The following is a 57671-nucleotide window of genomic DNA, read 5'->3' as shown; positions in this document are numbered from 1 at the left end:
TGGTGATGGTGCCCTCCGATGTTTCCAGTTCGGCGATGATGTACTCGATAAAAAGCGATTCCGCACTCATGTTGCTGATAAGGCACAGAGCGTCGATATCCTTGTTTCGACCCCGGTTGATAATCAGGCGCGGACGGCGTTGCCGACGAAATCCCAGATACAGTAATTGGGCGTAAACCAGCCAGATAACCAGCGAACCAAGACTGGCGATTACTGAAAGCACTTCCTTGTTCGCAACTATCCAGTTGTACATAGCGGTGGGAGCCCCCTGCTCCGTTAATTTTATGTGCCGATTAATTGAGACTCTCGAAAAACGCTTGCGGGCCCAACTGATAATTAAAGTCACGCACGCCTCGTGCGGTAAACAGTGGGCCCGGATCTGTAAAAACGGGGCAGGCTTACCCGCCGAAAGGACAGGTCAGGTACCTCTGAATTTCAGAGGTGGGACACCCTGGTTGGCGAGTTCGGGGAAATCATCGTGCATAGACAGCGCATCACAGTTTTTCCTGGCCCCCAGAAATTCCGGCCGTTCGTGTTTTGCGCCGTATGGCTGCCCGAGCTTGTTATCGACGCTGTTGTAGACGAAGAACAGATTTGATCGCGGCCATGGTGACATGTTCTTGTTGGAGGCGTGCAGAGTGTTGCACTCAAACAGCAGAAGCGACCCGGCAGGGCCTTTTGGCGCCTCGATTCCACCCCGATCTGCTAGCCACGCCAGCGCATCCCGATCCGGCGTACCAAGACGCTGGGCTTTAAGTGAATCTTTCCAGTTGAGGTCCGGCGTTTCGCCGACGCAGGGCACGTAATAATGGTGCGATCCGGGGATCAGCATCAGGGGCCCATTGAACTCATTGTTGTCCGTAAGCATCAGCGAAGCACTGACCGCACGCATGCGCGGCATGCCATCCTCGGCGTGCCAGGTCTCGAAATCGGAGTGCCAATCAAACCCACTGCCCTCAAAGCCGAACTTGTCGTTGATACGGGATTGATGGATATAAACCTCGCTACCCAAAAGCTGGCGCACCATACCCAATATGCGGGGATCACGTGTCAACCGGCTAAAGTGGTCCGATATCTCATGCATGGCAAAAACCGATCGTATTTCGCCGGTGTTCGGGTCATTGATAATCTGATCCGATTTATTCAGCTTTTCGTCTTTCGCCATTTCCTTGAGTTCTTCAAAGAACGGCATCATCCGTTCCTGGTTGAAAAAGCCTTCGAACCAGAGAAAACCATCGCGCTCGTAACGGGACAAGGCGACTTCATCGAGAGGCCCTTCCCACCGATGCTGGTTACGTGAATGAACCACCGGATCAGACCGCAGGAACGGATCCATCGGCTTTTTGAGTCGTGAAGGAAAAGGATCATTTTGCTGTGTCATAACCTGCTCCTTAAGTATCAGATTCAAAAATTCGGTTATTGAGATTTAACCTCAAACAACCTCTGTAACTGATTGATATATTATGGAGTATTCATCATCTAAACGTAGCAACAACGTAGCAACTATCTGATTGCCCGTTGTTTTATATAAAAGCGGCAGTTCTAAATACTAGGGATGCATCCGGTGGACTTCAACATCATAGGTTTGGTATTAAGTAAGTTTAACGTAACTTACTTATACGCATATTCAACTACCCTGAAAGGCCCCCTTTTACCGCTAACTACGCGTTTGTAGGTATCTTTTTTCACCCGGATAGCGCCTATCATTTCGCCATCCTTAAAAGGTCATTATTAAACGTTGTTTTATTGGAGAGTTTGGAAGTGAAATCAGTATTGGGTGTTATCGGTAAGTGGAGAAAAAAGAGAGAATTTGCGTATTTGGTTGAACGTATGGATGAGCGATTGTTGCTCGACGTGGGCTATTCCCGCGAGCAGGCGACGCAGCGCCTGAGCACGCCGTTCTGGAAGTTCGACTGATACCAGATTGCCCGTAAGCCGCCGTAGATCTGCTATGGCGGCTCATATTTCTCCGCCTGATCCCTCCTCCGTCTTTGACAAACCGCTAATTACCCACCGATACCACAACGTGTACGATGAAATTGACATCGAGTCTTGCTGACCCGCTTTTGCAGAAGTTCATCCGGGCCAGCGTTCATCAGGGAAACGTTACGCATGATCTACGCACGCATCACCGGTACGGGTTCTTATCTACCCGAGAATGTCGTTACCAATAAAGATCTGGAGCGCACGGTGGATACCACTGACCAGTGGATTCGCGAGCGTACAGGGATCGAACAGCGTCATGTGGCGCTTAAAGATCAAACCACGGTGGATCTTGCAGAAGTCGCCTCCCGGCGAGCAATCGAAGCAGCAGGCCTTTCCCCTGAAGAAATCGATCTGATTGTTTTCGCCACCTCCACGCCAGACAAGATTTTCCCGAGTTCTGCCTGCATTCTTCAGGCACGACTGGGTATTCACGGCTGCCCTGCTTTTGATATTCAGGCGGTGTGCAGCGGGTTCGTCTATGCCCTTGCAACTGCAGACAAATTTGTCAAAACGGGCACCAGTCAAAAGGTGCTGGTTGTGGGCGCCGAAGTTTTCTCGCGCATCGTGAACTGGAAAGATCGCGGTACCTGCGTGCTATTCGGCGATGGCGCAGGCGCAGTCGTTCTCGAGGCCAGTGAAGAAACCGGTATTCTTTCGACCCACCTTCACGCAGACGGTCAGTACGAGGAACTGCTGCATGTGCCCTGCGGCATTTCAAACAACTTTGACCAGGTAATGGCGGGCAATGCCTTCATCGAAATGAAAGGCAACGAAGTGTTCAAGGTAGCCGTCAACACACTCGGTCAGATCGTTGACGAGACCCTGAGCGCCAACCAGATGCAGAAATCCGATATCGACTGGCTGGTGCCTCACCAGGCCAACCTGCGGATTATCAGCGCAACGGCCAAAAAGCTGAACATGTCGATGGATCAGGTGGTGGTGACCGTAAACAAACACGGCAACACCTCCGCCGCCTCTATTCCTTTGGCGCTGGATGTTGCTGTGCGGGATGGCCGTATCAACAGGAATGACGTCATCCTGCTGGAGGCATTTGGTGGCGGGTTTACCTGGGGCGCGGCGCTCGTTCGGTTTTAGCCGCACTGCAATCCCCGTTAAGTGCCAATTAAGATAATCATTTTCCAGTTAATTGTTTTGCCATTTAATGGGTATGTCCGTCCGCGTTGTGGTCTCTTGACTCGTCAGCGCCGGTCTTCGCTGCTTTCTGCCCAGTATGGTGGTCTTCTGCACCCGATGCATCATCCTGATCGTGGTGGCCTGGCTCACCATGCCTCTCGCTGGCGGAACTATGATCTTGGGGAGCTTCATCTTCGTGATGATTTGATGATGTCATCATGGCGCTCATATCGCCGTGCTCGTGGTTGTGCCCATCATCGTGGTTTGAGGCTGATTCGCCGCCAGACTGCTTCGCCATGGCACTATATTCTTGCTCAGACAACTCTGGCAGTTGCTGCAAAAAGGCCGTCAGTTCCCATATTGCCTCTTCGTCGTGAGAGCCGCCCCAGGCCGGCATGCCGGTCATTTTGATGCCATTGCTAATCACCCAGAACTGCTTTTCGGGGGTACTGTGACCGCCTTTTGTTAAGGCCGGTGGCGTGGGGTTAAGGCCATCGCGAATCAGCGATGAGTCCTGGCCCGGTTTGAGGTGACAGGCAGCGCAGAGGGAATCATAGGCGCGGGCTCCCCGTCGTATCATTTCGTCGTTATTAAGATCGGGTGCCTTGATATTCTCGATGCGGGCGCCTACGGAGCTATGCATCGTCTGGTGTAAAGCCCAGGTTTCGATAGACGAGTGCTCATCTCTGGCAGACACATTATAAATTCCGCTGAATATGAAAATCAGGCCGCCTCCCCCCATGACAAGCAGTGTTGCGACTACTCCGTAAAGAAATTGCATAGGCTCTCTCCATTGTTCTCTCGTTATTAAAATTAAACCGCCCAGTTACCAGGGCGGCTTCTCTTTCCGTACAAATCGGCAATCAGAACATCACCTTCGCCCCGATGACGGCGTACCAGTCGTCCGTCGAGTCGCCACTGGCCTTGGCCATATCTTCTGTGTCGCCATATTTCCGCTCGTTGACGATGCCGATGTAGGGCGAAAACGCCCGATCAACAACGTCATAGCTCAATCGCGCACCAAGTTCTGTGCTGGCGAGGCCTCTGCCGATACCAATTTCCTTGTCCTCTGAAAAGGAGATCGTGGTATCAAGCCCCAAGGTCAGAATCAGCCGATTGGTGAACAGCAACTCGTATTCGGCGTCTATCTCTGACGATGTTTTGCCGTCGTCACCAACATACAAACTGGCGTCAATTTCGAACCAGTAAGGTGCAAGGCCAGCCACCCCAAGCACGGCGTAGGTCCTGTCAGGGCCTTCAGGTGTATCAAACCGGACCCCGGCCTTGGCATCAAAAAAGGTCGAAATCGGTGTTTGCAGTACCAGTTGGTTTTCGAGCTGTTCATAGGCTTGTTCATCAATGTCGTATTCGCCTTTTGTCAGCCATCGCACCTTCAATTCATCGGTACCGTAAAACGCATCGCCATCCCAGCTACCGAGGTCTTCGTCATTATCGCTGTAGCGGTATTCGAGCTCCTCAAACTGTACGCCCCAAAACTGCTTTGCGGTCTGAACATCTATATCTTCAGCCAATGCGCTCATAGACATTAGCGCCGCTGTCGCAGTAAGTGCGGTTGCAAATAGTGAACGCAACATCATGCATCACCTCCAGTTGCGGCCTTGCTATTTGCCTCAGTCTGGTCCGGACCGCCTTCGACAATAATTTTTCGGAACATGCCAGTTGCTGCGTGGTAGGACAGGTGACAATGGAAGGCCCACTGACCAGGTGCGTCGACTTCTGTTTCCATATAGACGGTGGTGCCCGGCTGAACACTGATCACGTGCTTGACCGGATTCCATTTTCCAGCGCCAACATCAAGTATTGACCACATGCCGTGCAGGTGCATTGGGTGCGTCATCATCGTCTCGTTGACAAATTTGAAGCGCACACGCTCGCCATATTTCAGCCGAACCGGCTCTGCATCCTCGTATTTGATCCCGTTGATGCTCCAGGCGTAGCGTTCCATATTGCCCGTCAACCGCATTTCGATTTCACGAGTGGGTTCACGATCTTCATAAAGCGGCTTTTGAGCGCGCAAGTCGGCATACGACAGGAACTTGCCGCCGTTTGCAGCGCGGGGCTCAAGACCACTGCCCGGTGCGTAGAATGGATCAGTCGCTGATTCACCGGCTCCCTTCATAGCAGAGTGATCCATCCCTTTCATGCCCGACATACCTGAATGGTCCATGCCCTCCATATTTGCCATATTTGAGTGATCCATTCCCTCCGTGCCGCTCATGTTCGAGTGATCCATCCCTTTCATGCCCGAATGGTCCATTCTCTCCATGTTCGCCATATTTGAATGATCCATTCCCTCCATATCACCCATAGAAGAATGATCCATATCGTTCATCTCGGTCGCGGCTGGGTGTTCCATGTCGCCCATGCTTGAGTGATCCATCTCGTTCTGGCTGCCCATTGAGCTGTGATCCATCCCCTTCATGCCGACCATTGAAGAATGATCCATACCGCTCATGCTGCCGTGATCCATTCCCGCCATGCCCGACATGTCGGCCATAGTCAGTTTCGGCGCCGGGCGCATTTCAGGCACCTTACCCTCCTGTCCGGCTGTTGTAGCGAGCGTGCCACGGGCAAACCCGCTGCGTCCCATGGATTCTGCGAAAATGGTGTAAGCTTTATCTTTTTTTGGCTGGACGATTACGTCGTAGGTTTCAGCCACACCAATACGAAACTCATCAACGTTTACCGGTTGCACGTTGTTGCCGTCAGCTGAGACCACTGTCATGCCCAAACCGGGAATTCGGATATCAAAGTAGGTCATCGCAGATGAGTTGATAAACCGCAGTCGAATGCGCTCGCCCGGTTTGAAAAGTCCCGTCCAGTTTTGCGCAGGCCCTTTGCCGTTGATAAGCCCGGTAAACCCCTGCACATCTTCGATATCGGCTTTCATCATCCGCATATCGCCCCACATCAGACGATCCTGAAGCGTTGCCCAAATACCGTTTTCGCCAGAATCACGGAAGAAATCACCGACCGTTTCCTGTTGCCGGTTGTAATAGTCCGGCAGCATTTTCAGATTACGCATGATCCGTTCGGCGCTATGCGGGTGTTTGTCTGTAAGCTGAACGACATATTCGCGATCGTAGCGAAAAGGCTCGCGGTCTTTCGGCTCAATCACGATGGCGCCATACGCCCCGTTCGGCTCCTGAAAGCCTGAATGGCTGTGAAACCAGTAGGTGCCGCTCTGTTTGATTGGAAACTGGTAGGTGAAGGTTTCACCTGGGGCGATGCCTGCATAGCTGATCCCGGGAACACCGTCCTGCTTGAAAGGCAGTATCAGACCGTGCCAGTGAATAGATGTGGAAACGTTCAGGTTGTTGGTCACGTTAATTGTCACATCTTCTCCCTCCTTGAACCTCAGTGTCGGGCCAGGAGAAGCGCCGTTGTAGCCGATACCCTGTTTTACAAAGTCGCCTGTATTGATGGTGACGGGATCGACAGTCAGGTTGTAAGTCTCTGCAAGCACGAGTGATGGCAAGCTCAGGGTGACAATGCTCGCCATCAACATGTGTTTAAGTGTCATCTTTTATTCCTGCTGATTGGATATGCCGGCGCGTTGCAAGCGATAGCGATATCCGACATAACGTTAAAATGGAGCGCTTAATGTGCAGAGCTAAACTGAATTGATCCTGAATTCCTGAACATTCCAGTATTCAGCCGTAATTCAGAATGGTGTACTACAGTGGTGGCAACTGACTCGGAGCAGGCGAAAAACAATGAGATTGCTGTTGGTTGAAGATGACGAAATGTTGGTGGAAAACCTCAGGAAAACCCTTAGCCAATCAGGATTTGTCGTTGATCAGGCTTCTACTGTAGGGGTCGCCAAATCGCTCGGCGTGCAGGAAGACTATCGTGTAGCGATCCTCGATATGGGATTACCAGATGGTGATGGCTTGCAGGCGCTTCGTTTCTGGCGTGAAAAAAGACAAACCATGCCTGTATTGATACTCACTGCACGCAGCGACTGGCAAGACAAGGTTAATGGGCTGAAAGCCGGTGCAGATGATTATCTGGCCAAACCTTTTCATTCCGAAGAACTGATTGCACGCATTCACGCGCTTATCCGTCGGACGGAAGGACGCAGCGACGGCAGTATACAAGTCGGCGGTTTCGAACTTGATGAAGACCGACAGCAAGTCGCCACGCCAGATGGGCAATGGCATACCCTTACTGGCACGGAATTTCGCATGTTGCGTTGCCTTATGGGGCGCCCGGGGCGCTTGTTGTCAAAAGAAGAGTTGGTCGAGCAGCTTTACACGATTGATGACGAGCCTGCCCATAATACGATTGAAGCATATGTCAGGCGCCTACGGCGGATTGTCGGGAAAGATGCCATTTCCACCCAAAGAGGCCAGGGTTATACCTTCCATGCCTAACGCCAAACGCAGCCTTTCCATACGCGCAACACTGCTGCTATGGCTACTGCCACTTCTGGTTGTTTTCATGCTTGTCGCATGGTTTATCCACGGCGCCCTACTCGAGCGTATGACCCGGGATTTCGTACAGGACCGCCTTCATCAGGAAGCGGTATTTCTCGAAAATCAAATTCGCCGGTACTACCCTCAAGTTGATCCTTCCCTTTCCGCAAACCCCTATTTCGAGGATGTTCTGCACCACGCCTATGCTATCCGCATTGGTAGTCGCACCTGGGTTTCTCCTGAGAGTCTCAAGGGCATTATTAGTCCGCGGTTGAACCAACACGCCAGCGGCTTCATACAGCTTAAAAGCCCGGATGAATCGAATCAGGATTACGTCGCTTACCGCAAAGCGATCATTGTTGATGGCAACGAAGTCGTACTGTTAGTTGCCGAGGATATGAACGTACTGAATGAGAGTCAGGCAGACCTGCATGTCTGGACCGCTGTCGTCGCGGTTGGTTTGCTCCTTGTTTTGTTTGGACTGGTTTTGCTGGCCGTTTACCTAGCACTCAAGCCGGTTACTCAGCTCAAAAGTTCCTTGCAGCAATTACAGCGTGGCGAGCAGGAGCGGCTGGTCATCAACGCGCCTAAGGAATTTGTGCCGCTTATAATACAAATCAACCACTTACTTAACATACTTGATCAGCGGCTCAAGCGTTCAAGAGACGCGCTGGCTAACCTCTCTCATAGCGTCAAAACGCCAATATCTGTTATTCAACAGGTGTTGGAGGATACCGACCGCCCAATGAACGATGAGCTTCGCATTCGACTGGGCCGACGACTGTCCGAGCTTGATCGGCAGCTCGAATCGGAAATGCGTCGAAGCCAGTTCGCTGGTCCGGATGCGGGAAAACACGCCAGACCTATAAAACAAGTAAGGGATCTCGTGTGGATGCTTGGGCGCCTCTATCGCAACGTCAATTTCGAGCTCGATACTCGTCTTGAAGCTGAATTCAGTTGGCCGATAGAGGAGCATGATTTTAACGAAATAGTGGGAAACCTGTTGGATAATGCGGGTAAGTGGGCAAAGCAAAATGTCGTAGTCGTGGTTAAAAACAGCTCAATGAACCTGACGATCGCCGTTCGGGATGATGGCCCAGGGGTGCCGGAAAGCGAGCTAGATACCATGGGGGCTCGAGGGCTGCGGCTGGATGAACAGATGCCGGGGCATGGACTGGGTCTGGCAATCGTGCAGGATCTTACCTCTCGTTACCAAGGGGCGTTACTGTTTGCCAATGGGCCAGGCGGTGGTCTGTCCGTAGAAGTTCATCTGCCACACCCACAATCACGCTGAGAACAAAGTGATAACTGGCCCTGATCTCATCTCCGTTTACTTGGCAACTAACTCTCCCCGCTCAACAAATGCCTCTGAGAGCACTCGAATCGCGGAGTGTATAAATAATCCCGCTACACAGAGACCGACCAGAACATCGGGCCATACACTGCCCGTTATTGCTACTAGCCCTGCAGCAGCAATAACACTGACGTTAGCAATGAGGTCGTTGCGAGAGCAAAGCCATGTGGAGCTCATATTGAGGTCATCACTTCTGCGACGATAGAGCATGGCAAAGCAGATCGCATTGGCGATCAAAGCAGCAACCCCAATCGTACTCATTATTCCCAGATCGGGAAGATCGCCTTCGATTAGTTTTCTGGCTGCTTCTACAATCACCAGCATGCCCAATAGAAGCATCATGACGCCTTTAAAAATAGCGGCGTTGTTACGCAGGCGAGTACTGCGGTGCAAAACATAGAGCGTCAAAGCATAGACTGTCGCATCACCGAACATGTCCAGAGAATCAGCCAGCAAGGCGGTCGATCCGGCCAGCCAGCCTGCTGAAAACTCAACGAAGAACATCACCCCGTTGATCGCAAGTACGCTGTAGAGCACTCTCGCCTGCTTTTCTCTTAGCGCCAGAATGTCGGATGTTTTGTTTTCGCAGCAATTGGCCAAAAGACCGCCCTCCCTTTGAGAATGCCGAAGCCCGAGAGGAGCAAAATAAACCCTGAAGTCGTTACAGGGTCAAGCGCTGGTGTGATTAGCCTTCATCAATCCTGCCGATCTGGGTTGCCAGCCGTTTAGCCTCGTGTTGCTCCATCGCGAGCAAGGCGTCCGCCAATTCCTTGGCCTCAACAATTTCGGCTTTACCAGAAAGATTGTCATACAAGGCGATGACCTGATCGTGAAATTCAAATATTTCGCGACAGATCTGATCCGGTGTCAGGGTTGAATAATGCCCGTCGCAGCTTTGGTGAGATTTTACGGGCTTGTGATCAACATAGTCGTATACGCGGGTATTAAGCGTGTTGACATCCGCCTGCTTTTCAAACTCTGTAACGATCTGCCCTATTTCCAGTTCATGGCCGGCGATATATCCAAGCAGCATCTTCGCCCGTTCATCCTGATGTTTGACTGCACAGCCGTTTAGACAGTCCGAAAGGTGGAGGTGCCACAGGCGAGTCCATTCGATCAGATCAGCAAAGGTTTTTATTTCCATAAACACACCGTTCTTTTCGGTAAAAGCAGAAAGGTTTCGGGTAAGGGCTGCTCTTGGTGACTGTCATCCCGTTTCCCGCGTTGAGTTCTGATTACAAGTTAGCGTATTTAAGGCAGTACTGCTTGTCTTCCAACTTAAGGATAGGCAATCAGTTGCAGGTGTTGTGTGAGCTGAAAATACCCGATTGGCAGGGTTTCGGGATAACGGGGATGCCGGGCTTTCATCTGAGTGTGAAGGCCCGGCGGGTGACTATCAGGACTGATGCTGCTGCATCATGGTATATAGCGAATCCTTGAGATGGGCCCGCTCGCTTTTCATTTCGTTGAAGTGCTTGTCGTCAGTGGGCACGTCCCGGGATTCCAGGCCCCGGATCGATTTATCGAGTTGGTGGTACTGATCGCTCAGGTTGCGAAAATGATCATCCGATTCCCTCAGGCTATGTATGGTGTCGCAGTACTCGGGGAATTCCAGATGCAGTGCATGATTACTGATCGTCATACCTTTTTCCTCATTTGTTCAGTGATTGAACTTCTGAAGCGGCTCCTTCATCGGAGCCCTGATATTCAACACAGAGCCGGCGCCGGCTGAGCCTCAGGCGTCTCTTGCCCTGCATGATTACTTGGTAACCGGATGCTATATCCCTCTCTCAACAATGGTGGCCAGTGCGCGCCCGGCGATCTCGAATGACTGCCGCCGTGCCTGATGATCGTAGATTTGCCCGGTCACGATCACCTCATCAACTTCCGTACGCTCAACAAAACGCCTCAACCAGTCAGAAACCGTACTTTCGTCGCCAACAGCAGACTCCCGCAACGCATGTTTGACCTGCGCTCGCTCCATTGAACTGCCAATACTCTCCGGGTCGTCTACCGGTGGCTTCAAGGGCCCCGGCGTGCCGCGCCTGAGAGCCACGAACTGCTGTTCGATCGACGTTTTCAGGCGTTGACCGGCCTCTACCGAGTCAGCAGCGAATACATTTACCGCAGCGACGCAGTATGGGGATTGAAGGTATCGGGACGGTTCAAACCTGTGCCGGTAGACCGCAAGGGCCTCATCGAGCATGTCGGGCGCAAAGTGAGAAGCGAAAGCAAAAGGCAAACCCAGAGCGGCTGCAAGCTGCGCGCTGTAAAGGCTTGAGCCAAGCAACCATACCGGCACTTTTAGCCCGAATCCGGGTACCGACTTAACGCGTTGGCCGGGCGATAGAGGTTCAAAGTAGTGGAGCAGTTCCTGCACATCCTGCGGGAACTGTTGTGGGGCGCCGCCGGCAGGATCACGGCGCAGCGCCATCATGGTTTCACCGTCGGTTCCTGGCGCCCTGCCCAGTCCCAGATCAACCCTATCTGGATAGAGGGATGCAAGCGTGCCGAACTGTTCGGCGATAACCAGCGGCGCATGGTTGGGCAACATAACGCCACCGGCACCCACGCGGATTTTTTGCGTGCCCTCGGCAACGAAGCCGAGCGCGACCGCCGTTGCCGCGCTGGCGATGCCTGTCATGTTGTGATGCTCCGCCATCCAGAAGCGACGGTATCCGGCATTTTCAGCGCACTGCGCCAACTCCCGCGCATTCAATAAGGCTTGGCGCGCGTTACTGCCCTCAGTGATCGGGGCCAGATCCAGAACCGAGTATGCTTCCAAAACAACTCCTTATAGACGTAACTTCAGGCTGGTTCTTATCACCTTACCTGAAGCCATTTAACGGGTAAGTATCGCGAAGCAGCTTCGCCATTCAGTTGAGCGAAGCCGTGATGCTGACTGCTGATTCTGAACATCACGTCGCCCATTCGTCAAATAGGTTCAACCGGTATACCGTCACCTCCGGGAAACGGCCTCCTGGGTCAGAGGTAGCCGCCACTGAATCGGGCCGGAGCGAGCCCGAGTTGAACCCGCCAGAGTTGCAGGTAGTCTTCGGGCAATACGGCAAAACCTTCATCAGTCAGTTGAGTCTGGAAATCATCAGTGAGCATGGCTTCCAGCGGCGGTACCACAACGCTGCGGATATCACCCGATTCCGGCACATTGACGTAGACATAGTAAATGGCGTTTTCAGGTACGTGATTAAAATCCGCTTCAACTGGTTTGGCGTGTTCGTCGTCCTGATCTTTTTTAGCGGGCTGTTGCGGCAACTTGTAAGTAAGTGGCAATGCAACCGGCTGATAACCATAGGTTGAGGTAAAGGCTGCCACGGCCTCTTCAGACCAGGCGCCACGGGATAAGGCAGCATCGGCGCCACCGAGAATCACAACTTGCGGATCGGCTGAGACGGCCAGATTCTGGTTGGAAAGCAACGCCAGCAAGCGGTTGTCAGTTGGGTCAGCAGCGTGGGCAGGCGGTGTGAGCAGTGCCGTCAGCGCTATCAGCATCGCAGGTCGAACTGCCCGATTCAGAGTTGGGTGCTTCATTACGGCGTCTCCTTGCGCTGATCTTCAACGGTGTAAATCGTCCATTGAGGCACGGGTTTCGCTTCGTAATACATGACTCGAACAATCGTACGCCTCTCCCGCTTTTTGAGCACCTGCTGCATCATGGGGTCATCGTAAACCAGCTTGAGAACTCGGCTCGAATCGATGCCTCGCTGCTCAAGGGCGGTAATGATGCGTTCACCCCGGCGTTGGCCGAGTGCATGATTGTATTCATCGGTGCCCTCGCTGCTGGTATCGCCCACCAGGGCAATGCGGGCATCAGGGTATTCATTCAGTGTGGCCACCAGGTCTTCGATGATGGGCGCCTGATCATCCCGCAGGATGTAACTGTCGAAATCAAAGTTGAACACGAAATCAGTGTGCCTCGATTCAACCGCCCATTCTGAGCATCCTCGAATATCCACCAGGCTATCAAGGGGAGTATTGCCGCAGATGTCCCGAACATTGACGACGCCGTCGCCATCCTGATCCCGGATATCCAGCGTCTGCTCTCGTGAGTAGCTCTCTTCAATATGCGCTGACTGACAGCCGGCAAGGCCCACCAGAAGCCCTGACGCAATGCCCAGTCTGACGCGACGATAATTCAAAGCTGCCTTAAACATCATTGCACGCCCTCCCCGTTGCGCCACTCATTGGGATACGACACCCTCAAGGCGTAGCCCAGACGACCTGCTGAATTGAGCAGCCGGTAAGTGGCTTGTTGCTGGTCGTATCGGGTGTTGATGTAGGCCTTGCGAGCAACGAAGACTTCGACCTTGGCATTGAGCAAGTCGAGCAACGAGCGTTTGCCGAGTTTGAACTGGGTGATATAGGCGGTTTCGGCCAGCGTGGAGGCGTCAACGCTTTGGGCCTCGATCTGCTCCTGTTGTTGCAATGCGTTGTAGGCGTTCCATGAAAACTGCGTGCCTTCAACCAGCTGCTGTTCGGTTGTGTTGCGAATCGCAAGCGCCTCGTTGTAGCGCCAGTTAGAGGTGCGGCCAAGCGCCTTGTCACGGCCGCCGCTGTAGAGGTCGTACTCCATTACCAGCATCACTCTGTAGTCCTCATCCCTTCCTTCAAAGCCTGCAATGTCGTGACCGGAAGTGGCGTAACCTTCAATGCTGAAGCGTGGATAGTAGCCGGATTGACTGGCCCGCACTTCTTCCTTGGCGGCACTGATGTCCGAGATTGCAGCCTGTAGCTGGGGGTGCGTTTGCCGTGCCCAATCAATCGCCTGTTCCCGGGAATCAGGGAGCAGCGACGGATCGGTCACAGGATCGCGCAGATTGGCCGGTCGCTGGCCGACAAAGCGTTGGAAGGTTGCGGACAAATCGTTGTAATTGTTTCGAGCGGCTACCAGTGATGAACGGGCATTGGCCAGCCGGGCGCTCACCTGGGCAATATCGGCTTCATTGGCAAACCCGCGAGATGCCAGATTCTTCACGTCTTCCAGAATTTCCATGTGCCCTTGAACATGGCGCTCCGTCAGCTCAACCAGCTCTTCGGCCTTACGTACCTCCAGATAGATCTGGCAGACCTTGAGCGCCAGGTCTTCGGCAGCTGCGAGCAATTGCAACCGCTCGGAATCCGCTTCATATTCAAGTCGGCTGCTATTGGCGCGTGTGTCAAAGCCATTGAACAGCAACTGGGAAACACTGAGGCTGACCTGATCGCGGGTCAGATCCTCATCGAGTAACTGACCGGAACTGTATTCTGTATGTTCGGGGCCCACTTCGGCCCGAACACTGACCTGAGGCAGGTATTCGGACGTGACAACCTCACGCTGCTCCTCGACCGATTTAAGGCGCGCAAACCGCTCTTGCAGCGTTGGGTAGCTGTCGATGGCTGACGCTACGGCCTCCTCAAGTGTGATGGCATTTGCCGGCACTGAAGCACAGCAGGCCAGCGCGACTATCAGCTTTTTCATGGCATTCATGGTCGACCCGTCTTCCTTTTTCGTTATGTTCTAGGGCTCTCGCATTGCCTGAGCACGTGCGCGTAACAAGGGTTTTAACCAGTACTCGAGAATCGTTTTTTTACCCGAAAGAATATCCACCTCTGCCTGCATACCCGGGATCAGCGGCTTGCCGTTCCAGTTTCCCTCACGCCAGCTATCGTCCAGGCCAGACACGTGGGCGATAAAATACGATTCGTTTTTGTCATTTGTAAGGGCATCCGGGCTGATGTGTTCGACCTGGCCCTTGATTCCACCATAGACCACAAAATCGTAGGCGCTCAATTTGATGATCGCCTGATCGCCCTGGCGAACACGGGCGATATCTTTTGGCGAAATGCGGGTTTCCACCAGCAACTGATCACCCTCCGGCACTATCTCCATAATGGTCTGGCCGGGCCGGATAACGCCGCCTATAGACTCGGTTTCAATTGATTTGATAACACCGCTCATGCCGGCATAGAGTTTGGTTTGTTCGAGCTGACTGTTGAGCCCATTGAGCTGTTCGGAGTTGCGCGCCAGCTTTGCCTGGGTTTCGGCAAGATCCGACTGGGCCCGCGCGCGGAATTCATCCCGCAGTGACTGTTTCGCCTGAACCGCCTCGGTCACCATGGATTCAAGCTTGCCTTTCTCGATCTCGAGACCTGACATCTGGCCTTTCAGGCTGACTCTTTCACGCTGTAACTTCCGCAATTCGGATGCACTTAAAGCCCCTGATTTCACGGCGCCAGCCGTCAGTTCGATTTCCCGATCAAGTAAAGTCAGTGAGTTGGCCAGGGTTTGGGTCTTTTTTGCGGCCTCGGTAAGATTACGACGCTGCTGGATGATTTTTTCATCAGCCCGCTTTATGCGCCCTGACAATTCATTGAGGTTGGCAAGATAACTGTCCGCCTCGTTACGTAGCGCTTCCACCGCGTCCAGTGCCAGAGGGTCCATATTCATCACCCCGCCTGATGACAAGGCGGCCAACTCCAGCAAAAGACGCTCACGACGCGCTTCCAGCGATTTTTGCTCGGCCAGCGCTTCGGAATAGCTAGCCCTGGCTCGAGTCTCGTCGAGGGTGACCAGCAACTGCCCGGCAGTCACGGCTGAGCCTTCGCGAACATGCAGTGATCTCAGGACGCCGCCATCAAGACTCTGAACCAGTTGAACCGATGCAGACGGAACCAGCTTGCCATCGCCCAGGACAACCTCATCAACACTGGCAAACGCCGCCCAGGACACCACAGCAATTACAAAAGCGCTGATCAGCCAGATGATTTTCCGCGCCCCATAGGCTTTTCGAACCTGCTGATAGTAGCCTGAGGTGCTCACGGCTGAGCCTCCCTGGAGCGCACCGTAACCTGACGTCTTACCGGTGACGTTTGCTTGATCGATGAGCGTTTCTCAAATGCCTCCCGGGATTGGTCCACGATTATCTTGCCCTTTTCCATCACCAGTACCCGGTGACATAACGGCAGCAGCCTTGGACGATGGGTCGCAAAGATAAAGCCCTGATGCGATGACAATGCCTCGAGCGTGCTGATAACGCGCTGCTGCATCACATCATCCATAGCGTTGGTGGGCTCATCCAGCATCAGCCACAGGGGCTTGACCACCATCGCCCGAGCCAATGCGATCAACTGCCTCTGGCCGCCAGATAACGCCTGGCCGCCCTCACCGACCGGCGATTGCAGGCCATTGCCAAGCTGGGCGAGAAACTGGTCCATGCCCAGGCTGACGATTAATGCCCGCAGGCTTTCCTCATCAGTCACCGGCTGGCCGCGGGTTATGTTTTCGAGCACTGTGCCCCAGTTCAGCTGGGGGCTTTGAGGCAACCACCCCATCTGCTGTCGAATATGAGCCAGCGGCCAACGATTGCGCTCCACATCATCGTAGTAAAGCAGGCCACGGCTGGCGTCATATTGCCCGGCCAACATCGATAGCAGGGTTGATTTGCCGGAGCCACAAGGACCAAGCACCGCTATGCGTTCGCCAGGCTTGATCGCGAGATTGATGTTATCAAGTGCCGGCTCATTCTGATCCGGGTAACTGAAGCTCAGATCCTGGGTCTTGATGGCACCGGCAAAGGTCAGTTCCGAGAAGGTGTGCTGCTGATTCTCCTGTTCCAGGGCCATGATGGTGTCGAGGCCGGCAACAGCCGTTTTGGTTTGGGTATAGCGCAACAAGAGCACCGCAATCTGACCTATCGACTGTGACGCACGGCCGCTGAGCATCGTGATTGCAATCAATCCCCCCATACTGAGCAAGCCTTCGCTGATCCGCCCCACCCCGATTATCAATAGCCCGACCGTCACCATGTATTGAGTGAACACCATCAAGTGTGACAAGCGGGTGGATACGCCTCTGGAATCGATGCCCTGATCAGCGAGTTCGCCTACCATCTGTTGCCAGCGGCGGGTCATCAGCGATTCCTGATTGGTTTGTTTAACTTCCGGCAGCATCTGCAGGGTTTCAATTAACTGGGCCTGACGTTGGGATGACAGGCGGCCGGATTCTGCAATCGATCGAGATAATTTGGGACGGGCAATCAGGGCGGCGGTCACCAGAACGGTCAGCGCGACCAACGGCACCAGCACAATGGGGCCGCCCAGCCAGCCAATAAGGGCGAGGAACATCAATGTAAACGGCAGGTCCACCAGCGCCACTAAAGTCGCCGATGTCAGAAACTCCCGCACGCTGTCGACTTCCTGCAGTTGCCGGGCAAATGCACCGGTGGATTTCGGCCGCTGCGACAGCTTCATTCCCAGCACTTTGGTATACAACTCGCCGGACACGGAGACATCAATTCGCCGGCCGGCCATATCGGTGATTTCGGACCGGGCATTGCGCAGCAGCCAATCAAAAACCAATGCAATCACAACGCCGGAGGCAAGGACCATCAGCGTGTCCATGGCCTGATTGGGCACAATACGGTCGTACACATTCATGGTGAACAGCGGCACCAACAAGGCCAACAGATTGACCATCAATGAGGCAAACAGCAGATCCCGATACCAGGGACGGGCCTGCCACAGCGCCTGCATAAGCCAATGCTGCTGTTTACGCGGCATTAACGATTCTGATCGCGAGTCCGACATGGCCGGCGCAAACACCACAAATCCGTCCCGGGGCAAACTCGCGAGAGCAATTCTGTGTTCGGTGTCTGGTTCCCTCTCGCCCAGCATGAGCGCCGTTACATGCTCGCCGGTAACCGCAGTTACGAGCGTAAGTTGCCCCCTATACACCAGCACAAAGGGTAAGAGGTTTTTGTCATCGCTCAGACGCGCAGGTTCAAGCGTCAGGCCATAGGCTTTTGCCACAGCAACAACTTCAGGGCATTGCAGCGGATTGAGCGACAGGGTGGCGCTCTCCTCCAGCGGCGAAAGCACACTGCCTGGCAATGCTGGCCGATGAAAATGAACCCGCAGGTATTCAAAAGCCGCACGCCATTGATCGGCAATGCGGTTCATGACTGTATTCCCTGAATCAACGGTATTGGAGGTCGCCATGGATCAGCTACCCGTCATCAGGGTTTGGTCATCGATCATTCTTTGCAGAATATCGGCATCGGAAACGCTTGAAGCATCTGCACCATAGAGATCGTCCTTGGAAACATTGGCCAATTCAATTTGCTGTACGGTGCCGTTGCCATCGCCCAGGTCAATGGAAAGCGTTGTGGAACCGCCACTCTCGGAAAGGTCGACGATGGCATCGAAGTCGGTACCGGTTGTAAAGCCGGTCGCCAGATCCGATAAATCAATGCTGTCGGTGTCTGCCACCGAGAAGTCGGTTATCTGATCCAAGGCCGGAGAGCCTGATGACCCGGTGTCGGACGCGCGGAAAAGGAACCTGTCAGTGTCGGCTCCGCCAGTAAGAACGTCATTTCCGCCGCCGCCGACCAGGACGTCATTACCACTCCCACCAATGATAAGCTCTGAGACATCACCGCCCTCAAGCGTGTTATCGCCCGGGGTTTGTACTTCTATATCAATGCTGGAAGCCGGGCCGCTGACGGTTTGGCCATCCAAGGTGGAGCGACCTTGTACCGACAAGGTGTAGTCGTCAGCTGTGGCGCCCGTCAGCGACAATCCGGGCAGTTGACCTTCGGAAACAATCCAGTCACTGCCGGAGCGGGTTCCCTCGCTGAGCGACACCCCATCGGGCACCCCTGAAATCAGCACGTCACGTGTCTCGGTCGCTGCGGGATTAACCGGTGTCAGCGTTATCCCAAGCGGCACGGTGTCTTCACCGGACAGGATATACTGATGCTCAATATCCACGATGGGTGGCGTGGGAACCGGCGCTATAGTGACAGAGATAGACTGGGTGACAGCGTCTGCCGCTGACGTTGAGTCCGTCACAGTTGCGCCGTTGACGATCGCGCTGTCTTCCGAGCCGACAGAAATATCAATATCGAGGTTGCCGAAGGCATTGTCTGCCGCGACCAGCTCAAGGGTGGCCAGTTGCGCCAGTGTTGTGGTGACAACGGCAACCAGCGTTGTGCCCTGCATCTGGAATACCGCCGTTTGACCGTCCGGTGAACGTATACCCACAAGGCCCGCTGCTGCTGTAGCGTCAGAGGTGTCTTTCACCGATATGGCGACAACCAATGTTTCATTCGGATTTACTGCTTCCTCGGTCTGGGCGTAAACACCGATGTTGATGGTTTCGCCTTCATTGACAAACACATCAGCGGAATCCCGAGTGAACGCGGCGCCATCGGCAATCGGGTTTACGCCAACAGTGAAATCAGCCCGGCTGATCACCACTTCTTGCGTCGACTGCTCCATCGAGATGGATTCAAGCGTCAGTTCAATATCGCCGGAAAAATCCCGGGGCGGGCGCAAAACCAGATTCCCTAACTGGCTCGGCAGGAACGTCCAGACCGTTGCGCCTGCGCCATCGGAGCCGCTTTCTTCAAGCTGCACCAGGCCGCTTCCGGTATCCGCGAACAAAATAGCGCCCTCGGGAACCCCTCGCAGTTGCATGGTGAGGGACTCGGAACCATCGTTATCAATATCATCCACCGCAAGTCCGGTGAGCGCGATATCGGTGTCCTCATCACCAGTTTGATTGATCGCCGTTACCGGGGCTTCATCTGTCACGGCTCGAATCTCAAAAACCGCACTTCCCGGTAAGATGGATGTCACTGAATTGCTTAAACCCGATGCTGTAATGCCGGTCGTTAAGTCTGTCACGGTTACTTCAAAATCAAGGGTAACCGAACCGTGTTTGTTCTCTGGCGGAACATAAAATATCTCACCAATTCTTGTTGGGTCGTTAAGGGTGTAGCCACCACTGCCATCGTCAACGAGCAGGTTTGAAGGGTCGAGGAAGCTCCCCTCGATGGGGCCGATAAAGTGGAGCGAGTCGATCGTTTCAATGCCTTCATTCGCGGCCGTGCTGCGGTCATTAAGCAAAGCATCCAGATTTATATTCAGCCGTTGGGGCGTATCCTCGATGATTTGAAACGTCGGTGGCGTATTCAGATCGTCAACCACAGGCTGAATATCAATAGCCAGGGTTTCCTGGGTGACGTTGGTATCCCCCAAAGGATCAGTTGATACTTTGTTGACGATCATGGACGTCGTGCCGGCGAAGTCTTCATCGATGCCTACAATCTGCAGGCTACCGAGGCTGGCGTCGGTAAACAGGTATTCCAGCGGCGTGGTGCCATCATCGGCATAGCGGATCAGCACGTCGGCGCCCGTAATACTGCCTCCATAAGGTACCGCCCCGGCATCTATCCGGAAGCTGACAACATCGTTGGCGTCGCCTGCTGCATTGGTATTGAGGTGTCCTGTTGTGTCGACCGTCTGGCCTTCCTGCCCATCAATAATGGAGTTGGTAACGGCCAGGTCGCTGACCGCTTGGGCATTGCCGCCGTTACCCGGCGCCTGGAAATCGACGAGCAGCGTATTGGAGATAATGTCCGCGTCGTCTCCTGAATCAATTACCCGTGCACTGACGATGATTTCAACCGGGCCGCCGGTAGCATGGTCGCTCGCGATTGTGACGCCAGCAAGCAGTGCAGAAGCACTATCAACCGCCGAATCAGACGTTAAGCCGGTTGCCGGAATAAGCCAGTTGCCCTGCCCGTCATTGATCGCGCCGTTTGGATGCGATACATACCAGCCGGACGCCTCTGGCATTGTCAGCGCGATGTAATCCAGATATTCGGATCCGTCGATATCCTCTTCAACGAACGTCGCAGCGGCGCCGTTGAGTGTAATGGGCGAACCATCGGCAGATACCTGTGTTGCCGGATCCGTTTCAATGCGGGTAATGCCGTCATCTTCGGTGTCATCCACGATAGCGGTGACATCAATGTGCAAACTACCGCTCACGTTTTTGACTGCAGTATCACCAAGACCTGAGGTATCGGTGATTTCATAGATCACGCTTATATCCAGATCTTCACCGCTGTCTTCCGGTGGCGTTACAGTCAAACGTTTGGATTCAGCAAGGTCTTTGAGCGTGAGGCTCCTGGTTGCGGCAAAGTCCTGCAGATTCAGGCCTGACGCCGGCACCGTGACTACCGCCCCGTCAAACATCAGCACTGCGCCGGCAGGCAGGGGTTCGATGATGATGTCTGTTATCGTTTCTGAGCCATCCACATCTGGAAGGTCAGCCAGCAATGTGAGTTCTATCGCGGAATCTTCGGCGCCGACACTTTCAGTCTGCAAACCATCGGTGGTATCGACTTGAGGGTTGATCGTCACATCCACGACCAGATCAAACTCGCCGCTGTCGCCATCGGGTTCGACGTTGAACTGTTGCAGCTCGAATCTCAACTGACCGCTGTAATCGGCTGGTGGTTTAACGTAGATGGCACCCAGTTCATCTGCCGTCAGGGAGTAAGTTGGCTTGCCGTTGTATTCGCCTGTCACCTTCAGTTCCAGAAGGTTGCCAGATGCATCCACCAACTGGGCGCCGTCCGGCAAATCCCTCAGTACGAAGTCGAATATTTCCGAACCGTCGTCATCGTTAGTGCCTACCGAGAAATTCAGTGGAATGAGTTCGTCTTCGTCATAGGTCGCGGTGATATTGGTGCCGTCGAAAGACCATGCCCCATCCACGCCCGGCCCAATTGCCGGTGAATCGACTACCCCTTGCAGCTCGACAATAACAGTGCGTTCGGGCGACTCAGCCTCTTCGGTCGTTGGCGCAATACCGTCAGCAGCACTTTCTGTGGAAATGGCCTTAACCTTGATCTCAAAGTTGCCATCAATGGAACTGATGTCTTCCTTGGGTTTCAGGAACGCGGCATTACTGGCGACCAGGCTATCAGCCACACGATAAACACCGGTGCTCACCAGCCCGATTTCATTGCCGCTGGCATCGACAACCATCCAGCCTTCCGGAACGGTCAACTGATAGCTCAGTGTCTCCGAGCCGTCTGTGTCGGTAAGACCACCTAGAACCATACTGTCGATATCGATTAACTGGTCTTCAAGCGAAAACACATTGGCGGTGGCCAGAGTGGGCGTATCCGCGACCGGGGCCACATTCAAGGTCACAGTTTCAGTGATTTCAGCGGTATCGCCGGTCGAGGTTTCTTTTGAAATGGCGACGATATCGAAGGTTCGCTGGCCGGCAAAATTGGCATCCGGCGTGATGCCCAACGCCGCAAGCTCGGCACTGTTCAGAACATCGCCATTGCTGATCGTTCTGCCGGAGGTTTTTAGCGTGATGTCTGTTGCTATATTTTCGATCCGGTAACTGAGTGCTTCGGACCCATCCGTATCGACCAGGTCGGCATCCAGACTCAAAGCAGGCGGTGTGCCGTCTTCATCCATGTTGTAATCAAACACGGTGCCGGCAGCCCAAACCGGTGCATCGACAACAGGCGTCACGCTGACGTCAAAGTTATCGGTCTGGGTCCTTTGTCCGTCATCCGCGTCTATGATCATGGTGACATTGAAATCAACCTGCGCGGTGGGATCTGAACTGTTTGCCGCGGGCGTGAACACAAGGTTGCCATTGGGCTGAACTTCACCTGTTGCCGCATTGACCAGTCTTAGATTGGCGCCGGACAAAACCGGATTACCGCTGCCGTCGGTAGGCAAGGTCACGCCATCAAGCGAGAGCGTTCCGCCTTGCAGTGCTCCTGCATCGAAGGCTATTGATCTTACGCTTTCATTGTCATCAAGATCGCCGGGGTACGCCCGCAGTGTCAGTGAAAGCGGCGTATCTTCAGGCGTCACCAGCGGACTGATTTCAATGGCACCCAGCTCGTCACTCACATTCAGGTCGAGGCTGTTTGTCACGGTATCCCCGTCACCATCGGTCACCTGGAAATTAAAGCTGTCAGAAAACGTAGCGTTGAATGATGGTTGGGTCTGGATCAGTACATTGCCATCGGCTTCGATGGTCGCCATGCCGTATGGCTGTCCGCCGTTCTCCAGCGTGATGACAATCGGGTCTTTGGCGGAATTGAAGGTATAGTTTGTGCCGTCATAGGTGATCTGTGTCAGCTCTGCGCCATCTGCCCCGCCCCGCCCGTCTGCCAGCAGGTTGGTGCTGCGGCTGTTGCCTTCCGTCAGGTTCAGCGTCTGATCGGCCGTAACAGGCACATCATCAGTGACGTTCACTTCCAGAGTTCGCGTGTTGGATGTGTCGCCGTCGGCATCGTTGGCGGACACATCAAACTCAATCGTGAGAACATCCTCACCCGGGTCGGGGTGCTCGATGGGTGCGCTCTGAATAAACTCCGTCGTGCCATCAAGCCCGATCCGCAGTCGGAACACTTCCTCACTGCCGTTGGTAGCAATCCACCAGCCGTCCGATGTCGGCGATCCGGCGAGAGTAACGGCCGAACCCTGAGAGTTGACTCCGGTCGTCATCGAAACGTTGTAACCAACCAACGCATCGCTACCGATAGCGCCAGAGGCCTGACCGTTATCAGTCGCCTGTCCTCCAAGCGTGCCCGCTTCGTCCACATTGAGCGGAGACAGGCCGGCAAACACCGGGTCACGACCATCTGCGATATCGACCGACGCACTGAGCAGGGTTTCCGTGCCATCCGAATCGGTAAAGGTGACCGGTACATTGAGCGTGATCGTGTCGTTGGTGATGTGATCAATGGCCGCCAGTACGCTAACGGTCACAGGCACGTTCTGAGTGGCCCCCGCGCCGATATTGATGGTGTCCGGCAAACGTAAATCGAGAGCAACCGTACCCTCCGCATCAATTGCCTGCCAGCGCACATCCGATATGCGCTGCCACGTTAACGGCTCACCGTTGCGCTCAATGGTTGCGGCACTTGCATCGGAAACGGTGCCACCCTCCACCAAATCAAAGCTGGCGGCGGTAACCGGATCTTGTGTGGCGGTCAGCGAGAAGTTGCCGCTCGCAGAAGACGGCACACCCTGATTGCCAATGGCTGGAGGTGCTTCACTCAAACTGATTGAGGGTGCAGAACCATTGGCAGCAGCGCCGTCGGTAATCGAAACGGTGATAGCAGATTGGGCAATATCGCCGTCACTGTCGGTCACCTGATAGGCAAGATCAAAGCTGAGCGGCGATGCCGGGTCACCGTTCGCATCCAACTCATCGATTGCGCGCGAAAGAGTGAAGTTGTAGTTGATTGCAGAGTTTGTTGTTGGATCAGGAGCGCTCTGAAGCGCAACGGTGAACACCTCCTGATTCCCGTCGGCGATGAAGGCTCGCAGTGTTGCACCACCGGCCAGCAGTTCATAACTTACCACCTGGCCACCGCTGGTTAACGGGGGCTGGCCCTGCAGGAACGTAATGCCATCTATCTGGTCGCTGCCTATCGTGACAGAAACCTGGCCGCTGTCTGTCGCGCTGGACGAGAGATCATCTTCATTTACCGCGACTCCGGTGGCTGTCGTGACCGGATTTGCACCATCCAGAATATTCAGTGTTGAGCTGGCGCTGGCCTCGGTACCGTCTGTGTCGGTGGCTACAACGATCAGTGGAAATGACAGGCTTTCTGAACCAGTGTGATCTAACGGAAGGGACTGCACCAACGTGGCCTTAGCGCTGAGATTGCCATTGTCGTCGACTGCCGATAGCGTGATAGTGAAAACCTGGTCGGCACCTGCCGTTGCGACGATTTGATTCGAACCATTAAGTGAATAGACCAATGGCACGCCGTTACTTTCGTATCCGAGGGCATTCAGCTGATCGAGCTGCCCTGCTCCGAACGCTATGGTCGATGGATCCAGATTGTCAGAGCCCGCCTGAACATTGAAGTTAATCTCCTTGGGTGTTGCATCGCCATAGGTGGATTCAGTGGCAGAGACCACACCATTGCCAACAACGCCGGCAGCGCCATCCGTTATGTTGATCACGACATCAGCGCTATCAAAATCCTTGTCCTGATCCAGCGCGCTATAGCTGAAGGTCAGCTGCTGAGTCTGGGTGTTGTCAAGATCGCGAGCAGCCTGCAATGTCCAGGTGCCATCTTCATTTACTGTCAGCGTTCCCTTGTCTGTGACTCTCGTAATAGAGCCAGTAAACAATTCCTCACCAGCACCCGCTCCGAGGTCGATACTGACGATCCGTAAAGGCCCCTCAGCCTTGTTGTCATTATCAAATAGCTGACCGCTAATCAGCGTGTCTTCGACGCCGGTATAGCTGTCGTCATTAACAAAGGTACCGCTATCGCGAATTGCAACAGGGACCTGGACGATAACGGTCTCACTGGTGCCGTCAGCGTCATTCTGGGTTGCTTCGAGTGCCAGCCCGGTCTTGAGTATGTTGGAGAGCGCGCCCTGATCGACCCGCTGAAGGAGGGTCACTGTAATGGTGCCATCGCCATTGATAACCGCTTTGAGCACGTCATTTCCGCCTGCGGATCCGACCAGGCTCTGGCCGTCGCCCGCAACCACAACACTGAGACTGATACCTCCGGATTCGACAGTTTCAAGGGCACTCTGGTCTGAACCGAACTGAATCGCGTCATAATCCTGGATTCGGATAACGCTATTGTCGGAAAAGCCTGCCGGAAAGGCGTCAACAGCTTGTTCGGACAGCACGGCCGGTGTGGGAATCACCAGGGTGGGCGTGGCGTCACTGGCCTCGTTGCCGGCTACATCCTGAACCGTCGCTGACAAACTCCAGGCTGCCACATTGTTCAGGCCGGATACCGCAACGGAAGTTGACCAGCTACCGCCCGCCTGAATGGTCGCGTTGAATGTCTGCTCGCCACCATTTGGATCAGCAAAGCGCAACACAACGATCTGCCCTGCCTCCGCGTCGGTAGTACCTTCGACAAGCACAGTTTGACCGGTGCGCAAGGCATTGATATCAAGCCCTGTGCCTGTATCGATATCAATTGTGACTTCGGTATCTTTTAGCGCCGTAGCTGTATTGTCGGCCGGGTTGCCGGCGATATCCTGCACCGACGCCAGCGCTTCGATACTGCCGTCGTCGTAACCCGAGATATCAAGCGTCGAGGTCTGCCAGGAGCCGTCAGCCTGCACAATTGCCGTGGTTTGCTGTGAATGCCCGTTATTGTCGGTGACGGTGATGTTGACCTGCTGCCCGGCTTCAACATCTGTCACTGTGCCACTGACCGTGACGAGAGCAACTTCCGAGGTGCTGTAAGGCGGCATGCCGTCGAACTGGAGATCAATCGCTGCCTGCGTGTCCTTGACGATCGTTGTGATGTTCTCTGCGATGTTGCCGGCGATGTCCTGACTGGTAAAAGTCAGCTGGATATCGCCATCCGCAAGCGACGACAGGTCAACATCGTCGATCTGGTAGTTGCCGTTATCGTCAAGCTGAGTTGCTGCGGTAACGGTTGCGCCTTGTTCGTCACGGAATTCCACTTCCAGCGGGCGGTTATCGCCAATGTTCGCTGTTGTGCCGTTCAGGTCCACATCCTGCACCTCAACTGCATTAAGCAAGGTGCCGCCATTAAACACGGCGTCATCATTAATCGTCGCGAGGGTGTCGATAACCGATGTATCACTGGCCGAAACCGAGTTGCCGTAATTATCGCGGGCCGTGACAACTGCCGTCACCTCACCTTCCGCCAAGGTGCTCAGGTCGCGACCCGGTAACGACCAGGCGCCGTTGGACACGACAGTTCCAAACGTGATGCTTGCTCCCTGACTGTCTGTCACCGTCACTTCCAGAAACTGCCCGTCGCGGAGCTCGACTGTGTCACCGAACAGGTCAACAGTGGGGATTTCATACCGGTTGATAAAGCCGTCACCGAGGTCGTCGATAACTACCGTGACGTCAGCGAAGGGATCCAGAGGGGGTGGAAGAGGATCATCGGCAGGAAATCCGCTTCTGTCACGATCAGCAAAGCGGTAGAGGTCGGCAAGTTGAAGCGTATCAAACCCGGAATCAGGGAGAAGCTCGGCACCGTCCCTTTCAACGTTATCGAATTCGGCCACCAGACTCAGAACCGACCGGGGAGTCGCATCGGCATCAGCTGGCCCCGCCGGTACCTCGGAAGTGCCGCCGGACCCCGTCGAGTTCACGATGATTGCGCTATCAGGGACCTGGGAGGGATCAACTGCTATGAGCGTTCCATCTTCAAGCACCCACCAAAAGCGACCGTCAATAACGATCACAAACTGAGGTTGATCGACCGCCATCTTTTCTGTCTGCCTTTATATGCCGAACTCAATTAACTGCCAAAAAAGTATAAATATAAGGCAATTAGCTTTTAGATTAAGTGTAGTTCAACTCTTCAGTTTTTGAAGCACGGGCAGAAACAGATTCCTTTGATGGACAGTGTTGTGCCTGGCGCAGGCACGCTGGGAGCAAGTGTCTGGGATGGGGCGCCAGGCAGCACTGGTTTTTCGGCAATACGCGTTAACTGCCGGTCAGATTACTGAAAATACTCGTTAAGACGATAAGTGCGACAACCCAGCCCAGCACAGCTGGCCAGAAACTCACACCACCCTGGGGCTTGTCACTGGAGGCGGAGTCAGATCCGGACGGATTATCACTGAACCCGCTATCGCGCTCGGCCATGACGTCACTATTGGCGACCTGCTGTTCGTTGACTGCCTCCAGCTCTGGCCAGCCGAACCATTGGGCAAGAAATGCGACCACCGGCTGCGACAGCTCACCTGCATTGAGAAGCGGTTTGATGCGGGGATGCAGAGCGTCGCTGACGGCTTCCCGTATTGGATCGCTGTCGGCAGGTGGTTCGGCCAGTATGGCGCGCCATACCTGCGGGTCCTGGCAGCGAGCGGAATCGTGCAGCATCGCTTCGATCTGAATAACGACCTCCCGCGCCACCTGCTGGTCACGCGCGTTCAAGGGGCGCGCCGGGCTCGCTGAAGCCGCTTCTTTTACTGACGCCGGTTCCGGCTCAGCTACCGCACGCTGAACTGGCGGCTCATAGGACGCTAACCCGGCTTCGGCAAATGCTTCGCGACGGGCGCGATCAAGATCAGCCAGATCCTGGTCGGCAACAAACTTCCGCTGCGCGGTATAAGCCTCTTCAATTTCCTGACGATCATTGGTCGGGCTAATACCCAGAAGCTCCCAACAGGTCATAATTCAAAACTCCGTAAAATAAGCGAAACCCAAGAGACAGCTGTTCATGAGTCCTCTATGATGACAGACACGTAATAAAAACCGATTCGGATCACTATAATAAAATGCATTTCCGGCATCGGCATATTCTCTGCTCGGCTGAACTATAACGACTCATGACAATTCATTCCTTGCTCTTAAAAGCAGGCGTGACGCCTGTGCTGTGTGCTGGTCTTTCCTTTGGCGCCATGGCGCAGGATAACACTCCTTTCTCGACGATACCTGACCCTGTCGGGCCTGATAATTCCGGCTCGTCTGAAATCGTATCCGGATTTGATCAAACCTATGACTTTGTTCTGGAGCAACCGATTCCGGAAGTGTTGTCCACCACCAAGCTGCGTCAGCCCAAGTCTCGCGTCCCGGGCACCACAACCGTGATTCAGGGGGAACTGATTCGGGACCTTGGTATTCTCAATATATGGGAAGTGTTCCGCCTGGTCCCCGGTATGACCGTCGGTTATGTGCAAAGCAACCGACCTGTCGTCAGTTATCACGGAACCGTTGCGGATGAACAGCGCCGTCTTCAGGTTCAGATTGATGGACGAACGGCCTACCAACCCAATCTTTCAGACGTAGATTGGCATGCAATGCCGGTCGCGCTGGAGAATATCGAAAGAATTGAGGTGACCCGCGGGCCAAATGCCGCGGCTTACGGGATAAACGCTTTCCTCGCGACAATCAACATTATCACCCGCTCACCTCAGGATACCCATGGCGCAGCTGTGCGCCTGCGGGCGGGAGACCGTGGCTATCGGCAGGCATTTGGATCGGTAGGCGATCAGGTCGGCAATTATGACTGGCGTTTCAGCTATAACCGCCGGGAATCCGATGGTTTTGATGAGCGGTTCATTAATACGGCCGATACGATCAACAAAACCGAAGAGAAAAAGCCGTTCGACGACAGCTACCGTTTCAATACCGTCAATTACGACTCTACCCTATCGCTTGACAGCCGAAACTCGATTGACCTGCGCCTGGGTTATACCGACGTATACGACGAGGAAGACGCACAGCAATATGGCGATGATTTTGGCATTCAGGGAATTCCGGCAGTTTCCGGAGACGATTATTACGTCCAGACGAAGTGGACTCATAATTTCAGCGCCGATCACTTCGTTCATATCCAGGTCAGTTACCAGGACTATGATCGCAAGCAGCCATGGCGCAGCTGCCTTCCTGCCGGCGCTGATATAGGTGGCACTACATTGCCACTGGAACTCTGCGCTGACACTAACCAGAATATTCAGGAAGACCGGCTCGAATTCGAGATTCAGGATACGCTGGCCGTAACCGATAACCTGCGCGTCGTCAGTGGTGGCGGTTACCGTGAAGACCGCTTTGACTCGGATACCTACTTCAATGGTAGCGGCGAAAACTTTCAGACCCTGCTATTCGGCAACATCGAGTACACCCCTATCCACTGGCTGACACTTAACGCCGGCGGCAGCTGGGAGAAGACGTCCAGCCTCGACGATAGCTTCTTCTCACCTCGTTTTGCAGCTAATTTCCAATTGTCCGAGAATCAAACGCTCCGTTTCGTCTTCTCCAAGGCGGTGCGAACCCCGGACGCCTTTGAACAAGGCGCAGACTGGGGCTATCGGGCGTCCAATGTTGAGCCTTCGTCTGTGTATGGGTTCCTTGAAGGCGAGCGGCTGATTGAGTTTCAGGCCCCTGGCGATCTTCACGAAGAGCGTATTATCTCACGGGAAATCAGCTATTTCGGGCAGTACCGGATGGGCCCCGGTCTGCTATCTACTGAGGTCAAGCTGTTCCACGACAGCCTGAGAGACATCATCAGTGGCGTTATCGCTGTCGATAACCGCTGGGATCTGGGCAACTATGTCGCGCTCGACCAGGAAGGTATCGAAATCGAGAGTTCGCTGGAGTTTCAGCAGACCCAGTTGAGGCTATCCTATGCGTACATGAATCAGGACGAGGATTACCGTGGGCCGCCGGTCAGCGCCAGTCAGGAAGCGCGCTATATCCGCCTGCAGACCCGGCTTACCGCCGAGCATTCTGGCAGCGTAGCGTGGATTCAGCACTTCCCCTATTCGATTGCAACGTCAACGGCCTATTATGTAGCCAGAGATCTGGGCGAGTACAAGTACGACCGTGTGGATTTCAGGGTATCGAAGGCATTCTATATGCCTCGCCTCACATGGGATCTTGCTGCAATTTTGCAGTATTACCCCCATGACGCTCCTATCATGTACCGGGACAACATCTACACAGATCAGTCTCAGGTATATTTTGAGGCGTCCATGAAGTTCTGAGGACATATACTGTTTAACGACGCGCTGCCGGCCAGCCGTCAGCAACAATAGGGAGAGCACCGTTTATAAGCGGTGCACATAAAGGGACGAATGCAGACCCATTCATCGGCGGGCATAAAGCATGCAACAGCAGCCGCGTTCCGGGTGCGGACCACCCTTTGCGCGCTGCTGCTGTTTTGCCTTGTTCCGATATGGGCACATGCCGCCCAAAGGTCTGGCGATACCCCGGAAAACCTGGCCATATTTGTTGCCGGCTCTGAAAACATGGCCTTTAACCTACTTTTCAGAGAACGTCTTCTGGAGCAGCTGCCGAAAAACATCCACCTCGAAACCTTTTCGCCCGCTGCCAGCGCAGACCGTCCCGGACAGTTGGTTATTTCTCTGGGGCCATCCGCTCTCAATGAAGTCATGCAGCAAGCCGTGCGTCCGCCCCTGCTTGCATTGATGATCACCGAATCCCAGTTCGCCCAGTATCAAAACCTGGAAGGTAAACCGCTCGCTGCACGCTACCTTAACCCCCCGTTGCTACGTCAGGCGCTGCTGGGCCGCCAGATACTGCCTCACGCGTCCCGCGTATCGGTGCTCGCTCGCGCCGGAAGTGAGCAGTTATACAAGCCTCTTTCTGAGACTCTCAGCGATTTCGGTCTCGAGTTGCGAGTGTTCACTGTCGAGAATTCGGAGAGCCTGGTATCAACCCTCGCCCGGGCGCTCAATTACGGTGATTTTTTACTTGGCACCCCCGATCCGGCGATCTATAACCGCCAGACTATCAAGCATATTTTGCTGACGACCTATCGCTACAACAGGATTCTGATCGGCCCTGAAAGGGCCTTCGTGCAAGCCGGCGCACTGGCCTCGACTTACACGCCAACCGATGCATTGATCAACAACGTTGACCACGAAATCGCCCGATACTTTTCAAGCGGTAAGCTGGGCGAATCGGAATATCCGACAGATTTCTCCATTCTTTTTAACCTCCAGGTCGCGCGTTCGCTGAATATTCCGCTGCCGGACCCGACGGCCGTTGAGACGGCGTTAAAAGAGCAAGAGGCCACAATGACCAGGAGTGGGAATGAGTAAACGACAACGCCCGCTGAACCGACAGTTGCTTCTACTGGGAACCGTGCCGGCAATTCTCATGTTTCTGGTGTTGCTGGTATTTTTCACGTCAGCCCGGTTAGACGACGTGCGCCAGGACCTGTTCAACACGACGCAGGTTATTGCAGACAACCTGTCACCTGCGGTCGAATATGCCGTTGTGTCCGGCAATACTTCAGCACTGCGACAGATCCTCAAGCGCACAATCAATCGCAGTGACGTCGCCTGGATTCGCGTTTACGACATCAATGACAGCGAAGTGGGCGTCGAAACCCGAGGTAATATCGTGCCCGATAGCGAAGACGCCTACGTCTTCCGATCCGATATTCTCCAGCAGCCTCTGGAGCTTGAACAGAACACCCAGCTCGACTGGTTTGAACCCGGATTAGCCACCTCGTCCGGCGCTATCCGGATTGGTTCGGTCGAAGTCGCTGTTTCGGGCTCACGTCTAACGGCGCAGCGCCAGGAGATTGTCTTCAGTTCTTTCGCTGTCGCGATCTCAGTGCTCATCATTACCCTGCTGATTATCAATCAGATCGCTAACCGGATTTCCAGACCGATTCAGGATCTCACGGAAAATGTTAAACGGATGATCGACGGCAAGTACGAGGCACCTCGAAAATCATCTCGCGCAGCCGCAGAGATCACCGAACTGGAGCACAATATTGGAGCCCTCGCCTACCATCTGTCGCAGCTCAGGGCCTCCAGGGAGAAAACGCTGGCTGTATCCGAACAGGCACGAGAGCGAGCAGAAAGTGCGAACAACGCAAAGTCCGAGTTTCTCGCAATGATGAGTCACGAGTTGCGCACGCCACTGAACGGCGTTCTCGGCATGCTGGAGCTTATGGCAGAAGAGCCCATGACCGACAAACAGAAGGATTACATGCTTACTGCACGCCGGGCGACCGAAGATTTGCTGACGGTCATCAGCGATATTCTCGACTTCTCCAGGGTCGAGCGTGGCATGCTGATACTGGAACACCGCACCTTTGATTTGCGCCAGCTCATCGAAAACTGTGCCGCAACCTACCGCCATGAGTGTCAGGCAAAAGGTCTGGAACTGAGTACCCTCTTCACTCCGAATTGGCCAGAGAACTGTACCGTCCGGGGTGACGCGATGCGTTTGCGTCAGGTTATCGCCGGTTTGATCGATAATGCGATCAAATTTACCGATGACGGCAGCATTGACGTGCGCAGCGACTGGATCGTGATGGATGACAATTCCTTCTACCTGAGCTGCGAAGTAAAAGACTCTGGCTCTGGCATTCCAACTGAACATATTTCTGACATATTCAATAGTTTTGAGCAGGTCGACAGCTCATCATCCCGACGCTATGGCGGAACGGGGATGGGGCTGGCGCTGGTGCAACGGCTGATTGAATTAATGGGCGGCCACATTCGTGTTGAAACAGATCTGGGGGCGGGGTCCTCCTTCTTCTTTGAGCTTCCGTTCGAGACGGTAACCCTCGTTCCTGAGGCTTCGCATTCTGTCGAAACGACCGCCAGTGTTCAGCCACCCGGCACTCCATCGCTACTCGCGCTGGTTGTGGAGGACAATGAAGTGAATCAGCGAGTTGCCTGCGCCTTGCTTCGTAAGCTCGGGTTTGAAACCACCAGCGCCAGCAACGGAGAAATTGCGGTTGCGATGGTGACAGAGGGTCCGCATCGCTACGATCTGATTCTGATGGACTGCCAGATGCCGGTGATGGATGGCTACGAAGCAACTCGGTGTATCCGTGCATGGGAGGCAGTAGATGAGCGTGCACCCTTGCCGATTATCGCGTTAACAGCGGATGCATTGCCGGGCACTGATCATGCCTGCAGGAGCGCAGGTATGAATGATTATCTCGCTAAACCTGTACGTAAAGAGATCCTGAAAGGAATTATCGGCCGATGGTTACGCCTGCCGGCGACTTCCGCAGACGTAACCAAATAACGGATAGCCTGTTCGACGTCAGCCTACGCTATGTGGCTCGCGCATGGTGACGAACTCTTCTGCTGACGTCGGATGAATTCCGACGGTGCTGTCGAAAACCGCTTTGGTGGCGCCGGCCTTGATCGCCACGGACAGGCCTTGCAGAATTTCACCCGCATCCGGGCCTACCATATGCGCAGCGACGACCTTGTCTGACGCGTCATCCACAATCAGCTTCATCATACTGCGTTCGTCACGCCCAGAAAGCGTATGTCGCATGGGTTTGAATTCAGAGCGATAGATCCGAAGCCGCCCATAACGCTCACGTGCTTCACTTTCTATTGGGCCAACTGTGCCGATGTTGGGGTGACAGAAGACCGCAGTCGCAATAGCACTGTAGTCCATTTCACCCTCGCCATCGCCAAACAGACGACGGGACAGCACCATACCTTGTGCCAAGGCGACCGGTGTGAGCTGCGGCGTACCAATCACATCGCCCAGCGCAGTAATCGACGGCACGGATGTCTGGAAGTGCGAATCAACGGCGATATGCCCGTTCTTGGTCATTTCGACGCCCAGCGCCTCCAGCCCCAACCCATCGGTCAGTGCTCTGCGGCCGGTAGCCGCCATGACCAAACCGGTGCTCAGCGTTGAGCCGTCACTCAGCGCAACCTTGTAATGCGCACCATCAGGGGTGACGCTATCAATGTTCACATTAAAGCGCAGGTCTATGCCCTTCTTGCGAATTTCGCCGGCAGTAAACTCCCGAACATCTTCATCAAACCCGCGCAGAAACAGGTCTCCCCGGTAGATAAGCGTGGTTTTCACACCCAGGCCGGCGAGAATGCCTGCAAATTCAACGGCGATGTAACCACCGCCCAAGATGACGGCTTCACGCGGCAGTTGGGGTAAATAGAACATGTCATTCGACGTGACCATGTGTTCCTTACCCGGAATATCGGGCACAACCGGCCAGCTACCCGTGGCGACAGTGATATGGGCTGCAGAAATACGCCGCTCTCCAACAACGACGGTCTGCGCATCTTCCAAACGGGCGGTACCTTCAATAATGGTCACACCGGCGTTTTCGAGCATCGTTTTGTAGATGCCGTTCAGGCGATGAATCTCGGAGTTCTTGTTGGCGACCAGTGTGGGCCAATCAAACTGGATGTTATCGTCAGGAATATTCCAGCCGTAACCGGCTGCATCTTCGAGATCTTCCCCAACGCGAGAGCCATAAACAAAAAGCTTTTTCGGAACGCACCCCACGTTGACGCAGGTTCCGCCAAGATAGCGCGATTCGATAACGGCGACTCTGGCACCTTTCTGAGCTGACATCCGGGCAAGCCGAACGCCACCGGAACCTGCTCCAATCACTACCAGATCATATTCGAAGTTCGCTGACACGGTGACTCCTTTGAAAGCACGAATGTTGATCGAGTGACGCTAGGCTGCGACATCCCGATAAAGAATATATTCCCGAAGATCGCCAAGCTGGATGTCACCAAGATTGCGAAAACCAAGGGATTCGTAAAACTGAAGATAGCGACTGTTACCAGTATCCAGCACCAGCCCCTGACCACGCGGGTTATCTTCGCAAAGCCGTTCTACGGCTTCCAGCAACACCCGGCCGTAGCCTCTGTTCTGATATTTGGGGTGTACGCCCATCAGCGGTAACTGATGGACGGTGGAACCGGGCAGCTTGGCACGGATCTGTTCATGGTAATCGATATAGCGCCTTGTCGACGAGAAGCCAGCCGTCAGTATCATCCGCAAGCGCCACGAAAACTGGCGCGCGAGATCGAGGCGCAGCTCAGGATCACCCAGGAAGGCAACTGCCACCAGCGTATCATTGAGCATCAGCCCGATCGCGTCCTGATCAAGATCAAAGTACAAGCTGATCAGCTCGCGAATGGTCGCCCTCACCCGCTGATCATAGCCCGGCCGCTGGTGGTCAAACAGATAGTGAAACGTAGGCTCATGACGGTAAGCCTGGTAGAGGATCGACTTGGCTTCGTTGAGCGCGTTGCTGTCGAGACGCACAACCACGGGCTCGACATTCGCTTGAGCCGCTTTAACGTCCGTCATGGGATTACCTCGCTATAGTCAACCGGGATCCCGCTGCGTTAGATCTGTAGCGTCAACCTCACGCTTACAACACCGGGAACATCATCCCGATCCATCGCAGCCTGATCGATTATTATGCCGTACTGCTTGCTGAGCTGATCCAGCCAGCCCGCCACGATCCGGAAAGGCGCATCCTCTATCCAGACGCGCATACCGGTTTCGCCACTTGGCTCGAAGCGCTGCAGTGACAGACCTGCCGAATTGGCGCTGCTCGTCACCGTCGCCATGAGTGAACGGGTATCGGTGATGGTACTGCTACCGCCGGCAGAATCACCCGTTTTGCCCAATGCGACGATCGCAGCACGATTCTCCTGAAGCCAACTGATCAGCGCAGCAGATGACTCCCGTTCATCAAGCGCGTCCTGTCGAAAACCTGCGGCCGGACGCCAGATTACAAAATAGATCAGAAACAGGAATACTGCAGCCGCCAATACTTTGAGCGCCATCTGATCGCGGCGCGGCAGGTGGTCATACTGCGTAATCAGCTTCTGGATTGACGGGTTCTTTTTGAGTTTGTTGACCATGCTGTTATCCCCCGCTCACGGTGAGTCTGGCGCGGGCGCCGCTGCTCTCGTTAACGACTGAGCCTATTTTGGCATCCAGCCCCCTGTCACCGATCGCACTGCGCAAGGCGCTTAAACGATCATAGCTGTCCGCCTTGAGGTCCACTACGAGCTCCCCTCTCTGGCGACTGTAATTGACTGACTCGAACTTGATGTTCTGCCCGCCACCCAACTTCTGGTATTCCGAGCCGGCCTGGGACAACAGCGCAAGAAAGTCAGCATTAGGCCCCTGTTGTTGCGCCACGCGCAACTTGCCTTCAAGGCTGCGCTTCAGGTTATTGGGTGTCGTGCGGGTGTCATTGGGGAATGCCTGGTGGTAGATACCCATCGCCTGGGCTTCCAGCTGGCTGGCTTCATGGTGATGGTAGTATCCCATTCCAATCTCTACGCTGACCTGCAGCGCCAGCCAGAGACCTGCGATAATCAATGCGGGGCGCCAGATACGCCATACACCACTGGCGTCGTTGGCGGCCTCGAATGTGCCCTGACAAAGATTGATCGGCGCACATTGATGGTGGCTGTGGGTGTGTGCAAGCAATTCCAGAGCACTCAGCTCCAGCGGTTGACGGGTCAGGTTGAGGCGATCTTCCCTTTCGAGAATCCCGATTAAGGCATCGCTTGCGACCAGGTCTGCTTCGCTACCGTAGAGAGTGACGGCAATTTCTGCAGACACTTCATCCTGTGCAGGCGCCGCCAGAGTCTGAGCAAAAATGGCCAGGTTAACGCTGCTCATTCTGAACCATTCGCCACCGGCACCTGATACCAGGGCAATATCATCCTGCAGGCAGATTGACCAGGCTGAATCGCCGAGTGGCAACAGCGCAGCTTCCGGATAGATCGCTTCAAGATTGGCACCAGACCAGGACTCAAACACTTCAAACCAGATGGCCATCCGGTTGCGATCAATTGCCGCAACCCTGAAGCCCCGCTCGGAATGTTCTCCCAGCGCCAGATGCACGCTATCGATGTCCTGAGCCAGTTGTTCCTCGACTGCAAACGGTAAGGCCTGGCGGACGTAACGGGCTTGTTTGGCCGGAATTTCTGCAAAACAGAACAATGCCTCATCACCCGGAATAAGACCGACAACCTTAACGCCCTCGAGATCATTCTGGCTCAGTGTCTGTTCAATCGTGTCGCGGGTATCACCCTGTCCCCGAGCCTGAAAAATGCCGCTGGCATCGACCAGCGCCCAGCTATAGCATTGCTGGTCAATCTGCCCTTCCAGTGCATGGAACGGAGCATCCGGTTGGATGTAAAGGTGATAAGACATGAATGCGTTGTCCTTGTTATAGGTTCACCGGCCAGCAGCGCATCAAAGCGCCCCGCTGCCAGTGTCACTTGCCGGCCTCAAGCCGCGTTTTGGCGGCTTCCAGTCTGCTGTTGATTACTATGCCGCGATCAGGAGCCATCCGAAAGCGTGAAACGCTCTTTTGTGATGAGATTCTTCTGACCTTCGTCACGGCTGACCGTGAACAGTTCACCCTGAGGGTCACGGTACAGCATGGTCACCAATCGATAGGTTCTTTCGTCAATGGTGATGCGCGACGCAACATCGAAGAACTCGGATTTTATGGTCAGGCCATCGGGCTTCATTCCTAACCCCGCGAAAGCCGGTGCAGCCAGAAAGTCCTGAATATTCTCGAACCGCTGATCTTTGCGTTGCGCGATAACCGTCTCGATCTGGGCCGCCGTCAGGTTTTCATTCAGTGACTGCAAAACGGCAACTGGCGCGGTATTCACATTGATCCCCGCTCCGGAAACCGGCAACGCAGAAACGTTGGGGATCAGTTTCTGGTAGGCCTCTTCCGTCATCCCGGCAATCAAACGCAACTCGGAACGACTACTGAAGGGCTGATTGGCCGCTCTGTAGGGCGGATCTTGCGATAAATATTCACCGTCCTCCGCACCGTAGGCGTTAACCGTCTGGTCGTTAGTGTCGATCCAGTCGATCAGCGCTTCCACTCTCACCGTCGTGATTTCAAGTTGGAGCAGCAGCCGGGTCAGCCTGTCCCGTGTCAGTTCATTTACTGTGCCGGTGGAGTCCACCAGATCGTTCAGATTGATTCGGCCACTGAGATCATTGATCTGAACCTCAACGATGCCATTATCTTCAATTGGCACAAGCGCGGAGTACTGGGCCCAGACCTCATCTTCACTATCAACAAGAAGATTTTCTTCCTGGTCTTCATCAAAGTCCTGACGCAGTATCTGCATCGCGAAAGCTTCCGCACCACTTGCAACCGCCTGCCCCTGACTCTGCGCCAGGCTGTGGCTTACCTTATAGATCCGCAGTGACTGGTGCTGAATCATGCCAGCTGTCAGTGCCACGATAAGCGCCATCGCCATCAGTACGATAATCAGCGCAACGCCTCTTTCACGGGCAGCGTAAGGCGGTCTGGCAATCATCACTGCGGATTCTCCAGATTGACATCCGGCTGTTCCTGTTCGGCGTTACCGGCGTCGGCTTCGCTGTCCTCCCCGGACGGTTCATCGTCGGAGTCGTTGATTGCATTCGCATTGGATACGAAGCCCTGTGCCGCCTTGGCATCAAAATCGGGCAGCACAAATACCCGTTTCAGCTCACCGTAATTGTCGATTTCGACCGTCACTTCTATGCCTTTGGGAAGCGGTAGCACGCTGGCCTGCTGCCCTGTACTTTCCTGCGCGCCCTCAGCGGTGGGCCAGTCGTCAACCCAGCTGTACTGATCATTCATAAAACGCACGTTAAAATCAGTCACGCCTGTCAGCAAGAGCTGGTCACGACCTTCTCCGGCATCCTGAGCCTGGTCGAGCATCGCCCAGTAGCGCCGATGCAGCTCATCACCAGTGAATTCATAGGCCGCACGCTGAAGCTCGCTACGAAGTGCGCCCGTCGGATTTCGCCATCCCTGATGGGTGAGACTCAGTTCATAGGCTTCTTCACGGGAGGTCAGGGCCATGCGGGACTCGCCGTAGATGTCCCGCACGGGGCGGTTCACAATCTGGACAATATCGCGCTCGATAATCGCCATCGCCTTGTTAATGTCGGCAAACTCATCAGCCACCCGGTCTACACTGTCGCGGGCGCGAATGATGCCACTGATGGTTTGCCAGACACCGAGACCGATAAATGCCGTCATCGCCACTGCAACCAGCACCTCCATCAGGGTAAAACCTGATGATTTCAGCTCTTTTGGACCGGAACGATAAAGCCGGGAATCAGAAATCACCTACGAACCCCGATAACTTGAGCTGATGGCGTGGCTCATCATTGATCATCAGGGACACATCCACATCTATTCGCCTTATGCGGGGCTCTTCCGTGGCGCTCACAAGCGTTTCGATCTCCCAGTTGCGATTGGCATATTCGAGCTCGTCTATATTTTCCGAGATTCCGGGAGGATTTTCGGCCAGCTGCAGCTCTGCAATTTTGTTTTCGGCAATCCAGCTGGCCAGCGTTTTGTCCCGAATCCGGTCAAAGCTACCGATGTAATTGCTCGCGACCTGAGTAGCCGCAGTCGCAATCAATCCAAAGATCAGCACCGCCACCAGCACCTCAAGCAGCGTAAAGCCTGATTCAGGTCTGCGGGCCCACCTCATCGCCGTTCCTCCGGTTGTTCACCCGGGGGGTGCCACTCAACACCGTTCACACCATCCGACTCAATCAGGTACTCCACATCCGTGTTGCTCTCAAGGCTGAGTCCAAGCTCGAAAGGCGTGATTTCACCGCTTGAGAAAAACACGAGATCCGGCGTCAGCTCGTCATCCCCGCCGCCGTCATTGTCATCCTGGTTGCCGGAGGCGAGCTTGGGAATATCATCTTCGATGCGCGGCGTGACAACTAACCACAGCGGAATGGATCGCGGTTGAAACAGACGCTCTCCCTGGGCCTGCCATTTGCGTTCGAGATCGTTGTAGATCACAAAACGGTAGTCCTCTTCACCGAGGAGCATGCCGAATTCCTGATTGTTCAGAACAGCCTGTTCCGACGCTGTTTCCATCAACATGAACATCTTGCGCGAAACATTATCGAGTTCCCGCTGTTCCGCTCCACTACCAAGATTGACAACAGCGATCACGGCCATCAAGCCGACGACGACCATCACGACCATGATCTCGATCAGCGTAAAGCCGCGCTGCTGCTTCATAAACACTCCGCCAGAGGCCAAGATCGCCAACTGGCTTAGTTCTTGGCGCTGTCCCAGACACTGATGTCGGCAGCATCACCCTCACCGCCCTCGCGTCCGTCTGAGCCGTAAGAAAACAGATCATAAGGGCCGTCCGCACCCGGGCTGATGTACTGGTATTCATTGTCCCAGGGATCAACCGGCACAGACTTCAGGTAGCCGTCCGGGTTCCAGTTGCGCGGCTCAGGGCTGCCATTCGGCTTGCTGACAAGCGCCTCAAGGCCTTGCTGCGACGAAGGATAATGGCTGTTGTCAAGGCGATACAGATCCAGTGCATTCCCGATGTTGCTCATTTGTGTCTGAGCCACAGTAACCCGGGCCTGATCGCTGCGGCCCAGAATGTTGGGTGCCACAATGGCGACCAGAAGACCGAGAATCACCATTACCACCATGATTTCGATCAGTGTAAAACCTGCACTACGATTGAACTGTTTCATTGTCATCCGTCTCACGTTTCCGTTGCGTTGTGATTGGTCGGAAGCTCCATTTTCAACCGACCAGATTACTCATGTTAAGGATTGGTAGCATGATCGCCAACACGATAATCAGTACAACCCCGCCCATGACAAGCAGCATCAGCGGCTCGAACAACCCCACCAATGCCTGAATTTTTGCCTGCAGTGTGTTTTCCTGCATGTTTGCAGTGCGTTCCAGCATGCTGTCGAGTTCGCCGCTCGACTCACCGCTGGCGATCATGTGGAGCATCATGGGAGGGAAATAGCCGGTATTCTCAAGCGACTTATGCAAACTCCCGCCCTCGCTCACTGCCTGGGCCGCCTCTCGAAGCCGCAGTCGAAGGTAATCATTCGACAATACCTCCCCGGCGATTTTCATAGCTTCAACGAGCGGCACCCCGCTGGTGGTCAGAATACTCAGCGTACTGGCGTAACGAGCGGTGTTAACGCCGCGCGTCATTCCGGATACCGCCGGTAAATGGAGGATCGAACGATGGAACCGCAGCCGGTTGGATTCTTTTCTGAGAGAGAGTTTGAACACCACGCCGGCCACAATGGCAAGCAGCGCTATGTATATGCCGTAAGAAGCGAGAAAATCCGACACACTGAGCATGCCGCGGGTCAGAACCGGCAGTTCATGGCCCTGTTTGACGAACACTTCAATAATATCCGGCACAACGTAGGTCAGCAGAAAGACCACAATCGCCAAGGCAACAACCGTCAGAATCACCGGGTATATCGCCGCAAGTTGAATTTTCTGGCGTGCAGCCTGCCGGCTTTCGGTGTAATCAGCAAGACGATTGAGCACCAGATCAAGGTGGCCGGCATGTTCGCCCGCGGCCACAGTGGAGCGATAAAGACGGGGAAATGCTTTGGGGAACTCCCCCAGGCTTTCGGCCAGCGAATAGCCTTCCATGACTTTTGAGCGGATCGCGATCATCATGCCCTTCACGCGCGGCTTGTCGGATTGCTCAGCGGTGGCGGCAAGCGCGCGTTCTATGGGAATGCCCGACTGGATCAGAGTCGATATCTGCCGTGTTACCAGCGCCAGATCAGGGACACTAAGACTCCCTTTGCTACCAAGCGGGCTGGCGGTGCCCTTACCGTTTTTATCGGATGCGGTATCGACGGCAAGCGGTGTCAGGCCACGCTCACGAAGCTGTTGGCGGACGGCTCTTGCGCTGTCAGCCTCAACCACACCCTGCTTTTGTTTGCCCCGGGTATCCAGGGCTTTGTAACTGAACGCAGGCATGGATTATCCCCGGTGTGTGACGCGCAGAACCTCTTCAACCGTGGTCGTACCCGCAAGCACTTTTGCCACGCCGTCAGCATGAATACTGGGTCCGTGTTTACGGGCCTCGTGTTCAAGCTCAAGTTCACCGGCACGCTGGTGAATCAGCGTCCTGAACGAATCGTTTACTTCAACGACCTCATAAATCCCCATGCGTCCCCGATAGCCCAGCTGGTTGCAGGCTTTGCAGCCAACGGAGCGATAGATGTGCGGAGGACACTCGGGGTCAAGCTGAAGGAACTCGCAATGCTCCTTGGTTGGCAGGTAGGTTTCCTTGCAGTCATCACACAACACGCGGACCAGACGCTGGGCCACAATGCCGACCAGTGAGGAAGAAATCAGAAAAGGCTCTATCCCCATATCCATCAAACGGGCAATCGCACCGACTGCGGTGTTGGTGTGCAGCGTCGAAAGTACAAGGTGACCGGTAAGACTCGCCTGAACCGATATTTCTGCGGTTTCAAGATCCCGGATCTCACCAATCATCACGACATCCGGATCCTGACGAAGAATTGCCCGCAAACCCCGAGCAAAGGTCATATCAACCTTGGTGTTGACCTGGGTCTGACCGATGCCCGACAGGTTGTACTCGATAGGATCTTCGACAGTGAGGATGTTGCGGGTACTGTCGTTGATTTCCTGCAGAGCGCCGTAAAGCGTTGTGGATTTACCGGAACCGGTCGGCCCGGTTACCAGCAGAATACCGTAAGGCTGGTGAATCAGGCGATGCAGCACCTTGAAGTCCCGCTCTGACATGCCAAGCGAAGAAAGCCGTAGCCGCCCTGCCTGTTTATCCAGCAGACGCAATACAATGCGCTCGCCGTTGGACGACGGCATGGTTGAAACCCGCAAATCGACTTCCCTGCCGGCCACGCGAAGTGAAATACGGCCATCCTGTGGAATGCGCTTCTCGGCAATGTCGAGCTTTGCCATAACCTTGATACGGGATACCAGCAGTGGCGCCAGGGCGCGTTTGGGCTGAACAACTTCACGCAGTATGCCGTCGATCCGGAAACGCACCACGAGCCGTTTTTCATAGGTCTCAATGTGCACGTCAGAGGCGTTGGTGTTCACAGCTTCGGTGAGGATGGCGTTTATCAGCCGGATGATCGGCGCATCATCTTCCTGTTCCAGCAGATCCTCGGTTTCAGGAACAGAATCTGCCAGGCTGGCCAGATCCATATCGTCGCCGATACCTTCAACCATTTGCATCGCTTCGGCTGAATCGTTCTGATAAGCCGCGTTCAGGGCTTCATCAAAATTATCCGCAGCTATGGGCTCAAACCGTGCCCGACCACCACTAATTCTGTTCGCCTCGGCCAGCGCAGAAGGTGACGCGCCCGGGCGTACCAGAACCATCGCTGAGCCATCCGTATCACGGGTAAGAATCACGCCGTGCCGCTTTGCAAAAGTAAACGGCAAACGCCCGACCGGAGCATCCTGCGCCTGAATTTCGAGATCGTCGTTCACGAGAGTTTCCATATGTTCCTGTTGTCACCGAAATATACCGAGCGCAAAGGCTACCACACGTCACTATTGTACGCGGCGTCTATGTGAAGTTATCGGGAAAATTGAGGCATACGTCAAGCATGCCAGTCCCGTAAAATACTATTTTTGCGTCCTTTTTGGTCGAACAGGCCCGATAGGATTAGTATATTGGGAAATAGGTGTCCTGCACCACCGACTGGCCTGTCGAAAAGGACGATGATGAGATCTCCGGAACCCGACGGAACGAATGTCGCAACGCAGGGAACTTAGCCGCTTCTTTTCTGTAACATTGTCTAGACTGTTACCTTGCGGCAGTTGAAATGACAGAACGCAATACCGGACACTGAATCAGTGTCACGACAACTGAGGCCCAGTGTCGGTCGAGGTCGTGCAAACAGAACATATTGGTTTTCCGGTTCAACCCAGCCTGCCCGGTCCATGGATGACGCAGGAGAAAACCATTTCCAATGGAGCTAAGTCCGCCAGATGACGGGTATCAAATCCAGGCTGCCACTCATTGCAGCCGTCGTGCTTGCTGTTGCCATGCTGATGTCGTTGGGTTGGCAGGTGTGGCAGTTTATGCAAAACGAGCAGCAGCGAGCGTTCGCTAATACCAACACCCGCACTGCTGAAGAAACGGTATCGGTGAGAGCGACGGCGCCAGTAGAGCTGCCATCCGTTAACCTGTTTGGCGATCCGGCGGGCAACGAGACGCCCGAGCCCATGTCGACCGAAAATCTGCCCGAAACCAATTTGCGGCTTTTCCTGCGAGGCGTCCTTGCCGGCGAAGAAGAAACCGTTGCCAGCGCGCTCATTGAAGGCTCCGATGCCCATACCGAAGTGTATCTCATCGGTGATGAGCTCCCAGGCAACGCCAGCCTGAAGGCTGTGCACGCCAACCGGGTCATTATTGAACGCAGCGGCAAACTGGAAAATCTTTACTTCCCCGACACCGACGACAAGTCCGGCATCAACCTGACGGGTAACGAGTCACAACCACCGGTCAGGGCTGCAACACCTCCGCGACCCCAACCACAGGCGCAACCCGTCCGGTCGGCGCCGGCAGTCACCAGCGAGCGCCGCGATGAAATCCGGCAACGCCTCGAGGAATTGCGGCAAAGGCTACGCCAAAACAGCAACTGAGGATGCTGATGACACATATTCGGATCAGGCAAGGAATCAAGCTCGTTTGCCTGGCCCTTATGTTGGCCACATCAGCCGTTATTGCCATCGAACTCAGTGATCGCCTGCTCAATTATGTAGCGGAGAAATACGGCGAAGACGCCAAAAACCGCCTCACACAATGGCAAAAGCTTCAGACGATTGCGCAAAACGCGCCGGTTGACCGCCAACTGCGACTGGTCAATTCATTTTTCAACGAGCTGAACTTCGTCAATGACATTGAGCATTGGCACACTGAAGATTATTGGGCAACGCCGGTAGAGTTCCTTGCGACCAACGGTGGGGACTGCGAGGATTTCTCAATCGCCAAATACCTTACCCTGCGCGCCATGGGTGTGCCGGATGAGCAACTTCGTATCACCTACGTCAAGGCGCTCCAGCTGAACCAGGCGCATATGGTTCTCGCCTGGTACCCGACACCCACGGCTGATCCGTTAATACTCGATAATCTGATCAATGAGATACGGCCTGCGTCCGAGCGCAACGACCTGGAGCCGGTCTACAGCTTTAATGGTAAAGGGCTCTGGCTTCAGCAACTGAACAACAGCTCGAAACGTATTGGCGACGCCGACACCCTCTCCCGCTGGACCGACCTGAACGAGCGAATGATTGATACATTGCGTTGATTCTGTGGCACTTTGCCCCGTATCCTAAGACGTCTGACACATGTTGTGCCTTACCGAGCCTCATCAGTCTATCTTCCGGCACATTATGTTTGACAGCTCCCCGCCTTGATATTACCTTTACGTTAACGTCAACAATCAAAGTCTGACCATGTCTAATCTGAACGTACGCAAAACCTATTCAATCAGCGATCTCGCCAAAGAGTTCGATATTACTACTCGCACAATCCGGTTTTACGAAGAAGCCGGCATGATGACGCCCGAACGCGATGGTCAGACTCGGATTTATACCGATCAGGATCGGGTGAAGTTGAAGCTGATATTACGCGGCAAGCGGTTGGGGTTCAGCCTCGCGGAATCCCGCGATCTTATCAGTATGTATGGCTCAAACGCTGACAACATCAAACAACTCAATGCATTACATGAAAAAATTAAACAACAACGTGAAGCACTAGAGCAGCAAAAAGCCGATATTGAGGTGATGGAAAATGAGCTTGATGCGGCGGAAGATCGCTGCCTCGCGGCCATCAAGGAATTGACCGAAGCCTGACGGCTTCGCTCTCTTGGCAAATACCGAGCGATACAATCGGTATTTTCGCACCCACCTCTTCCTTTCGAACTACTCTATTAGCCAGGACACCAATCCGGGCAAAAGTTAAAACCGTTGTTGCCCGACGCGTGAGTCGCGTCTTTCTGCGCCGCCTGCACAACAGGCGTTTTCAGATTCTGAATTTGACGTTTACGTAAAGATAAGCTGACTTAATAACCACAATACGGTCAATGCACCAGAGCGAGAACGATTATGAAAAGCCAATACACCTCCCTTCACTTCGGCCTCGGCGAAACCGCAGACATGCTGCGTGACCAGGTAAACCAGTTCGCGGCCGATCATATTGCACCGATCGCGGCAGATGTTGACCGCGAAAACCAGTTCCCGAATGCGCTCTGGCCGAAACTGGGCGAAATGGGCGTTCTGGGCATGACGGTCAGCGAGGAATACGGCGGAAGCGCCATGGGATACCTCGCCCACACGATCGCGATGGAAGAAATCAGCCGCGCATCAGCGAGTATTGGCCTAAGCTACGGCGCGCATTCCAACCTCTGTGTTAATCAGATTTTCCGCAACGGCACCGATGAGCAAAAAAACCGCTATCTGCCCAAACTCGTGAGCGGTGAACATATCGGCGCCCTTGCGATGAGCGAGCCCAACGCCGGTTCCGACGTGGTTAGCATGAAACTGCGCGCAGATAAAAAAGGCGATCGTTACATTCTGAACGGCAGCAAGATGTGGATCACCAATGGCCCCGACGCCAACACCTACGTGATCTACGCCAAGACCGACTCCAGCAAAGGCCCTCACGGCATTACTGCTTTTATCGTGGAACGTGACTGGAAAGGTTTTTCCCAGGGACCGAAGCTGGACAAACTCGGTATGCGAGGCTCGAATACCAGCGAGCTGATTTTTGAAGATGTCGAAGTGCCTGAAGAGAATATTCTGGGTGGCGAGAACAAGGGCGTCAAAGTGCTGATGTCCGGTCTTGATTACGAACGTGTTGTGCTATCCGGTGGCCCTGTCGGCATCATGCAGGCTTGCCTGGATGTTGTGGTTCCCTATGTGCACGAGCGCAAACAGTTCGATCAACCTATCGGCGAATTTCAGCTTATCCAGGGCAAACTCGCCGATATGTACACCGAAGTAGCCGCGTGCCGCGCTTATCTTTACGCCGTCGCCCAGGCTTGCGACCGCGGTGAAACGACCCGCAAGGACGCCGCTGGCGTTATTCTCTACACCTCTGACAGAGCCACGAAAATGGCGCTTGAGGCCATCCAGATTCTCGGCGGCAACGGCTATATAAACGAATACCCCACCGGTCGCTTGCTGCGTGATGCCAAGCTTTACGAGATTGGTGCCGGCACTCAGGAAGTGCGCCGGATGCTGATCGGTCGCGAACTGTTCAACGAATCACGGTAACCCGATATGGCCATTATTCATTCTCAGGTTCAGATTCATTCAGACGAATTCGCTGAGCGTAAAAAGGCGATGCAGGCCCTTTGCGAAGACCGCAAAACCCGCTTTACCGAAATTGCGCGCGGCGGCGGTGAGCAGGCGCAGAAACGGCATACAGACCGAGGCAAGTTGCTGCCTCGGGATCGTATTCAGCGTTTGCTTGATCCCGGCTCTCCTTTTCTGGAAATCGGTGCTTTTGCCGCAAATGAGGTATACGACGAAGACGTGCCCGCAGCCGGCGTCGTGGCGGGCATCGGTCGCGTACATGGCATTGAATGCATGATCGTGGCAAACGATTCCACCGTGAAGGGTGGCACCTACTACCCGCTGACCGTCAAGAAACACATTCGGGCCCAGACGATTGCCGAAGAGAACCATCTGCCCTGCATCTATCTGGTGGATTCGGGCGGCGCCAACCTGCCCCGCCAGGATGAAGTCTTCCCGGATTACGAAGATTTCGGCCATATTTTCTACCGCCAGGCCAACATGTCCGCCAAAGGCATTGCCCAGATCGCCGTGGTGCTTGGGCTATGTACCGCCGGTGGTGCCTATGTGCCAGCGATGGCTGACGAAAGCATTATGGTGCGCGAGCAAAGCTCCATTTTCCTCGCAGGGCCTCCGCTGGTTAAAGCAGCTACGGGCGAAACAGTCAGCGCAGAAGAGCTTGGTGGTGCCGACGTTCACACCAGCATTTCCGGTGTGGCGGACCATTTCGCAAACACTGAATCTGAAGCTCTTGAGCGGGCGCGTCGCTGCATTGCCAATCTGAACTATCAACGCCCCGATGCCGTCAAGCGCAAGCCATCTGTAGAACCACTCTATTCTCCGGACGAGCTCTACGGTGTTGTTCCCAGCGATTTGCGTACCCCTTATGACGTGCACGAAGTCATCGCCCGCCTGGTGGACGGTTCCGAATTCGATGAGTTCAAGTCGCGTTACGGTGCAAGCCTGGTGTGCGGCTTTGCCCATCTTTACGGCATGCCTGTCGGCATCATCGCCAACAACGGCATCCTGTTTTCAGAGTCGGCCCAGAAAGGTGCTCACTTTGTCGAGCTCTGCTGTCAGCGTGGTATCCCGCTTATCTTCCTGCAGAACATCACCGGCTTTATGGTCGGCAAGGAAGCGGAGCACGACGGGATTGCCAAGCACGGCGCCAAACTGGTGACCGCGGTTGCTTGTGCCCGTGTACCGAAACTGACCGTGATCATTGGTGGCAGTTTTGGTGCCGGTAATTACGGCATGTGCGGCAGAGCCTACAAACCTCGCTTCCTGTGGATGTGGCCCAACGCCCGCATCGCGGTAATGGGCGGTGAGCAGGCTGCGGGTGTGCTTGCCGACGTTAAGCGATCCGGCAAGGAACGGCGCGGCGAAAGCTGGAGCGAAGCAGACGAGAAGGCATTCAAACAGCCAATTGTTGATCAGTTTGCGCGCCAGTCAGACCCCTACTATGCCAGCGCCCGACTTTGGGATGATGGCGTAATTGATCCGGCTGATACCCGCCGGGTGCTTGGGCTGAGCTTGTCCGCCGCACTGAACGCGCCGCCTGAAGAAACCCGTTTCGGCCTGTTCCGGATGTGATCCAGGAGACTCTCATGACTGATCAAACTGTACTCAGCAACACTGATCATCGCGGCGTCACCCGAATCACGCTGAACCGGGCTGACAAAAGTAACGCGTTCAATGCCGACGTGATGACCGCACTGATCAACGCACTGACCAATGCCGACAACAGCAGCGCCACTCGCGTTGTTGTCTTGCAAGGCGAAGGCAAACATTTTTCTGCCGGTGCTGACCTGAATTACATGAAAGCAACCGCAGCACTGAGCCGTGATGAAAATATTGAGGATGCCGAAAACCTCGCGCGGCTGATGCAAACCCTCGACCAACTCAGCAAGCCCACCATCGCCCGCATACAAGGTGCGGCTTTCGGCGGAGCTTTGGGCCTGATTTGTACCTGCGATATTGCGGTTGCCGCTGATAATGCGCGTTTTTGCCTCAGCGAAGCCAGACTTGGACTGGCCCCAGCCGCAATCGGGCCATATGTGGTGCGTGTTCTGGGTGCGCGTCAGGCACGCCGGTACTTCCTGACCACGGAAGAAATACCAGCGCACCAGGCGCTCACGCTCGGTCTTGTGCATGAAGTCACCGACGTCGATACGCTGGACGACACTGTTGACATGCTTGTTGATCGACTGCTTAAAAACGGCCCCGTAGCCCTTAATGCCTGCAAGTCACTGGTCGCTCGCGCCATCGATAACCAGCCCGATGCCGACTTGATCCGCTATACCGCAGAGTTGATTGCCGAACTGCGAACCGGCCCAGAGGGTCAGGAGGGCTTACAAGCCTTTCTGGACAAGCGTAAACCCAATTGGATTCAGGACTCTTCAAGATGACCACAACCGCCATCAAAACCCTCCTGATTGCCAACCGGGGCGAAATCGCCCTGCGCATCATGCGTACGGCTCAGGCATCAGGTATTCATTGCGTTGCAGTGTATTCAGAAGCCGATCGCACTGCGCCATTCGTGCTGCAGGCGGACACCGCTATTTGTATCGGGCCGGCCGCAGCCACAGAAAGTTATCTGAAGGTGGATGCCATCCTTCAGGCTGCGCGGGACACCCGGGCGGACGCCATTCATCCCGGCTACGGATTCCTCTCGGAAAACACGACCCTGGCCAGCCAATGCGAAGCTGAGGGCATTCTGTTTGTTGGCCCTCCGGCCGATGCGATTGCCTCGATGGGTTCAAAAAGTGCGGCCAAGGCTTTGATCGATAAAGCCGGCGTTCCTCTGGTACCCGGCTACCACGGCGACGAACAAACCGCTGAACGCTTTCGAACCGAAGCCGAAAAGACCGGCTTCCCATTGTTAATCAAGGCCAGCGCAGGTGGTGGTGGCAAAGGCATGCGGGTTGTCCGCGACATGTCCGAGCTCGATGATGCAATCGCCGGTGCCCAGCGTGAGGCCCAGTCAAGCTTTGGTGATGCGCACCTGCTGATGGAGCGCTACCTTGAAACACCGCGCCACGTAGAAGTTCAGGTGCTCTTTGATACTCAGGGCAACGGGCGCTATCTGTTTGACCGGGACTGCTCGGTGCAGCGCCGGCACCAGAAAATAATCGAGGAAGCCCCTGCCCCCGGTATTCCGGATAATGTGCGCAAAGCGATGGGCGAAGCCGCCGTGCGCTGTGGCGAAGCCATCGGTTATGTAGGCGCCGGAACCGTTGAGTTCCTGTACGAATCCAGCGGCGAGTTCTTCTTCATGGAGATGAACACCCGCCTGCAGGTCGAGCACCCGGTGACTGAAATGATTACCGGACTGGACCTTGTGGACTGGCAGCTGAAAGTCGCCGAGGGACAAGCCCTGCCCTGGGCACAGGAAGACCTGCGCTGCCGCGGGCACGCCATGGAAGCCCGGGTATACGCCGAGGATCCTGACAACGACTTTCTGCCCGTCACAGGCACCCTGCACCACCTGCGGGAGCCCTCAGGGCTTGCCAATGTACGTGTGGATTCCGGCGTAGCAGAGGGTCAGGAAATTACTCCATGGTACGACCCGATGCTGGCCAAGGTCATCGCCTGGGGCGAAGACCGCGATAAAGCACGCCAACAGCTTTTAGCCGCCCTTGCTGACTACAACGTGATGGGCGTCACTCTGAATATCGATTTTGTCAGCCGGGTACTCAAGCACCCGGCGTTTGCCGGTGCTGACCTCACCACTCACTTTATTGAGCAGTACGAAAGTGAACTGGGTGAAAGCCCCTTCTCGGTTCAGGAAAAATTGGCCCTCAGCTGGCTGGCGTGGCAGCAGTCAACCCGCGCGATGGTTGATGATACCGACAGCCCCTGGGCGCATTCCGACAGTTTCAGGCTCGGCGGCCCCGCTCAGCAACGCTGCGAAATTCGCCTCGCAGGCGAAGACCACAGTTTCCAGTATCAGTTGACCGGCAACATGCAGGCGATTTTGACGTTTGCAGCGGAAGGCAAAGCTGAAGAAGTGAACCTCAGCTGGGTAAGCCGCGATAGCGGCCCTTCACTCACAGTGCGGCTTGGCTCGAAGCGCGTGCGCCTTGCTTTGGCTGAACATGGCGAAAAACTGGGTGTCTTCGCCGATGCCTGTCACTGGATTGCACTGGTCAATCATCCCGAAGAACAAGGCGATGATGCGGCGTCAGACGGCAAGCTTGCGGCACCGATGCACGGTCGTGTCACTGCTGTTTCCTGTGCAGCCGGTGACACCGTCAAGGCCGGCGCATCGCTGGTGGTCATGGAAGCAATGAAGATGGAGCATGCGCTCAAGGCACCTGCGGACGGTCGTATTATCGCCGTCCACTGCGGTGTTGATGACAGCGTGTCTTCAGGTCAGATTCTCGTGGAATTTGAGGCGGGAGATGAATCATGAGCAGAGAAAACGTCACCCTCGTTGAAGTGGGTTTACGGGACGGTTTGCAGAACGAATCCACCCCGGTATCTGCCAGCGTTCGCGCTGACTGGTACAACGCCCTGGCAGATGCGGGCCTTCGCCGCATTGAAGCCGGGAGTTTTGTATCACCGCGCTGGGTTCCCCAGATGGCAAACACTGACGATGTCATGCGGCAGATCAGGCGCGATGCAAAGCTATCCGCTGAAGTGTTGGTACCGAACCTGAAAGGCCTTGAAGGTGCCCTTGCTTCGGATGCAGACGTCATTGCCGTTTTCACTGCGGCATCGGAAAGTTTCAATCAGAAAAACATCAATTGCTCCATTGCTGAAAGCCTTGAGCGCTTCCAACCCGTCATTGCGGGCGCCAAGCAGGCGGGCAAGCGCGTTCGCGCCTATGTTTCCTGTGTGGTCGGCTGCCCCTATGAAGGCCCCATCGCACCGGCACAGGTTGCACGCGTGGTGGAGCAGCTACTGGCAATCGGTGCAGACGAAATATCCCTTGGCGATACCATCGGCGTCGCCCGCCCGAAAGAGATCCACGCACTGCTCGATGCCACCTTGCCGTTGCTACCGACAAACAAACTCGCCCTGCACTGCCACGATACCCGAGGCCAGGCGATCGCCAACATCTACGCCTCGCTGGAGCGGGGTATCCGCACCTTCGACAGTGCCGTGGCCGGCCTGGGCGGTTGCCCTTACGCAAAAGGGGCAACCGGCAATGTTGCGACTGAAGATGTGCTTTACTTGCTGGAGGGCGAAGGTTTCGATACCGGCGTTGATCTTGACGCGGTGGCACGCTTGGGTGACACCATCTGCAAGACACTCGATCGTGCCAATCCATCGCGGGTCGGCCGCGCCCTCACCTCCTGCTAATTCATAATCAGAACGGTTGAAATGATGAGCGATTCTTTACTCTGGAAGCCAACACCCGAACGCATCGCCGGCACACAGCTGACCCTGTTCGAAAACAGGCTTCGTGACAGTTTTCCCGCTATCAAACCCGGGTATCAGGGGCTGCACGACTGGAGCGTTCATCATGCCGACGATTTCTGGCAGGCGCTGATAGACGATTTATGTATCGTCGGCGACTGGACCGGCCCTGTATCGGCAGAGACGTCTGAAGTGGTCGGACGCCGGTTCTTTCCCGAGTCCCGGCTCAATTTCGCCGAGAACATGCTGGCCCGGGGCAACCCTGAATCCCTGGCGATCATTGAGCACCGTGAGGATGGACGTCGCCGGCAGGTGACCTATGAAACCTTGCGTCGGCAATCACAAGCGCTGGCCGGATTTCTGAAAGAGCAAGGTGTCGAAAGCGGCGATCGCGTCGCCGGTTTTGTGCCGAACGGTATCGAAGCGGTGGTCGGTATGCTGGCAGCGAGTCAGTTGGGAGCCGTCTGGTCATCCTGCTCGCCCGATTTCGGTGTAAACGGCGTGATTGACCGGTTTGGCCAGATCAAGCCCAAAGTACTCATTGCGATTGATGGCTACTGCTATAACGGCAAGACAATCGATACGCGCCAGCGCGTTCAGGACATCGTCAGTTCGCTGCCAACCCTGAAGCGATTGATCCGAATCCACAACGCCAACAGCTGCCCCTGGGGCGGTGACGTGGAAGGCCTCGACTGGGAAGAAGCCATCCTGCATGCGCCGGAAACTCACTATAAACGCATGCCGTTCAACGATCCGCTCTATATCCTCTACTCGTCAGGCACCACCGGTGTACCGAAGTGTATCGTTCATGGCATCGGCGGCACGCTGATCCAGCATCTTAAAGAACTGTCTCTCAATACCGATGTGCGCCCCGGCGACCGGATGTTCTACTACACCACCTGTGGCTGGATGATGTGGAACTGGCTGGTTAGCAGCCTGGGCCTCGGCGCGACCCTGATTCTGTTCGACGGCTCGCCCTTTTCGCCCACGCCGTCGATCCTCTGGGATATCGCAGAAAAGGAAAATATCCGCATCTTCGGCGCCAGCGCTAAATACTATGCGGCCTGCGAAAAAGAAGGCCTCTCGCCCGGCAAGAGCCACAACCTCGGAACGCTCGATGCTCTGCTTTCCACCGGCAGCCCGCTGTCTCACGAGAGTTTCGATTACCTCTACCGGGAAGTGAAATCCGACGTCTGCGTGTCCAGTATTTCCGGCGGTACCGATGTGGTGTCCTGCTTTGCTCTGGGCTGCCCGAATTTGCCGGTTTACCGCGGCGAGCTGCAATGTCTGGGTCTGGCGATGGATGTCGCGTTCGCTGACGATGACGGCAATCCGATGGCGACCGGCAAAGGTGAGTTGATCTGTTGTAACGCCTTCCCCGCCATGCCCGTCGGTTTTTGGGATGATCCGGGTCAGAACCGTTTCCGCGATGCCTATTTCAGCCGCTTCCCCGGCATTTGGGCCCATGGCGATTATGGTGAGCTCTGCCCTCATGAGGCGACGGATGAGCTGCCTGCACAGGTTGGCGCGATTATTCACGGACGATCTGACGCCACACTCAACCCCGGCGGCGTGCGCATCGGTACGGCCGAAATCTATCGACAGGTAGAAAAGGTGGAGTCGGTATTGGAAGCCCTGGCCATCGGGCAGAAATGGCAAGACGATGTGCGGGTAGTGCTGTTTGTACGACTACGTGAAGGCGTCACTCTGGATGACGCGCTGATTAAAATTATCCGCGACACCATCCGCAGCAATACCACGCCGCGACACGTCCCTGCGCGGATTATTCAGGTGCCCGATATCCCCCGCACAATCAGTGGTAAGATCGTCGAACTGGCCGTACGTAATGTGGTCCACGGTGAGCCCGTCAAGAATCAGGACGCGCTGGCCAACCCTGAAGCATTACGTCATTTTGACAATCTTCCGGAGCTCCAGTAGTCAGGGAGTTCCTGATCAGGTCTATTGAAGGCGCGTTCTCCCACCATGACCAATACCACAGGCTTTACCCTCAAGGAGCTTTCCGATCTTTCGGAAAGCCCCCTGCTGACATTGCTGGATCACATCTGTGAGGGCAGCATCATCGTTGATGATCGGGCCCGTATCCTGTTTATCAGTGACAAATACCGGAAAGTACTGGGTATTGACCGCAAGCTGGCTGCCAAAGGTATGCCGGTTGAAGAGCTGATCCCCAACAGCATGATGCGCCAGGTGGTCAATAATGGTCAGCCGATTCTTTTGGATCTGCTTCGCGCCCGGGAAACCTGGATGGTGGTCACCCGCATCCCGATACGGGATCAGGCAGACAAGGTCATCGGTGGTATTGGTTTTGTGTTCTACAAGGACATGGACTACCTCAAGGCGTTCGTCGACAAGTACGGCCGCCTCAGAGGCCTTCCCACCACCGCCGAACAGCAACTCGCCAGCATGCGCGATACCAAATATACCTTTGCCGACTATATCGGTCAGAGCGAGCCGGTGGAGCGCCTGTTGCAACGCGCCCGCAGAGCTGCGGAGCTGGATACTACCGTGCTGTTGCTGGGCGAAACCGGCACCGGCAAAGAAGTGCTCGCCCATGCAATCCATCACGCCTCAGTCCGTACTGATCGCCCTTTTGTCGGGATCAATATGGCGGCAGTGCCAGATAACCTGATGGAGGCTGAGTTCTTCGGCGTCGCGCCCGGTGCTTATACGGGTGCAGATAAAAAAGGGCGCAAAGGCAAATTGCAGCTAGCAGACAAAGGCACGCTGTTTCTCGACGAAGTCGGCGATCTTCCCCACAGCTTGCAAAGTAAGCTGCTGAGGGTGTTGCAGGAACAGGAGTTCGAGCCGCTGGGGTCGAACGATGTGATCCGTGTTGATGTCAGAATCATCGCGGCTACCAGCCGGGATCTCAAGGCCATGGTAGAAACCGGTGATTTTCGCGCCGACCTGTATTATCGCCTCAATGTGCTGCCAATCGAAGTACCGCCTCTACGGGATCGTGTAGACGATATTGAACTTCTGGCCGATGCTATGATTCGTAAAATCGCTCACGGACTAGGCGTGTCCCGGAAGTGGCTGGACGCAGATGCACTCGCCTACCTGAAAGCACATGACTGGCCCGGTAACGTACGGGAGCTCCAGAACATGCTTGAGCGCACATTTATCTTCTCCCAAAGCTCAACACTGAGTGCCGAAGAGTTCCATTCGCCATCGATGGACCGCCCGACAGAAACGGCAGCGCCAGCCATTGAGCCTCTTCAGAGCATTGTTGCCAAAGCTGAAAGTGACGGCATTCTCAAAGCGCTGGAGTTAACCGACAACAACCGCTCCCAGGCTGCCAGAGCTCTCGGTATTTCCCGCGCCAACCTGTATGAAAAGATGGCGCGCTACGGGCTCTAGAGCAAAAAAAGGTGTCCGGAATTAAAGACAGTGTCTGAATAATCAGACGCCTGATTGACGTAGCGTCATCCCCTCGCATTTCGTATTAACCGAGACAACTGTCTTTATATTCAGACAGTTGTTTTTACCCTATCTCTCAATACCCTCTCTATCCAATTGAATATAAACAACTTTGTTTATCTGGCATGAGACTTGTGTATGTGTGGGTGCAGATTAACGACTGCCACACAAAAACAATAGAGGTCTCAAAATGACAAACAGCCGAAAAGCGCTCGCCCTGATTTCCGCCTGCGGTCTGGTTGCAGCCACCATCTCAACCCCTTCCTTTGCAGAGGAAAAAATCCGCTGGAAAATGCAGGCAGCCTACGGAAGTAACCTTCCAGCGCTGGGAGATGTCATTCCCGGTGTACTCGAAGACTTGAAAGAAGCGACCGACGGCCGGGTGTTCATCAAACACTACGAGCCCAACAAACTTGTCCCTACCCTGAATATCACTGATGCCGTGCGCACCGGAAAGCTTGACGCCGGCTACACCTGGATCGGCTACGATCAGGGCAAAATCCCGTCTTCCGTTCTGTTTTCAGCGGTGCCGTTTGGTATGGAGCCTTGGGAATACATGGCTTGGTGGTATGACGGTGAAGGCCAGAAGCTCGCTGAAGACGTGTACGAAAAAAATAATGTCCACCCCGTACTGTGCGGCCTGACGGGCCCTGAAACCGGCGGCTGGTTCAACAAGGAAATTAACAGCCTTGAGGATATCAAGGGCCTGAAAATCCGCTATGCCGGCATCGGCGGTCGTATTCTTCAGGAACTCGGCGCATCCGTGACCGTATTGCCCGGTGGTGAGATCTTCCAGGCACTTGAGAAAGGCGCAATCGATGCATCGGAATTCTCGCTGCCAACCGTAGACAAGCAACTGGGCTTCAACCGTGTCGCGAAGTACAACTACTTCCCGGGCTGGCATCAGCCGTTTGCTGCGTTCCACCTGATCGTCAACAAGGAAAAATGGGACGAAATCAGCGACGCCGACAAGAAACTCATCGACCTGACCTGTCAGGCGGCTGTCGCTCGCAACTTGTCCCGCAGCGAGGCCTTCCAGGGCCAGGCCATCAAGTATCTTGAAGAGAACGGTGCCGAAACCCGCAAGCTGCCCGAGCCAGTACTGCGCGAATTGGAGAAAGTCACCCAGACCGTGCTGCAAAGCGAAGCAGACAAAGACGCGGACTTCTCCAAAGTCTGGGAAAGCCAGAAAGAATTCCAGGACCAGTATCAGGTCTGGCAGGATCTTGGCTATCTTCCGCGGGACTTCTAAACCCGTCGCCCCGCACCAGTCCCGAACCTGGTAATTCCAATCTTTCCGCATGAATGAACGCTGGCCCTGCGGGGCCAGCCTTTCGCCTGTATCCGGAGATAATAATGACGGCTTCGTCCTCAACCGATCGGCCAGAACTCGAGCCGGCACCGCAGGGGCTTTCTGGCGAGTCATTGCCCCACACTGCAATATCGCGTGCACTCGACGGCCTTATCCAACGTATTGGTGCTGCGAGCGCCTGGCTCTGGCCCATTCTGATGCTGGTGATTATCACCAATGTCGTTTCACGTTACGCCTTCAGCGAAGGCTTTATCGAGCTCGAGGAGCTGCAATGGCACATCTACTCGGCCGGGTTTCTGATTGCCCTGTCGTACGCACTGCTACTCGATAGTCATGTGCGCGTCGATCTGGTTCGGGAACGCATCAGCTATCGCAAACAGGCGGTTATCGAACTGCTTGGCATACTCCTGCTGCTTGGGCCTTTCATCGGCATGCTGCTTTATTTTGCG

45 protein-coding genes (2 of these 45 cut by a window edge) are annotated in these 57671 nt (G+C 54.8%); 18 read left to right on the top strand and 27 right to left on the bottom strand.

The window, feature by feature from the left end; translation table 11 throughout:
• Together ACUN9X_RS13640 and thpD are read right to left on the bottom strand one after the other, a co-directional pair.
• Window positions 1-253, bottom strand: the start of a protein-coding gene (locus ACUN9X_RS13640) for a hypothetical protein (RefSeq protein WP_445473437.1). Its footprint begins 512 nt before the window's first position; 253 of the gene's 765 nt are visible here — the first part of the coding sequence; it begins with the start codon at window positions 251-253; its stop codon lies off the left edge, out of view.
• Between the two features lie 165 nt (window positions 254-418).
• Window positions 419-1381, bottom strand: a complete 963-nt coding sequence (thpD, locus tag ACUN9X_RS13635) for an ectoine hydroxylase (protein WP_260037413.1) — start codon at window positions 1379-1381, stop codon at window positions 419-421.
• 731 nt (window positions 1382-2112) lie between these two features.
• On the opposite strand from thpD, the gene ACUN9X_RS13630 reads away from it, so the two are divergent.
• Complete coding sequence (locus ACUN9X_RS13630) at window positions 2113-3081, top strand: beta-ketoacyl-ACP synthase III (protein ID WP_445473436.1); 969 nt, start codon at window positions 2113-2115, stop codon at window positions 3079-3081.
• 64 nt (window positions 3082-3145) lie between these two features.
• Here ACUN9X_RS13630 and ACUN9X_RS13625 read toward each other — a convergent pair whose 3' ends face one another.
• The 3 genes from ACUN9X_RS13625 to ACUN9X_RS13615 all read right to left on the bottom strand — a co-directional run bounded on the left by ACUN9X_RS13625 (window position 3146) and on the right by ACUN9X_RS13615 (window position 6664).
• Window positions 3146-3901, bottom strand: a complete 756-nt coding sequence (locus ACUN9X_RS13625; protein ID WP_445473435.1) for a c-type cytochrome — start codon at window positions 3899-3901, stop codon at window positions 3146-3148.
• An 82-nt stretch (window positions 3902-3983) separates the two neighbouring features.
• Window positions 3984-4667 carry a copper resistance protein B gene (locus tag ACUN9X_RS13620; protein WP_445473477.1) on the bottom strand — a complete coding sequence of 228 codons (684 nt, stop codon included), beginning with the start codon at window positions 4665-4667 and terminating at the stop codon, window positions 3984-3986.
• A 47-nt stretch (window positions 4668-4714) separates the two neighbouring features.
• Window positions 4715-6664: a copper resistance system multicopper oxidase gene (locus tag ACUN9X_RS13615; protein WP_445473434.1), complete on the bottom strand. Its 1950-nt coding sequence runs from the start codon at window positions 6662-6664 to the stop codon at window positions 4715-4717.
• 193 nt (window positions 6665-6857) lie between these two features.
• Between ACUN9X_RS13615 and ACUN9X_RS13610 the strand changes: the two genes are divergently transcribed.
• The gene (locus ACUN9X_RS13610) at window positions 6858-7517 is read left to right on the top strand and encodes a response regulator (RefSeq protein ID WP_260037418.1); all 660 of its coding nucleotides are present in this window, start codon (window positions 6858-6860) and stop codon (window positions 7515-7517) included.
• Complete coding sequence (locus tag ACUN9X_RS13605) at window positions 7510-8853, top strand: sensor histidine kinase (protein ID WP_445473433.1); 1344 nt, start codon at window positions 7510-7512, stop codon at window positions 8851-8853. The genes ACUN9X_RS13610 and ACUN9X_RS13605 overlap by 8 nt, the downstream gene beginning before the upstream one ends.
• A 36-nt stretch (window positions 8854-8889) precedes the next feature.
• Here ACUN9X_RS13605 and ACUN9X_RS13600 read toward each other — a convergent pair whose 3' ends face one another.
• The 11 genes from ACUN9X_RS13600 to ACUN9X_RS13550 all read right to left on the bottom strand — a co-directional run bounded on the left by ACUN9X_RS13600 (window position 8890) and on the right by ACUN9X_RS13550 (window position 27892).
• Complete coding sequence (locus ACUN9X_RS13600; protein ID WP_445473432.1) at window positions 8890-9513, bottom strand: cation transporter; 624 nt, start codon at window positions 9511-9513, stop codon at window positions 8890-8892.
• An 85-nt stretch (window positions 9514-9598) separates the two neighbouring features.
• Window positions 9599-10057, bottom strand: coding sequence for an ATPase (locus ACUN9X_RS13595; protein WP_445473431.1), 459 nt, complete (start codon window positions 10055-10057; stop codon window positions 9599-9601).
• Window positions 10058-10309: 252 nt separating this feature from the next.
• Window positions 10310-10555: a YdcH family protein gene (locus tag ACUN9X_RS13590; RefSeq protein WP_260037422.1), complete on the bottom strand. Its 246-nt coding sequence runs from the start codon at window positions 10553-10555 to the stop codon at window positions 10310-10312.
• A 135-nt stretch (window positions 10556-10690) separates the two neighbouring features.
• Window positions 10691-11698 carry an LLM class flavin-dependent oxidoreductase gene (locus ACUN9X_RS13585; RefSeq protein ID WP_445473430.1) on the bottom strand — a complete coding sequence of 336 codons (1008 nt, stop codon included), beginning with the start codon at window positions 11696-11698 and terminating at the stop codon, window positions 10691-10693.
• 200 nt (window positions 11699-11898) lie between these two features.
• The gene (locus ACUN9X_RS13580) at window positions 11899-12462 is read right to left on the bottom strand and encodes a hypothetical protein (RefSeq protein ID WP_445473429.1); all 564 of its coding nucleotides are present in this window, start codon (window positions 12460-12462) and stop codon (window positions 11899-11901) included.
• Window positions 12462-13088: an OmpA family protein gene (locus ACUN9X_RS13575; protein ID WP_445473428.1), complete on the bottom strand. Its 627-nt coding sequence runs from the start codon at window positions 13086-13088 to the stop codon at window positions 12462-12464. The genes ACUN9X_RS13580 and ACUN9X_RS13575 overlap by 1 nt, the downstream gene beginning before the upstream one ends.
• A complete protein-coding gene (locus ACUN9X_RS13570) occupies window positions 13085-14398 on the bottom strand; it encodes a TolC family outer membrane protein (RefSeq protein ID WP_445473427.1) in 1314 nt (437 codons plus the stop codon). Before ACUN9X_RS13570 ends, ACUN9X_RS13575 begins: the two co-directional genes overlap by 4 nt.
• A gap of 30 nt (window positions 14399-14428) precedes the next feature.
• Window positions 14429-15730 carry an HlyD family type I secretion periplasmic adaptor subunit gene (locus ACUN9X_RS13565; protein WP_445473426.1) on the bottom strand — a complete coding sequence of 434 codons (1302 nt, stop codon included), beginning with the start codon at window positions 15728-15730 and terminating at the stop codon, window positions 14429-14431.
• Window positions 15727-17868 carry a type I secretion system permease/ATPase gene (locus ACUN9X_RS13560; protein ID WP_445473425.1) on the bottom strand — a complete coding sequence of 714 codons (2142 nt, stop codon included), beginning with the start codon at window positions 17866-17868 and terminating at the stop codon, window positions 15727-15729. The genes ACUN9X_RS13565 and ACUN9X_RS13560 overlap by 4 nt, the downstream gene beginning before the upstream one ends.
• A gap of 42 nt (window positions 17869-17910) precedes the next feature.
• Complete coding sequence (locus ACUN9X_RS13555; RefSeq protein ID WP_445473424.1) at window positions 17911-26979, bottom strand: T1SS-143 repeat domain-containing protein; 9069 nt, start codon at window positions 26977-26979, stop codon at window positions 17911-17913.
• 220 nt (window positions 26980-27199) lie between these two features.
• Window positions 27200-27892, bottom strand: a complete 693-nt coding sequence (locus ACUN9X_RS13550; RefSeq protein WP_260037432.1) for a hypothetical protein — start codon at window positions 27890-27892, stop codon at window positions 27200-27202.
• Between the two features lie 170 nt (window positions 27893-28062).
• Here ACUN9X_RS13550 and ACUN9X_RS13545 point away from each other — a divergent pair, with 170 nt between their 5' ends.
• From ACUN9X_RS13545 to ACUN9X_RS13535, 3 genes are all read left to right on the top strand, one after another.
• Complete coding sequence (locus ACUN9X_RS13545) at window positions 28063-30204, top strand: TonB-dependent receptor plug domain-containing protein (protein WP_260037434.1); 2142 nt, start codon at window positions 28063-28065, stop codon at window positions 30202-30204.
• A 90-nt stretch (window positions 30205-30294) separates the two neighbouring features.
• A complete protein-coding gene (locus ACUN9X_RS13540) occupies window positions 30295-31284 on the top strand; it encodes an ABC transporter substrate-binding protein (protein WP_445473423.1) in 990 nt (329 codons plus the stop codon).
• On the top strand, window positions 31277-33238 hold the full coding sequence (locus ACUN9X_RS13535; RefSeq protein WP_445473422.1) for an ATP-binding protein: 1962 nt from the start codon (window positions 31277-31279) through the stop codon (window positions 33236-33238). The genes ACUN9X_RS13540 and ACUN9X_RS13535 overlap by 8 nt, the downstream gene beginning before the upstream one ends.
• Before the next feature lie 18 nt (window positions 33239-33256).
• On the opposite strand, the gene gorA is transcribed toward ACUN9X_RS13535, so the two are convergent.
• The 11 genes from gorA to gspE form a co-directional block, all read right to left on the bottom strand.
• Window positions 33257-34624 (bottom strand): glutathione-disulfide reductase, encoded by a 1368-nt coding sequence (gene gorA, locus ACUN9X_RS13530; RefSeq protein WP_445473421.1) that lies wholly within the window; start codon window positions 34622-34624, stop codon window positions 33257-33259.
• 39 nt (window positions 34625-34663) lie between these two features.
• On the bottom strand, window positions 34664-35305 hold the full coding sequence (locus ACUN9X_RS13525; protein ID WP_260037441.1) for a GNAT family N-acetyltransferase: 642 nt from the start codon (window positions 35303-35305) through the stop codon (window positions 34664-34666).
• 38 nt (window positions 35306-35343) lie between these two features.
• Complete coding sequence (gene gspM / locus ACUN9X_RS13520) at window positions 35344-35868, bottom strand: type II secretion system protein GspM (RefSeq protein WP_445473420.1); 525 nt, start codon at window positions 35866-35868, stop codon at window positions 35344-35346.
• A 4-nt stretch (window positions 35869-35872) separates the two neighbouring features.
• Window positions 35873-37177, bottom strand: coding sequence for a type II secretion system protein GspL (gene gspL / locus ACUN9X_RS13515; protein ID WP_260037445.1), 1305 nt, complete (start codon window positions 37175-37177; stop codon window positions 35873-35875).
• 128 nt (window positions 37178-37305) lie between these two features.
• On the bottom strand, window positions 37306-38313 hold the full coding sequence (gene gspK, locus ACUN9X_RS13510; protein ID WP_445473476.1) for a type II secretion system minor pseudopilin GspK: 1008 nt from the start codon (window positions 38311-38313) through the stop codon (window positions 37306-37308).
• The gene (gspJ, locus tag ACUN9X_RS13505) at window positions 38313-39116 is read right to left on the bottom strand and encodes a type II secretion system minor pseudopilin GspJ (protein WP_445473419.1); all 804 of its coding nucleotides are present in this window, start codon (window positions 39114-39116) and stop codon (window positions 38313-38315) included. The genes gspK and gspJ overlap by 1 nt, the downstream gene beginning before the upstream one ends.
• Complete coding sequence (gspI, locus tag ACUN9X_RS13500) at window positions 39106-39486, bottom strand: type II secretion system minor pseudopilin GspI (RefSeq protein ID WP_260037450.1); 381 nt, start codon at window positions 39484-39486, stop codon at window positions 39106-39108. The genes gspJ and gspI overlap by 11 nt, the downstream gene beginning before the upstream one ends.
• Window positions 39483-40034, bottom strand: a complete 552-nt coding sequence (gspH, locus tag ACUN9X_RS13495) for a type II secretion system minor pseudopilin GspH (protein WP_260037452.1) — start codon at window positions 40032-40034, stop codon at window positions 39483-39485. Before gspH ends, gspI begins: the two co-directional genes overlap by 4 nt.
• 35 nt (window positions 40035-40069) lie before the next feature.
• Window positions 40070-40510, bottom strand: coding sequence for a type II secretion system major pseudopilin GspG (gene gspG, locus ACUN9X_RS13490; protein ID WP_260037454.1), 441 nt, complete (start codon window positions 40508-40510; stop codon window positions 40070-40072).
• A 52-nt stretch (window positions 40511-40562) separates the two neighbouring features.
• The gene (gspF, locus tag ACUN9X_RS13485) at window positions 40563-41780 is read right to left on the bottom strand and encodes a type II secretion system inner membrane protein GspF (RefSeq protein WP_260037456.1); all 1218 of its coding nucleotides are present in this window, start codon (window positions 41778-41780) and stop codon (window positions 40563-40565) included.
• 3 nt (window positions 41781-41783) lie between these two features.
• On the bottom strand, window positions 41784-43301 hold the full coding sequence (gene gspE, locus ACUN9X_RS13480; RefSeq protein WP_260037458.1) for a type II secretion system ATPase GspE: 1518 nt from the start codon (window positions 43299-43301) through the stop codon (window positions 41784-41786).
• Window positions 43302-43793: 492 nt separating this feature from the next.
• Between gspE and ACUN9X_RS13475 the strand changes: the two genes are divergently transcribed.
• From ACUN9X_RS13475 to ACUN9X_RS13420, 12 genes are all read left to right on the top strand, one after another.
• Complete coding sequence (locus ACUN9X_RS13475) at window positions 43794-44450, top strand: type II secretion system protein N (RefSeq protein ID WP_260037459.1); 657 nt, start codon at window positions 43794-43796, stop codon at window positions 44448-44450.
• An 8-nt stretch (window positions 44451-44458) separates the two neighbouring features.
• The gene (locus ACUN9X_RS13470) at window positions 44459-45115 is read left to right on the top strand and encodes a transglutaminase-like cysteine peptidase (protein WP_445473418.1); all 657 of its coding nucleotides are present in this window, start codon (window positions 44459-44461) and stop codon (window positions 45113-45115) included.
• Window positions 45116-45263: 148 nt separating this feature from the next.
• Entirely contained in the window at window positions 45264-45662 is a 399-nt protein-coding gene (locus ACUN9X_RS13465) for a MerR family transcriptional regulator (protein WP_260037462.1), read from the top strand.
• Window positions 45663-45914: 252 nt separating this feature from the next.
• Window positions 45915-47084, top strand: coding sequence for an isovaleryl-CoA dehydrogenase (locus tag ACUN9X_RS13460; protein WP_445473417.1), 1170 nt, complete (start codon window positions 45915-45917; stop codon window positions 47082-47084).
• Window positions 47085-47090: 6 nt separating this feature from the next.
• Window positions 47091-48698 (top strand): carboxyl transferase domain-containing protein, encoded by a 1608-nt coding sequence (locus ACUN9X_RS13455; RefSeq protein WP_445473416.1) that lies wholly within the window; start codon window positions 47091-47093, stop codon window positions 48696-48698.
• A gap of 14 nt (window positions 48699-48712) precedes the next feature.
• Window positions 48713-49513: an enoyl-CoA hydratase-related protein gene (locus ACUN9X_RS13450; protein WP_445473415.1), complete on the top strand. Its 801-nt coding sequence runs from the start codon at window positions 48713-48715 to the stop codon at window positions 49511-49513.
• A complete protein-coding gene (locus ACUN9X_RS13445; protein ID WP_445473414.1) occupies window positions 49510-51519 on the top strand; it encodes an acetyl/propionyl/methylcrotonyl-CoA carboxylase subunit alpha in 2010 nt (669 codons plus the stop codon). Before ACUN9X_RS13450 ends, ACUN9X_RS13445 begins: the two co-directional genes overlap by 4 nt.
• A complete protein-coding gene (locus ACUN9X_RS13440) occupies window positions 51516-52412 on the top strand; it encodes a hydroxymethylglutaryl-CoA lyase (RefSeq protein ID WP_445473413.1) in 897 nt (298 codons plus the stop codon). Before ACUN9X_RS13445 ends, ACUN9X_RS13440 begins: the two co-directional genes overlap by 4 nt.
• A 24-nt stretch (window positions 52413-52436) precedes the next feature.
• Window positions 52437-54407 (top strand): acetoacetate--CoA ligase, encoded by a 1971-nt coding sequence (locus ACUN9X_RS13435; RefSeq protein WP_445473412.1) that lies wholly within the window; start codon window positions 52437-52439, stop codon window positions 54405-54407.
• Window positions 54408-54452: 45 nt separating this feature from the next.
• Window positions 54453-55850, top strand: a complete 1398-nt coding sequence (locus tag ACUN9X_RS13430) for a sigma-54 interaction domain-containing protein (protein ID WP_445473411.1) — start codon at window positions 54453-54455, stop codon at window positions 55848-55850.
• A gap of 250 nt (window positions 55851-56100) precedes the next feature.
• Entirely contained in the window at window positions 56101-57162 is a 1062-nt protein-coding gene (locus ACUN9X_RS13425; RefSeq protein WP_445473410.1) for a TRAP transporter substrate-binding protein, read from the top strand.
• A gap of 104 nt (window positions 57163-57266) precedes the next feature.
• On the top strand, window positions 57267-57671 hold the 5' portion of the coding sequence (locus ACUN9X_RS13420) for a TRAP transporter small permease subunit (RefSeq protein ID WP_260037470.1). Its footprint extends 186 nt past the window's final position; only the first 405 of its 591 coding nucleotides appear in the window; it begins with the start codon at window positions 57267-57269; the stop codon falls past the right edge of the window.

It is taken from the genome of Marinobacter sp. V032 (assembly GCF_052645435.1).
This window is presented reverse-complemented; position numbering and strand designations above follow the sequence as displayed.

What these genes read in the sequence shown, in the direction of transcription:
- thpD (WP_260037413.1), bottom strand. Translation starts at nt 1,381, where the DNA reads ATGACACAGCAAAATGATCCTTTTCCTTCACGACTCAAAAAGCCGATG.
- ACUN9X_RS13630 (WP_445473436.1), top strand. Translation starts at nt 2,113, where the DNA reads ATGATCTACGCACGCATCACCGGTACGGGTTCTTATCTACCCGAGAAT.
- ACUN9X_RS13625 (WP_445473435.1), bottom strand. Translation starts at nt 3,901, where the DNA reads ATGCAATTTCTTTACGGAGTAGTCGCAACACTGCTTGTCATGGGGGGA.
- ACUN9X_RS13620 (WP_445473477.1), bottom strand. Translation starts at nt 4,667, where the DNA reads ATGTCTATGAGCGCATTGGCTGAAGATATAGATGTTCAGACCGCAAAG.
- ACUN9X_RS13615 (WP_445473434.1), bottom strand. Translation starts at nt 6,664, where the DNA reads ATGACACTTAAACACATGTTGATGGCGAGCATTGTCACCCTGAGCTTG.
- ACUN9X_RS13610 (WP_260037418.1), top strand. Translation starts at nt 6,858, where the DNA reads ATGAGATTGCTGTTGGTTGAAGATGACGAAATGTTGGTGGAAAACCTC.
- ACUN9X_RS13605 (WP_445473433.1), top strand. Translation starts at nt 7,510, where the DNA reads ATGCCTAACGCCAAACGCAGCCTTTCCATACGCGCAACACTGCTGCTA.
- ACUN9X_RS13595 (WP_445473431.1), bottom strand. Translation starts at nt 10,057, where the DNA reads ATGGAAATAAAAACCTTTGCTGATCTGATCGAATGGACTCGCCTGTGG.
- ACUN9X_RS13590 (WP_260037422.1), bottom strand. Translation starts at nt 10,555, where the DNA reads ATGACGATCAGTAATCATGCACTGCATCTGGAATTCCCCGAGTACTGC.
- ACUN9X_RS13580 (WP_445473429.1), bottom strand. Translation starts at nt 12,462, where the DNA reads ATGAAGCACCCAACTCTGAATCGGGCAGTTCGACCTGCGATGCTGATA.
- ACUN9X_RS13575 (WP_445473428.1), bottom strand. Translation starts at nt 13,088, where the DNA reads ATGATGTTTAAGGCAGCTTTGAATTATCGTCGCGTCAGACTGGGCATT.
- ACUN9X_RS13570 (WP_445473427.1), bottom strand. Translation starts at nt 14,398, where the DNA reads ATGAATGCCATGAAAAAGCTGATAGTCGCGCTGGCCTGCTGTGCTTCA.
- ACUN9X_RS13560 (WP_445473425.1), bottom strand. Translation starts at nt 17,868, where the DNA reads ATGAACCGCATTGCCGATCAATGGCGTGCGGCTTTTGAATACCTGCGG.
- ACUN9X_RS13555 (WP_445473424.1), bottom strand. Translation starts at nt 26,979, where the DNA reads ATGGCGGTCGATCAACCTCAGTTTGTGATCGTTATTGACGGTCGCTTT.
- ACUN9X_RS13550 (WP_260037432.1), bottom strand. Translation starts at nt 27,892, where the DNA reads ATGACCTGTTGGGAGCTTCTGGGTATTAGCCCGACCAATGATCGTCAG.
- ACUN9X_RS13540 (WP_445473423.1), top strand. Translation starts at nt 30,295, where the DNA reads ATGCAGACCCATTCATCGGCGGGCATAAAGCATGCAACAGCAGCCGCG.
- ACUN9X_RS13535 (WP_445473422.1), top strand. Translation starts at nt 31,277, where the DNA reads ATGAGTAAACGACAACGCCCGCTGAACCGACAGTTGCTTCTACTGGGA.
- ACUN9X_RS13525 (WP_260037441.1), bottom strand. Translation starts at nt 35,305, where the DNA reads ATGACGGACGTTAAAGCGGCTCAAGCGAATGTCGAGCCCGTGGTTGTG.
- gspM (WP_445473420.1), bottom strand. Translation starts at nt 35,868, where the DNA reads ATGGTCAACAAACTCAAAAAGAACCCGTCAATCCAGAAGCTGATTACG.
- gspL (WP_260037445.1), bottom strand. Translation starts at nt 37,177, where the DNA reads ATGTCTTATCACCTTTACATCCAACCGGATGCTCCGTTCCATGCACTG.
- gspK (WP_445473476.1), bottom strand. Translation starts at nt 38,313, where the DNA reads ATGATTGCCAGACCGCCTTACGCTGCCCGTGAAAGAGGCGTTGCGCTG.
- gspI (WP_260037450.1), bottom strand. Translation starts at nt 39,486, where the DNA reads ATGAGGTGGGCCCGCAGACCTGAATCAGGCTTTACGCTGCTTGAGGTG.
- gspH (WP_260037452.1), bottom strand. Translation starts at nt 40,034, where the DNA reads ATGAAGCAGCAGCGCGGCTTTACGCTGATCGAGATCATGGTCGTGATG.
- gspG (WP_260037454.1), bottom strand. Translation starts at nt 40,510, where the DNA reads ATGAAACAGTTCAATCGTAGTGCAGGTTTTACACTGATCGAAATCATG.
- gspF (WP_260037456.1), bottom strand. Translation starts at nt 41,780, where the DNA reads ATGCCTGCGTTCAGTTACAAAGCCCTGGATACCCGGGGCAAACAAAAG.
- gspE (WP_260037458.1), bottom strand. Translation starts at nt 43,301, where the DNA reads ATGGAAACTCTCGTGAACGACGATCTCGAAATTCAGGCGCAGGATGCT.
- ACUN9X_RS13475 (WP_260037459.1), top strand. Translation starts at nt 43,794, where the DNA reads ATGACGGGTATCAAATCCAGGCTGCCACTCATTGCAGCCGTCGTGCTT.
- ACUN9X_RS13470 (WP_445473418.1), top strand. Translation starts at nt 44,459, where the DNA reads ATGACACATATTCGGATCAGGCAAGGAATCAAGCTCGTTTGCCTGGCC.
- ACUN9X_RS13465 (WP_260037462.1), top strand. Translation starts at nt 45,264, where the DNA reads ATGTCTAATCTGAACGTACGCAAAACCTATTCAATCAGCGATCTCGCC.
- ACUN9X_RS13460 (WP_445473417.1), top strand. Translation starts at nt 45,915, where the DNA reads ATGAAAAGCCAATACACCTCCCTTCACTTCGGCCTCGGCGAAACCGCA.
- ACUN9X_RS13455 (WP_445473416.1), top strand. Translation starts at nt 47,091, where the DNA reads ATGGCCATTATTCATTCTCAGGTTCAGATTCATTCAGACGAATTCGCT.
- ACUN9X_RS13450 (WP_445473415.1), top strand. Translation starts at nt 48,713, where the DNA reads ATGACTGATCAAACTGTACTCAGCAACACTGATCATCGCGGCGTCACC.
- ACUN9X_RS13445 (WP_445473414.1), top strand. Translation starts at nt 49,510, where the DNA reads ATGACCACAACCGCCATCAAAACCCTCCTGATTGCCAACCGGGGCGAA.
- ACUN9X_RS13440 (WP_445473413.1), top strand. Translation starts at nt 51,516, where the DNA reads ATGAGCAGAGAAAACGTCACCCTCGTTGAAGTGGGTTTACGGGACGGT.
- ACUN9X_RS13435 (WP_445473412.1), top strand. Translation starts at nt 52,437, where the DNA reads ATGAGCGATTCTTTACTCTGGAAGCCAACACCCGAACGCATCGCCGGC.
- ACUN9X_RS13430 (WP_445473411.1), top strand. Translation starts at nt 54,453, where the DNA reads ATGACCAATACCACAGGCTTTACCCTCAAGGAGCTTTCCGATCTTTCG.
- ACUN9X_RS13425 (WP_445473410.1), top strand. Translation starts at nt 56,101, where the DNA reads ATGACAAACAGCCGAAAAGCGCTCGCCCTGATTTCCGCCTGCGGTCTG.